Origin of the sequence: Streptomyces sp. CC228A (assembly GCF_021390935.1) — a bacterium.
Lineage (GTDB): Bacteria > Actinomycetota > Actinomycetes > Streptomycetales > Streptomycetaceae > Streptomyces.
The window spans coordinates 173015-230175 of sequence record NZ_JAJPUI010000002.1 but is presented as its reverse complement, the minus strand read 5'-3'; the positions used below and the strand labels follow the sequence as shown (position 1 = coordinate 230175).

At 72.7% G+C, this 57161-nt stretch carries 52 protein-coding genes, 5 tRNA genes and 2 pseudogenes (2 of these 59 running past the window's edge); 42 read left to right on the top strand and 17 right to left on the bottom strand.

Annotated elements, in window-relative coordinates; translation table 11 throughout:
* The 3 genes from L6E17_RS06470 to L6E17_RS06460 all read left to right on the top strand — a co-directional run.
* On the top strand, positions 1-12 hold the end of the coding sequence (locus L6E17_RS06470) for a hypothetical protein (RefSeq protein ID WP_236239814.1). Its footprint begins 126 nt before the window's first position; 12 of the gene's 138 nt are visible here — the last part of the coding sequence; the start codon falls outside the window, past its left edge; its stop codon occupies positions 10-12.
* A gap of 77 nt (positions 13-89) precedes the next feature.
* Positions 90-1133, top strand: a complete 1044-nt coding sequence (locus tag L6E17_RS06465) for a 3-isopropylmalate dehydrogenase (RefSeq protein WP_236239813.1) — start codon at positions 90-92, stop codon at positions 1131-1133.
* Positions 1134-1403: 270 nt separating this feature from the next.
* Complete coding sequence (locus tag L6E17_RS06460; RefSeq protein WP_236239812.1) at positions 1404-2495, top strand: branched-chain amino acid aminotransferase; 1092 nt, start codon at positions 1404-1406, stop codon at positions 2493-2495.
* Between the two features lie 317 nt (positions 2496-2812).
* Here L6E17_RS06460 and L6E17_RS06455 read toward each other — a convergent pair whose 3' ends face one another.
* Positions 2813-2974 carry a hypothetical protein gene (locus L6E17_RS06455; RefSeq protein ID WP_236239811.1) on the bottom strand — a complete coding sequence of 54 codons (162 nt, stop codon included), beginning with the start codon at positions 2972-2974 and terminating at the stop codon, positions 2813-2815.
* A gap of 509 nt (positions 2975-3483) precedes the next feature.
* Between L6E17_RS06455 and ureA the strand changes: the two genes are divergently transcribed.
* From ureA to L6E17_RS06425, 6 genes are all read left to right on the top strand, one after another.
* The gene (gene ureA / locus L6E17_RS06450; protein ID WP_236240377.1) at positions 3484-4263 is read left to right on the top strand and encodes an urease subunit gamma; all 780 of its coding nucleotides are present in this window, start codon (positions 3484-3486) and stop codon (positions 4261-4263) included.
* Between the two features lie 157 nt (positions 4264-4420).
* Complete coding sequence (locus L6E17_RS06445; RefSeq protein ID WP_236239810.1) at positions 4421-6103, top strand: urease subunit alpha; 1683 nt, start codon at positions 4421-4423, stop codon at positions 6101-6103.
* 269 nt (positions 6104-6372) lie between these two features.
* Complete coding sequence (locus L6E17_RS06440) at positions 6373-7404, top strand: agmatine/peptidylarginine deiminase (protein ID WP_236239809.1); 1032 nt, start codon at positions 6373-6375, stop codon at positions 7402-7404.
* A 241-nt stretch (positions 7405-7645) separates the two neighbouring features.
* Positions 7646-8194, top strand: coding sequence for a TetR/AcrR family transcriptional regulator (locus L6E17_RS06435; protein WP_236240376.1), 549 nt, complete (start codon positions 7646-7648; stop codon positions 8192-8194).
* A gap of 295 nt (positions 8195-8489) precedes the next feature.
* Positions 8490-10097, top strand: a complete 1608-nt coding sequence (cimA, locus tag L6E17_RS06430; RefSeq protein ID WP_236239808.1) for a citramalate synthase — start codon at positions 8490-8492, stop codon at positions 10095-10097.
* A gap of 47 nt (positions 10098-10144) precedes the next feature.
* Positions 10145-11497 carry a hypothetical protein gene (locus L6E17_RS06425; protein WP_236239807.1) on the top strand — a complete coding sequence of 451 codons (1353 nt, stop codon included), beginning with the start codon at positions 10145-10147 and terminating at the stop codon, positions 11495-11497.
* A gap of 21 nt (positions 11498-11518) precedes the next feature.
* Here L6E17_RS06425 and L6E17_RS06420 read toward each other — a convergent pair whose 3' ends face one another.
* Together L6E17_RS06420 and L6E17_RS06415 are read right to left on the bottom strand one after the other, a co-directional pair.
* Positions 11519-12613: an IS630 family transposase gene (locus L6E17_RS06420; protein WP_236239806.1), complete on the bottom strand. Its 1095-nt coding sequence runs from the start codon at positions 12611-12613 to the stop codon at positions 11519-11521.
* A 189-nt stretch (positions 12614-12802) separates the two neighbouring features.
* Entirely contained in the window at positions 12803-13588 is a 786-nt protein-coding gene (locus tag L6E17_RS06415) for an acyltransferase (protein WP_236239805.1), read from the bottom strand.
* On the opposite strand from L6E17_RS06415, the gene L6E17_RS30425 reads away from it, so the two are divergent.
* The 3 genes from L6E17_RS30425 to L6E17_RS06405 all read left to right on the top strand — a co-directional run bounded on the left by L6E17_RS30425 (position 13583) and on the right by L6E17_RS06405 (position 15687).
* The gene (locus tag L6E17_RS30425) at positions 13583-13711 is read left to right on the top strand and encodes a hypothetical protein (RefSeq protein ID WP_268984881.1); all 129 of its coding nucleotides are present in this window, start codon (positions 13583-13585) and stop codon (positions 13709-13711) included. The genes L6E17_RS06415 and L6E17_RS30425 overlap by 6 nt on opposite strands.
* Before the next feature lie 168 nt (positions 13712-13879).
* Positions 13880-15463: an acyl-CoA carboxylase subunit beta gene (locus L6E17_RS06410; RefSeq protein ID WP_236239804.1), complete on the top strand. Its 1584-nt coding sequence runs from the start codon at positions 13880-13882 to the stop codon at positions 15461-15463.
* Positions 15464-15477: 14 nt separating this feature from the next.
* On the top strand, positions 15478-15687 hold the full coding sequence (locus L6E17_RS06405) for an acyl-CoA carboxylase subunit epsilon (RefSeq protein ID WP_236239803.1): 210 nt from the start codon (positions 15478-15480) through the stop codon (positions 15685-15687).
* 453 nt (positions 15688-16140) lie between these two features.
* On the opposite strand, the gene L6E17_RS06400 is transcribed toward L6E17_RS06405, so the two are convergent.
* The 8 genes from L6E17_RS06400 to L6E17_RS06365 all read right to left on the bottom strand — a co-directional run bounded on the left by L6E17_RS06400 (position 16141) and on the right by L6E17_RS06365 (position 27107).
* On the bottom strand, positions 16141-16722 hold the full coding sequence (locus L6E17_RS06400; RefSeq protein ID WP_071269896.1) for an ATP/GTP-binding protein: 582 nt from the start codon (positions 16720-16722) through the stop codon (positions 16141-16143).
* Positions 16703-17257, bottom strand: coding sequence for a DUF742 domain-containing protein (locus tag L6E17_RS06395; RefSeq protein WP_236239802.1), 555 nt, complete (start codon positions 17255-17257; stop codon positions 16703-16705). Before L6E17_RS06395 ends, L6E17_RS06400 begins: the two co-directional genes overlap by 20 nt.
* 94 nt (positions 17258-17351) lie before the next feature.
* A complete protein-coding gene (locus L6E17_RS06390) occupies positions 17352-17765 on the bottom strand; it encodes a roadblock/LC7 domain-containing protein (protein ID WP_071269915.1) in 414 nt (137 codons plus the stop codon).
* Between the two features lie 10 nt (positions 17766-17775).
* Positions 17776-21252: a nitrate- and nitrite sensing domain-containing protein gene (locus L6E17_RS06385; protein ID WP_236239801.1), complete on the bottom strand. Its 3477-nt coding sequence runs from the start codon at positions 21250-21252 to the stop codon at positions 17776-17778.
* A gap of 381 nt (positions 21253-21633) precedes the next feature.
* On the bottom strand, positions 21634-22224 hold the full coding sequence (locus tag L6E17_RS06380) for an ATP/GTP-binding protein (protein ID WP_236239800.1): 591 nt from the start codon (positions 22222-22224) through the stop codon (positions 21634-21636).
* Positions 22205-22615, bottom strand: coding sequence for a DUF742 domain-containing protein (locus tag L6E17_RS06375; protein WP_071269903.1), 411 nt, complete (start codon positions 22613-22615; stop codon positions 22205-22207). Before L6E17_RS06375 ends, L6E17_RS06380 begins: the two co-directional genes overlap by 20 nt.
* A gap of 141 nt (positions 22616-22756) precedes the next feature.
* Complete coding sequence (locus tag L6E17_RS06370) at positions 22757-23170, bottom strand: roadblock/LC7 domain-containing protein (RefSeq protein ID WP_236240375.1); 414 nt, start codon at positions 23168-23170, stop codon at positions 22757-22759.
* An 856-nt stretch (positions 23171-24026) separates the two neighbouring features.
* Complete coding sequence (locus L6E17_RS06365; RefSeq protein WP_308315836.1) at positions 24027-27107, bottom strand: nitrate- and nitrite sensing domain-containing protein; 3081 nt, start codon at positions 27105-27107, stop codon at positions 24027-24029.
* Positions 27108-27688: 581 nt separating this feature from the next.
* Here L6E17_RS06365 and L6E17_RS06360 point away from each other — a divergent pair.
* The 9 genes from L6E17_RS06360 to L6E17_RS06320 all read left to right on the top strand — a co-directional run bounded on the left by L6E17_RS06360 (position 27689) and on the right by L6E17_RS06320 (position 32038).
* Entirely contained in the window at positions 27689-27865 is a 177-nt protein-coding gene (locus tag L6E17_RS06360; RefSeq protein ID WP_236239799.1) for a hypothetical protein, read from the top strand.
* Between the two features lie 80 nt (positions 27866-27945).
* On the top strand, positions 27946-28752 hold the full coding sequence (locus L6E17_RS06355) for a fumarylacetoacetate hydrolase family protein (RefSeq protein ID WP_236239798.1): 807 nt from the start codon (positions 27946-27948) through the stop codon (positions 28750-28752).
* Positions 28745-30229, top strand: coding sequence for a glutamate--tRNA ligase (gene gltX / locus L6E17_RS06350; RefSeq protein WP_236239797.1), 1485 nt, complete (start codon positions 28745-28747; stop codon positions 30227-30229). Before L6E17_RS06355 ends, gltX begins: the two co-directional genes overlap by 8 nt.
* 509 nt (positions 30230-30738) lie before the next feature.
* Positions 30739-31458 (top strand): HAD family hydrolase, encoded by a 720-nt coding sequence (locus tag L6E17_RS06345; protein WP_236239796.1) that lies wholly within the window; start codon positions 30739-30741, stop codon positions 31456-31458.
* 89 nt (positions 31459-31547) lie between these two features.
* Positions 31548-31619 (top strand) — tRNA-Gln (locus L6E17_RS06340).
* A 21-nt stretch (positions 31620-31640) separates the two neighbouring features.
* Positions 31641-31713, top strand: a tRNA-Glu gene (locus tag L6E17_RS06335).
* 61 nt (positions 31714-31774) lie between these two features.
* Positions 31775-31850: transfer RNA gene (locus tag L6E17_RS06330), tRNA-Glu, on the top strand.
* Positions 31851-31868: 18 nt separating this feature from the next.
* A tRNA-Gln gene (locus L6E17_RS06325) sits at positions 31869-31940 on the top strand.
* Between the two features lie 22 nt (positions 31941-31962).
* A tRNA-Glu gene (locus L6E17_RS06320) sits at positions 31963-32038 on the top strand.
* 226 nt (positions 32039-32264) lie between these two features.
* On the opposite strand, the gene ndgR is transcribed toward L6E17_RS06320, so the two are convergent.
* Positions 32265-32981 carry an IclR family transcriptional regulator NdgR gene (gene ndgR, locus L6E17_RS06315; protein WP_055698144.1) on the bottom strand — a complete coding sequence of 239 codons (717 nt, stop codon included), beginning with the start codon at positions 32979-32981 and terminating at the stop codon, positions 32265-32267.
* A 201-nt stretch (positions 32982-33182) separates the two neighbouring features.
* Between ndgR and leuC the strand changes: the two genes are divergently transcribed.
* The 4 genes from leuC (at position 33183) to L6E17_RS06295 (ending at position 36619) form a co-directional block, all read left to right on the top strand.
* Positions 33183-34613 (top strand): 3-isopropylmalate dehydratase large subunit, encoded by a 1431-nt coding sequence (gene leuC / locus L6E17_RS06310; protein ID WP_236239795.1) that lies wholly within the window; start codon positions 33183-33185, stop codon positions 34611-34613.
* Between the two features lie 6 nt (positions 34614-34619).
* On the top strand, positions 34620-35213 hold the full coding sequence (leuD, locus tag L6E17_RS06305; protein WP_236239794.1) for a 3-isopropylmalate dehydratase small subunit: 594 nt from the start codon (positions 34620-34622) through the stop codon (positions 35211-35213).
* 401 nt (positions 35214-35614) lie between these two features.
* Positions 35615-35842, top strand: coding sequence for a hypothetical protein (locus L6E17_RS06300; protein WP_236239793.1), 228 nt, complete (start codon positions 35615-35617; stop codon positions 35840-35842).
* 141 nt (positions 35843-35983) lie between these two features.
* Positions 35984-36619, top strand: coding sequence for an HU family DNA-binding protein (locus tag L6E17_RS06295; protein WP_236239792.1), 636 nt, complete (start codon positions 35984-35986; stop codon positions 36617-36619).
* Positions 36620-37260: 641 nt separating this feature from the next.
* Here the strand turns inward: L6E17_RS06295 and L6E17_RS06290 are convergent.
* On the bottom strand, positions 37261-37464 hold the full coding sequence (locus tag L6E17_RS06290; protein ID WP_236239791.1) for a hypothetical protein: 204 nt from the start codon (positions 37462-37464) through the stop codon (positions 37261-37263).
* Between the two features lie 200 nt (positions 37465-37664).
* Positions 37665-38315 (bottom strand): annotated as a pseudogene (gene cofC / locus L6E17_RS06285) (2-phospho-L-lactate guanylyltransferase); the annotation flags it as partial.
* 217 nt (positions 38316-38532) lie between these two features.
* Between cofC and L6E17_RS06275 the strand changes: the two are divergent.
* Genes L6E17_RS06275 through L6E17_RS06265 form a run of 3 tightly spaced genes read left to right on the top strand, consistent with a single transcriptional unit; the run spans position 38533 to position 41506 of the window.
* Complete coding sequence (locus tag L6E17_RS06275; protein WP_236239790.1) at positions 38533-39285, top strand: 1-acyl-sn-glycerol-3-phosphate acyltransferase; 753 nt, start codon at positions 38533-38535, stop codon at positions 39283-39285.
* Complete coding sequence (locus L6E17_RS06270; protein WP_308315835.1) at positions 39282-40310, top strand: NAD(P)H-dependent glycerol-3-phosphate dehydrogenase; 1029 nt, start codon at positions 39282-39284, stop codon at positions 40308-40310. The genes L6E17_RS06275 and L6E17_RS06270 overlap by 4 nt, the downstream gene beginning before the upstream one ends.
* Positions 40311-40357: 47 nt before the next feature.
* Positions 40358-41506: a D-alanine--D-alanine ligase family protein gene (locus L6E17_RS06265; RefSeq protein WP_236239789.1), complete on the top strand. Its 1149-nt coding sequence runs from the start codon at positions 40358-40360 to the stop codon at positions 41504-41506.
* 414 nt (positions 41507-41920) lie between these two features.
* Here L6E17_RS06265 and L6E17_RS06260 read toward each other — a convergent pair whose 3' ends face one another.
* Positions 41921-42154 carry an Lrp/AsnC family transcriptional regulator gene (locus L6E17_RS06260; RefSeq protein WP_236239788.1) on the bottom strand — a complete coding sequence of 78 codons (234 nt, stop codon included), beginning with the start codon at positions 42152-42154 and terminating at the stop codon, positions 41921-41923.
* A gap of 273 nt (positions 42155-42427) precedes the next feature.
* Here L6E17_RS06260 and L6E17_RS06255 point away from each other — a divergent pair, with 273 nt between their 5' ends.
* Together L6E17_RS06255 and thiD are read left to right on the top strand one after the other, a co-directional pair.
* The gene (locus L6E17_RS06255) at positions 42428-43390 is read left to right on the top strand and encodes a thiamine-phosphate kinase (RefSeq protein WP_236239787.1); all 963 of its coding nucleotides are present in this window, start codon (positions 42428-42430) and stop codon (positions 43388-43390) included.
* Positions 43387-44199 (top strand): bifunctional hydroxymethylpyrimidine kinase/phosphomethylpyrimidine kinase, encoded by an 813-nt coding sequence (gene thiD / locus L6E17_RS06250; protein WP_236239786.1) that lies wholly within the window; start codon positions 43387-43389, stop codon positions 44197-44199. The genes L6E17_RS06255 and thiD overlap by 4 nt, the downstream gene beginning before the upstream one ends.
* Positions 44200-44298: 99 nt before the next feature.
* On the opposite strand, the gene rpmB is transcribed toward thiD, so the two are convergent.
* Positions 44299-44484: a 50S ribosomal protein L28 gene (rpmB, locus tag L6E17_RS06245; protein ID WP_003957616.1), complete on the bottom strand. Its 186-nt coding sequence runs from the start codon at positions 44482-44484 to the stop codon at positions 44299-44301.
* A 268-nt stretch (positions 44485-44752) separates the two neighbouring features.
* Here rpmB and L6E17_RS06240 point away from each other — a divergent pair, with 268 nt between their 5' ends.
* From L6E17_RS06240 to mutM, 9 genes are all read left to right on the top strand, one after another.
* Positions 44753-46369 (top strand): DAK2 domain-containing protein, encoded by a 1617-nt coding sequence (locus tag L6E17_RS06240; protein ID WP_236239785.1) that lies wholly within the window; start codon positions 44753-44755, stop codon positions 46367-46369.
* 332 nt (positions 46370-46701) lie between these two features.
* Positions 46702-48900, top strand: a complete 2199-nt coding sequence (gene recG, locus L6E17_RS06235) for an ATP-dependent DNA helicase RecG (RefSeq protein WP_236239784.1) — start codon at positions 46702-46704, stop codon at positions 48898-48900.
* Positions 48901-48998: 98 nt separating this feature from the next.
* A complete protein-coding gene (gene rsmD, locus L6E17_RS06230; RefSeq protein WP_236239783.1) occupies positions 48999-49583 on the top strand; it encodes a 16S rRNA (guanine(966)-N(2))-methyltransferase RsmD in 585 nt (194 codons plus the stop codon).
* On the top strand, positions 49580-50101 hold the full coding sequence (gene coaD / locus L6E17_RS06225; protein WP_236239782.1) for a pantetheine-phosphate adenylyltransferase: 522 nt from the start codon (positions 49580-49582) through the stop codon (positions 50099-50101). Before rsmD ends, coaD begins: the two co-directional genes overlap by 4 nt.
* 99 nt (positions 50102-50200) lie before the next feature.
* Positions 50201-51298 carry a cell division initiation protein gene (locus L6E17_RS06220; protein ID WP_236239781.1) on the top strand — a complete coding sequence of 366 codons (1098 nt, stop codon included), beginning with the start codon at positions 50201-50203 and terminating at the stop codon, positions 51296-51298.
* A gap of 184 nt (positions 51299-51482) precedes the next feature.
* Positions 51483-52091, top strand: a complete 609-nt coding sequence (locus tag L6E17_RS06215) for a DUF177 domain-containing protein (protein ID WP_236239780.1) — start codon at positions 51483-51485, stop codon at positions 52089-52091.
* A gap of 2 nt (positions 52092-52093) precedes the next feature.
* A complete protein-coding gene (rpmF, locus tag L6E17_RS06210) occupies positions 52094-52267 on the top strand; it encodes a 50S ribosomal protein L32 (protein WP_003957604.1) in 174 nt (57 codons plus the stop codon).
* Between the two features lie 7 nt (positions 52268-52274).
* Positions 52275-53174 carry a ribonuclease III gene (gene rnc, locus L6E17_RS06205; protein ID WP_374109007.1) on the top strand — a complete coding sequence of 300 codons (900 nt, stop codon included), beginning with the start codon at positions 52275-52277 and terminating at the stop codon, positions 53172-53174.
* A gap of 92 nt (positions 53175-53266) precedes the next feature.
* Positions 53267-54124 carry a bifunctional DNA-formamidopyrimidine glycosylase/DNA-(apurinic or apyrimidinic site) lyase gene (gene mutM / locus L6E17_RS06200; RefSeq protein WP_236239778.1) on the top strand — a complete coding sequence of 286 codons (858 nt, stop codon included), beginning with the start codon at positions 53267-53269 and terminating at the stop codon, positions 54122-54124.
* Positions 54125-54458: 334 nt separating this feature from the next.
* Here the strand turns inward: mutM and L6E17_RS06190 are convergent, their stop codons facing one another.
* On the bottom strand, positions 54459-55367 hold the full coding sequence (locus L6E17_RS06190; RefSeq protein WP_236239777.1) for a CAP domain-containing protein: 909 nt from the start codon (positions 55365-55367) through the stop codon (positions 54459-54461).
* Positions 55368-55533: 166 nt separating this feature from the next.
* Between L6E17_RS06190 and L6E17_RS06185 the strand changes: the two genes are divergently transcribed.
* From L6E17_RS06185 to smc, 3 genes and pseudogenes are all read left to right on the top strand, one after another.
* Positions 55534-55815, top strand: coding sequence for an acylphosphatase (locus L6E17_RS06185; protein ID WP_236239776.1), 282 nt, complete (start codon positions 55534-55536; stop codon positions 55813-55815).
* Positions 55816-56230: 415 nt separating this feature from the next.
* Entirely contained in the window at positions 56231-56443 is a 213-nt protein-coding gene (locus tag L6E17_RS06180; RefSeq protein ID WP_236239775.1) for a hypothetical protein, read from the top strand.
* Positions 56444-56653: 210 nt separating this feature from the next.
* A pseudogene (smc, locus tag L6E17_RS06175) lies at positions 56654-57161 on the top strand (chromosome segregation protein SMC); it runs 3045 nt beyond the window's last position.

The following is a 57161-nucleotide window of genomic DNA, read 5'->3' as shown; positions in this document are numbered from 1 at the left end:
ACCGGCCACTGAGCGCCGGCCCCCTCGTCCGTTCGTCCATATGGCGGACGGTCGATGTCAGGCAATGGGACGAAGAGTAGGGTGCCGCCATGTCTCGCAGCATCAATCTCGCAGTGATCCCCGGTGACGGCATCGGCCAGGAGGTCGTGGCCCAGGGACTCAAGGTCCTCCGCGCCGTCCTTCCGCAGGATGTGAAGCTGGAGACCAAGGAGTACGACCTCGGCGCCCAGCGCTGGCACCGCACCGGGGAGACCCTCCCCGACGCGGAGCTGGAGGCCCTCAAGGGCCACGACGCCATCCTGCTCGGCGCGATCGGCGACCCGTCCGTGCCGTCCGGCGTCCTGGAGCGCGGACTGCTCCTCAAACTGCGCTTCGCGTTCGACCACTACGTCAACCTGCGGCCGTCGAAGCTGTTCCCGAACACCGCGACCCCGCTCGCCGGGCGGCCCGACATCGACTTCGTCGTGGTCCGCGAGGGCACCGAGGGCCCGTACACCGGCAACGGCGGCTCCCTGCGCACCGGCACCCCCGCCGAGGTCGCCACCGAGGTCAGCGTCAACACCGCCTACGGCGTCGAGCGCGTCGTCCGGGACGCGTACGCGCGCGCCGACGCCCGGCCGCGCAAGAAGCTGACCCTGGTCCACAAGAACAACGTGCTCGTCTACGCCGGCCACATGTGGAAGAAGATCTTCGACAAGGTCGGCGAGGAGTACCCCGAGGTCACCACCGACTACCTGCACGTCGACGCCGCGACGATCTTCTTCGTCACCCAGCCGGAGCGGTTCGACGTCATCGTCACCGACAACCTCTTCGGCGACATCCTCACCGACCTCGCCGCGGCCGTGACCGGCGGCATCGGCCTGGCCGCCTCCGGCAACATCAACCCGACGGGCGCCTTCCCGTCCATGTTCGAGCCCGTGCACGGCTCCGCGCCCGACATCGCGGGCACCGGCAAGGCCGACCCCACCGCCACGATCCTGTCCGTGGCCCTGCTCCTGCGCCACCTCGGGTACGACGCCGAGGCCGCCCGCATCGAGGACGCGGTCGCCGCCGACCTCACCGAGCGCACCGGCGCCGCTCCCCGTACGACGGACGAGATCGGCGACGCGCTCGCGGTACGCGTAGCGAGCTGACCCGCCGACTGGAGACCGCTGGACACCACCAGACACACAGCCGCCGGGTCGCATCCCCGCACCCGGCGGCTTCTCCTGTGCGGCCGCGGGTGCCACCATCGAACCAGGATCGCGGTCACACCTGTTTCGCCGTCCCGGCCCCCCGAGCGATAATCGAACGCGGGGCCGCGGCATGCGGTGATACTCGGACGTCCTAGCAGCACTGCCGACAGGCTGCCGGGGCGCCGTGAGCGCGGTCCGTCACACACAACCGGTGAAGGACAAGCACTCATGACGACGCTCACGACGATCGAGCTCAAGCCCTCCGCGCACCCGCTGCCGGCCGCCGAGCGGGAGGCGATCCTGGCCAACCCCGGCTTCGGCCGCCACTTCACCGACCACATGGTGGTCATCAAGTGGACCGAAGGCCGCGGCTGGCACGACGCCGAGCTCGTCCCGTACGCGCCGCTGTCCATCGACCCGGCGAACATGACCCTGCACTACGCGCAGGAGATCTTCGAGGGGCTCAAGGCGTACCGCCGCCCCGACGGCTCGGTCTCCCTCTTCCGCCCCGAGGCCAACGCCGAGCGGTTCCAGCGCTCCGCCCGCCGCCTGGCCATGCCGGAGCTCCCGGTCGAGACCTTCGTCGCCGCCTGCGCCGCCCTCGTCAAGCAGGACGCGGCCTGGGTCCCGCCGCACGGCGGCGAGGAGTCCCTCTACCTGCGCCCCTTCATGATCGCCAACGAGGTCGGCCTCGGCGTCCGCCCCGCCAACGAGTACCTCTTCATCGTGATCGCCTCCCCGGCCGGCGCGTACTTCCCGGGCGGCGTCAAGCCGGTCTCCGTCTGGCTGTCCGAGAACTACGTCCGCGCCGTCCCCGGCGGCATGGGCTTCGCCAAGACCGGCGGCAACTACGCCGCGTCGCTGCTCGCCCAGGCCGAGGCCGCCGGGAAGGGCTGCGACCAGGTCGTCTGGCTCGACGCCCTGGAGCACAAGTGGGTCGAGGAGATGGGCGGCATGAACCTGTACTTCGTGTACGGGGACAGGATCGTCACCCCCGAGCTCACCGGCTCCCTGCTCGCCGGCATCACCCGCGACTCCCTCCTCCAGGTCGCCCGCGACCTCGGCTTCTCCTCCGAGGAGGGACGCATCTCCACCGAGCAGTGGCGCCGCGACACCGAGAACGGCACGCTCACCGAGGTCTTCGCCTGCGGCACCGCCGCGGTCATCACCCCCGTCGGCACGGTCAAGTCCGCCGGCGGCGAGTGGACGCAGGGTGACGGCACGCCGGGCGAGGTCACGCTGAAGCTGCGCAAGGCGCTGCTGGACATCCAGACCGGCGCCGCGGAGGACGCCCACGGCTGGACCCGTCCGGTCGCCTGACCCCCGCAACGCCCGGCAGGGCCCGGCTCGACGCGGAGGCTCCCCCTGGGGCGCCTCCAGCGCGGGCCGGGCCCTTCTGCTGTACGCCTGCGGCGGGTGGTGCGGGTGGTGCGGGCGATCCTGTGGAGTGGGGATGACCGCCGTCGGCCTGCGGTCGGCGGCACCTGTGATGCCCGCCGTAGGCTGCTGCGGGCCCGCGGCGGCAGTCCGGGGCCCCGTGGCGTGGCTACGAGGGGCGACGCCCCGCAGTCGTGGCTCCGGGGCGTCGCCCGCCTGCCGTGCCGCTGCGCGGCTCGCTGCTGCCGCCGGCCGGTGTGTCAGCCCTGGGGCCGCTCCTGTAGGAGGTGCCTGCGCCGGAGTCGCCGCTTCCGCCGCTCCTCGCGGTACACCATGACATCGACGACGACATCAGCGGTGTGGACCAGAACGCCGACCAGCGCCCTCAGTGCCCGTACCGCGACTCCGGCGATCTCTTCCACCGCACGTCCTTCCCTTCCGTACCACACCTGTCAGTCCACCCCGAGGGAGTCGGGGCAGGGCGGCCGTAGCCGAAGGCTGCCGCACCGGGCCCCGGCCCCTGACCCTGGGGCGGAGAGGCGGGCGCCCTGGCGGCGCCTTCGCCTGCCGGCGCCGCACCGGTTTGCCCACCCGCCCCCGTCACCCGCGGCAACGGCCCGTCCGGACGCGGCCCGTCGACCTCCCGGAGCCCGGCGGCGGCCCGTGACCCGTCGTACGCGGATGCCCCCCGGCCTCACCTCACGAGACGCCGCCATCCGCCTGCCGGTTGAGCCGTCGGGATGCCTCCTGCCCGGCCCTTTCACGCCCTGCGGCTGCCATTCCGACGGGCTCCGTGGCCTGCCCTGAGAGTTAGAGCAGCGCTCAATATGAGACGTGCGGGGTCATAAGTCAACGGTTTCTTTCGTTATGCGGGCAGGTTAGAGTGGCGCTCAAACGTGCTGGCAAGTGCGTGCCAGGAGGTGTGAACGACATGCGACTGACCCCCACAGAACGCGACCGGCTGCTGCTCTTCGGCGCCGCCGAGCTCGCCCGGGCCCGCCGCGCCCGCGGACTGCGGCTGAACGTCCCGGAGGCCACGGCCCTGATAGCCGACACCGTGTGCGAGGCCGCTCGTGACGGGAGGCGCCTCGCGGAGGCCGTCCAGGCCGCCCGGTCCGTCCTCGGCCCCGACGACGTCCTGCCGGGTGTGGCCGACGTCGTCACGGAGGTCCACGTCGAGGCCGTGTTCGATGACGGCTCCCGGCTCGCCGTGGTGTCCGACCCCATCGGAGCCCGCTCCGGCGAGAACGCCCCCGGTGCCCTCCTCCCCGGCCCCGGCTACGCCGAAGCCGCCCCCGAGGTGAAGCTCACCGTCCGCAACACCGCCGCCGTACCGATCAGCGTGACCTCGCACTTCCACTTCTTCGAGGCCAACCCCCGGCTCCGCTTCGACCGCGCCGCCGCGTACGGCATGCGGCTGTGCATCCCGGCCGGTTCGTCCATGCGCTTCGACCCCGGCGGCGAGGCCGAGGTCGGGCTCGTACCGATCGGCGGCGACCGCGTCGCGATCGGCTTCGCGGGCCTCGTCGACGGCCCGCTCGACGCGCCCGGCGCCAAGGCGGAAGCCCTGCGCAGAGCCGTGGCCTGCGGGTACCTGGGCGCGGACGCGGCCCCGCGGCCGCCCCCGCGCCGCTGCCGGAAGCCGCCCTGTCAGCCGGTCCGGCCGCGGCGACCCCGGAGGCGCCGGCCGCGGCGCCCCCGGCGACCCTAGCGACTCCGGTGACCCAAGCGACCCCCGTGACCCCGGCGCCCCAGGCGGTCCCGGTGATCACGGCGACCGCCGAGGCGGTCTTGGCGGCGGGTCCGGCCGCGGCGGCGCTTGCCGCACCGGAGCGGGCATCCGGGTCCGGGGTGGAGGAGAACGCCTGATGGACCCCTACGAGTACGCATCCGTCCACGGCCCGCGCGCGGGCGACCGCGTCCGCCTGGGCGACTCCGGGCTCACGGTCCGCGTCGAGTCCGACGCCCAGAAGCCCGGCGACGAGTTCCTCGCGGGCTTCGGCAAGACCGCCCGCGACGGCCTGCACCTGAAAGCCGCCGCCGTCCGCGACACCTGCGACGTCGTCATCAGCAACGTCCTCGTGATCGACGCCGTGCAGGGCATCCGCAAGGTGTCCGTCGGCATCCGCGAAGGCCGGATCCACGCGATCGGCCGCGCGGGCAACCCGGACACCGTCGACGGCGTCGACGTCGTCGTCGGCACGGGCACCAGCATCGTCTCCGGCGAGGGCCTGATCGCCACGGCGGGAGCCGTCGACACCCACGTCCACCTGCTGTCCCCCCGCATCATGGAAGCGTCCCTCGCCTCCGGCGTGACCACGATCATCGGGCAGGAGTTCGGCCCTGTGTGGGGCGTCGGGGTCAACTCCCCGTGGGCCCTGAGGCACGCCTTCAACGCCTTCGACGCCTGGCCCGTCAACATCGGCTTCCTCGCGCGCGGCTCCTCCTCCGACCCCGCCCCCCTGGTGGAGGCCCTCGCCGAGGGCGGCGCCTCCGGCTTCAAGGTCCACGAGGACATGGGGGCCCACACCCGCGCCCTGGACACCGCCCTCAGGGTCGCCGAGGAGCACGACGTGCAGGTCGCCCTGCACAGCGACGGCCTCAACGAGTGCCTCTCCGTCGAGGACACCCTGAAGGTCCTGGAGGGCCGGACCATCCACGCCTTCCACATCGAGGGCTGCGGCGGCGGACACGTCCCCAACGTCCTCAAGATGGCCGGCGTCCCGAACGTCATCGGCTCCTCCACCAACCCCACCCTCCCCTTCGGGCGGGACGCGGTCGCCGAGCACTACGGCATGATCGTCTCCGTCCACGACCTGAAGACCGACCTGCCCGGCGACGCCGCCATGGCCCGCGAGCGGATCCGCGAGGGCACCATGGGCGCGGAGGACGTCCTGCACGACCTCGGCGCGATCGGCATCACGTCGTCGGACGCGCAGGGCATGGGAAGGGCCGGCGAGACCGTACGCCGGACCTTCGCCATGGCCGGGAAGATGAAGGCCGAGCTCGGCCCGCTGGAGGGCGACGGTGACGGCGACGACAACGCCCGCGTCCTGCGGTACATGGCCAAGCTCACCATCAACCCGGCCATCGCCCACGGCCTCGCGCACGAGGTCGGCTCCCTCGAGGTCGGCAAGCTCGCCGACGTCGTGCTGTGGCGGCCCGAGTTCTTCGGCGCGAAGCCGCAGCTCGTCCTGAAGGCCGGCTTCCCCGCGTACGGGGTCGTGGGCGACCCGAACGCCGCCACCGACACCTGCGAACCGCTCGTGCTGGGGCCGCAGTTCGGCGCGCACGGGGCGACCGCGGCCGACATCTCGGTGGCCTTCGTGTCCGGCGCCGCGGCCCGGTCGGGCGGTGACGGCATGCCGACCCGCCGCCGACGCGTCGCGGTCCGCGGCACGCGGGGCATCGGCCCCGGGAACCTCCTCCTCAACTCCCGTATCGGAGAGGTGTCGGTGGATGCCCGCACGGGCCTGGTGACGCTGGACGGCGACCCCGTCCGCTCGGCCCCCGCCGACTCGGTGAGCCTGAACCGCCTCTACTTCCTGTGACGCGCAGACGCCCCGAGGCCCCGGCGCCCCGAAGCCCCGGCGCCCCGGGCCTGAAGCCCCGATGACCTCGTGGTCCCGGGGCCGCGGGCGCCCGGCCCCGTGGCTCCGGCGGCCCCGTTGCCCGACGCGTGCCGCCCCCTCCGCCCTCGCTCTCGGTACCCCCCGAGGCCCCGACGCCCCGACACCTCCGACACCTCCGACACCTCCGACACCTCCGACACCTCCGACACCCCCGACACCCCGACACCCCGACACCCAAGGACACCTCCATGACGTCGAGTACGCCCGCCGGCTTCCGCATGCCCGCGGAGTGGGCCCCGCACGAACGCACCTGGATGGCCTGGCCGAGCCCCAACCCCACCTTCACCGACGCCGAGGAGCTGGCCGAGGCCCGCGCGGCATGGGCGAACGTGGCCCGCGCGGTCCGCCGCTTCGAACCCGTCACCATGGTCGTGGCCCCGGCCGACGCCGCGTCCGCCCGCGCCGCGCTGGGCCCGGACATCGACCTCCTCGAACGGGACCTCGACGACGCGTGGATGCGGGACATCGGCCCCACGTTCGTCACGAACGGCAGCGAACTGGCGGCCGTCGACTGGGTGTTCAACGGCTGGGGCGCCGCGGACTGGGCGCGCTGGGAACACGACTCCAAGATCGCCCGCCATGTCGCGGACGCCGCGGGCGTCCCCGTGCACAGCAGCCCCCTCGTCAACGAGGGCGGCGCCATCCACGTCGACGGCGAGGGCACCGTCCTGCTCACCGACACCGTCCAGCTCGGACCGGAACGCAACCCCGGGTGGAGCCGCGCCCAGGTGGAGGCCGAGATCCACGCCAAACTCGGCACCACGAAGGCGATCTGGCTGCCCCGCGGCCTCACCGGCGACTACGGCCTCTACGGCACCCGCGGCCATGTCGACATCGTCGCCGCCTTCGCCCGCCCCGGCGTCGTCGTCGCCCACACCCAGCCCGACCCGGCCCACCCCGACCACGAGCTGTGCAAGGCGAACGTCGCCCTCCTGCGCTCCCAGACCGACGCGAAGGGCCGCACGCTGGAGGTCGTCGAGGTCCCGGCGCCGACGATCCTGGAGGAGGACGGCGCATGGGTCGACTACTCGTACATCAACCACTACCTCTGCAACGGCGGCGTCGTCCTGTGCGCCTTCGGTGACCCGCGCGACGAGCTCGCCGCCGGCATCTTCCGCCGCCTCTTCCCCGACCGCACCGTCACCCTGGTGGACGCCCGCACGATCTTCGCGGGCGGCGGCGGCATCCACTGCATCACCCAGCAGCAGCCGAGGATCTGACCGAGCGCCCGGCGACACCCGCCGGTGACGGCAGGGGCGCGCGGTGCGAGCCCGCGCCCCTGCCGGCGGACACGGCCGCCCCCGGCGGCCGGGGCAGGAGACCGCACGCACGGGTGGCCGAGGCCGGCTGGAGATCGGGTACAACGGACCAGTGAACGAACCGCGCAAGGCACGACAGGGGAGCGCCACCGCCCGGCGCCGCAACGCCGCCCCGCCCCGCGAGGAGGTGCTCGCCGCCGCCATGGCGATGATCGCCGAACGGGGCCTCGACGGCCTCACCATGGCGGGGCTCGGCCGCGAGGTCGGCATGAGCAGCGGCCACCTCGTCTACTACTTCCGCACCAAGGACGAACTGCTGCTGCAGACCCTGGAGTGGAGCGAGGGCCGCCTCGGCGCCGAACGCAGCGCCCTGCTGTCGCAGCAGGCGCTCCCCGTCGCGGACCGCCTGGCGGCCTACGTCGAGCTGTACGTCCCCGAAGGACCGCGCGACCCGCACTGGACGCTGTGGCTGGAGGTCTGGAACCGGTCGCAGAACGCCGACGCCGACGCCCGCGCCCGGCAGGCCGCCATCGAGGGGGCCTGGCACCGCGACCTCGTCGCCCTGCTCGCCGAGGGCGTCTCGCACGGCGAGCTGCGCCGCGTCGACCCCGACCGGTACGCGACCCGGCTGCGCGCCCTCCTGGACGGGTTCAGCGTGCACGTGGCGGTGGGGATACCGGGCACCGGCCGCGACCAGGTCCTCACGCACGTGAGGGAACACCTGGCGCAGACCGTACTGACCGCATCGTGAGACTTATGCCCATGCTTCGGCCCGTCTGTGGCACACTGCGACCGTGCTCGCATACCCGATGATTATCGGCAGCAGCGCGCCGGTCCGCAGTGATCGCTGAACCCGACGCCACCGACGTCGCGGCAGTGGACACCGTGTCCCAGACCCGCGCGCAGACCTCTCGCACCCGCGAGGGGTTTTTTCGTTTTCCGGGCCCTCACCCTCGGGCACGGAGGGCGGCGCGCGAAGATGGGGACAAGTGGATCCGTTCATTCCGGAGCCCGGAGCCACATCCCACAGGAGCAGGACAGCAGCCATGACCACGGTTCAGCCCGTCGACGACAGCTTCCACGTGTTCGACACGACACTGCGCGACGGCGCACAGCGTGAGGGCATCAACCTCACCGTCGCCGACAAGCTGACCATCGCCCGGCACCTGGACGAGTTCGGCGTGGGCTTCATCGAGGGCGGCTGGCCCGGCGCCAACCCCCGGGACACCGAGTTCTTCGCCCGCGCCCGCGCGGAGATCGACTTCCGGCACGCGCAGCTCGTGGCGTTCGGCGCCACCCGCCGCGCCGGCATCCAGGCGTCCGAGGACCCGCAGGTGAGGGCCCTGCTGGAGTCGGGCGCCCCGGTGATCACGCTGGTCGCGAAGTCCCACGACCGCCATGTGGAGCTGGCGCTGCGCACCACGCTGGACGAGAACCTCGCGATGGTCCGCGACACCGTCGCATACCTCCGCGAGCAGGGCCGCAGGGTGTTCGTGGACTGCGAGCACTTCTTCGACGGCTACAAGGCGAACCCTGAGTACGCGAAGGCGGTCGTCCGCGCCGCCCACGAGGCGGGCGCCGACGTGGTCGTCCTGTGCGACACCAACGGCGGCATGCTCCCGCCCCAGGTGCAGGCCGTCGTCTCCACCGTCCTGGCGGACACCGGCGCCCGGCTCGGCATCCACGCCCAGGACGACACCGGCTGCGCGGTGGCCAGCACCCTGGCGGCGGTCGACGGCGGCGCGACGCACGTCCAGTGCACGGCGAACGGCTACGGCGAGCGGGTCGGCAACGCGAACCTGTTCCCCGTGGTGGCCGCGCTGGAGCTCAAGTACAACAAGCGCGTGCTGCCCGAGGGCTCCCTCCAGGAGATGACGAGGATCTCCCACGCCATCGCCGAGGTCGTCAACCTGACCCCCTCCACCCACCAGCCGTACGTCGGCGTGTCCGCCTTCGCGCACAAGGCGGGGCTGCACGCCTCGGCGATCAAGGTGGACCCGGACCTGTACCAGCACATCGACCCCGAGCAGGTCGGCAACACCATGCGGATGCTGGTCTCCGACATGGCGGGCCGCGCGTCGGTCGAGCTGAAGGGCAAGGAGCTGGGCGTCGACCTGCGCGGCGACCGCGAGCTGGTCGGCCGCGTGGTGGACCGGGTCAAGGAGCGCGAGCTCCAGGGCTACACGTACGAGGCGGCCGACGCCTCCTTCGAACTGCTCCTGCGCGAGGAGGCGGAGGGCCGCACCATCCGCTACTTCCGCACGGAGTCGTGGCGGGCGATCGTCGAGGACCGCCCCGACGGCACCCACGCCAACGAGGCCACGGTGAAGGTGTGGGCCGACGGGGAGCGCATCGTCGCCACGGCGGAGGGCAACGGCCCGGTCAACGCGCTCGACCGCGCCCTGCTCGTCGCACTGGAGCGGATCTACCCCCAGATGGCCAAGCTGGAGCTGGTCGACTACAAGGTGCGCATCCTGGAGAGCAGCCACGGCACCGAGTCCACGACCCGCGTCCTCATCACGACGGGCGACGGCGAGGCGGAGTGGTCGACCGTGGGCGTCGGTGAGAACGTCATCGCCGCGTCCTGGCAGGCCCTGGTCGACGCGTACACGTACGGCCTGCTCAGGGCGGGCGTCGAACCGGCGAAGGACTGAACCGGTACACACGCGCCTTTTCCCCTGTTTGGGGTAACGTCGATGATATGAGGACGAGGCCGCTCTCGGTGGTGGCGGGTCTGATCCTGGCGCTTCTCCTGGCGCTGGCGCCCGCCGCTCTGGCGCGGGCGGCCTCGGACGCGCTGCGGGACGCCGGATCGTCGCTGCGGCAGGACCCCGTCTACGTCCACCCGGACGCGCGGGCGCAGCTGACCCCCTCCGCGGAGCGGGCGCTGGAGCAGAAGATCCTCCAGGCGGACAAGCCCCTGATGGTGGCGGTCCTCCCGGCGTCCGAGGACTTCCCGCCCGACGGACTCCTCCAGGACCTGCGCACCTTCACGGGCGTGACCGGCGTGTACGCGGTCCGCCTGGGGGACGCCTTCGACGCGGGCGCGGACCGGGCGGTCATGCCGCAGCAGGCAGTCGAGAACCTCGTGTCGGCGGTCCGCCAGCCCGGTGTGGACGCGGAGACCGAGCTGAACGGCTTCGTGGACCAGGCGCTGCCCCAGATGCGCGGCTCCGCCCCCTCCACCTGGGCGGGCACGCCGGACGGCGAGGTCCCGGTGGGCGGCCTGATCACGGTCGGCACCCTCCTGGCGGCCACCGCGGCGGGAGGCACGGCCGTCGCCCTCCGCAGGCGCAACCGCAGGCGGGAGGAGGAGCAGGAGTCCCTGGCCAAGCTCCGCACGGTGGTCGACGAGGACATCACGGCGTTCGGCGAGGAGCTGGACCGCCTCGACTTCCACCCCGGCGACCCGTCGGCCGACGACGCCATGCGGGCCGACTACGAGCACGCCCTGGACGCCTACGACCGGTCCAAGTCCCTCATGGCGCAGGCCCGCCACCCCCACGACGTCCGCGACGTCACCGAGTCCCTCGCGGACGGCCGCCACGCGCTGGCCGTCCTTGCCGCCCGCCGCGAGGGCCGCCCGCTTCCCGAGCGGCGGGCACCCTGCTTCTTCGACCCCCGCCACGGCCCGTCGGTGACGTCCCTGCAGTGGACCCCGTCCGGCGGCACCCCGCGGGAGGTCCCGGTCTGCGCGGCGGACGAGTCCCGCCTGAAGGCGGGCCATGCCCCGGACGCGCGCACCGTCGACACCCCCCAGGGCCCCCGCCCGTACTGGGAGGCCGGCCCCGCCTACGGCCCCTGGGCCGCCGGCTACTACACGGGCGGCATCCTGCCGGGCCTCCTCGTCGGCACGATGCTCGGCTCCATGCTGTCCACCCCCGCCTACGCGGCCGAGTACGGCGGCGCCGACTTCCAGGGCGGCGACTTCTCCGGCGCCGACTACAACCCCTCCGACTTCGGCGGCGACTTCGGCGGCGACTTCGGAGGCGGCGGCGACTGGGGCGGCGGAGGCTTCGGAGGCGGAGGCGGCGACTTCGGGGGCGGGTTCTAGTGTCTCGTGATCCTGTTCATGTCAGTTCGAGTTGTTATTGACGAGTTTCTTCACGTTGGTCGCGACGAGTTTGACCTTCGCAAGGACCTCGCCGGCAGTCGCGGTCCAGGTGAACGGCTTCGCCGTCGCGTTCCAGGAGCTGATGTAGTCACGGATCTGCTTGATCAGGACGTTGACGCTGGAGAACGTGCCGCGGCGGATGGACTGCCGGGTCAGGATTCCGAACCAGATCTCGATCTGGTTCAGCCACGAGGAGCCGACGGGGGTGAAATGGAAGTGGATGTGCGGGTTCTTGGCCAGCCACTCCCTGACCTCCGGAGTGGTGTGCGTGGAGAGGTTGTCCAGGACGACATGGATGTCCTTCCCGGCGTGCGGCTTCACCGCCTTCTTCAAGAAGGCCAGGAAGTCCTTGCCGTTCCGGGTCGGCTTGCACTCGCCAAGTACTTCGCCGGTGGTCACGTTCAGGGCAGCGAACAGATTTGTGGTGCCGTGCCGGACGTAGTCGGCGGTGCGCTTCTCGCTCGCCGCGAAGGCGACCGGCAGCACCGGCTGGGTCCGGTCCAGGGCCTGGATCTGCGTCTTCTCATCGATCGAGAGGACCACCGCGCCGCCCGGCGGGGCCAGATACAAGCCGATCACATCGGCCACTTTCGCCGCGAACGCGGGGTCTTTCGAAAGCTTGAAGGTGCCGGAGCGGTGCGGCTTCAGGTTCTCCTCCCGCCAGATCCGCGCGATGTAGTGCCAGGACACGGTGATGTTCTCGGTCCGCCTCAGGTACTTCGCCAACTCGCGCGTGGACCAGTGCGAAAGGCCGGTGCCGTCCGGCGGCGTCATGCGCGTCAGCGCGATCACGCGGGCCCGCACCCGCGCCGGCACTTGTTCCCGGGCTCCGCCGGGCCGGTCGCCTTCCAGCCCAGCCAGTCCGAGCTCGACATAACGCCGCTTCCAGCGGTCCACCGTCGGCAGGGATACGCCAAGCAGTTCAGCGATGTCCTTGCGGCGACGGCCTTCGCTCGACCACAGCACGATCCGGCCCCGCGTCGCTATGTCGGCGGGCACGTCCGGGCTATTTACCAACTCCCGCAACACGGCGGCCTGTTCTACAGAGAGCTCCACACCAAGCGACCCTGCCACACAGGATCAAGTAACGCCAACGGAATCACGAGACACTAGCCGCACCCCGGACCGCACCGCCGGTGCCCTGGCCGCCCGCACCGCCCGGCCCCTCGGCCCCCGCACCACCCGGCCTGCGACCGACCCGCCTTGCGACCGAACCGGGTCGGTGACCCCTGAGGACCTCCCGGCTCAGCCCGTACGCGCCGGTTCGCCCGGTGATTGCGGGGCGGGGGCGGGTGCGGGCCGGGGGACCTGCGGGCCGGCGCCGCGCAGCAGGCGTTCCAGGGGGTGCTCCACCCCGTGGTAGGCCAGGCCGGACAGGGCCTGGCTGACGACGATCACCAGCAGCCAGACCAGGGCCGTGTCCACCAGGCCCTCCGGGCGGCCGTAGGTGCCCAGCCAGGTGCGGATGACGATCTCGTGGATCAGGTACCAGGCGAACGACCAGTGGCCGAGCCGGACCGACCAGCGGCCGCCCAGGCCGGTCCGGCGGCCGTCGAGGTCCGCGCGGGCCGCGGCCGCGACGAGGAGCGCGAAGACCGGCGTCGACAGCAGCTGCGAGGCGTGGTACGGGCCGTACCATTCGGCGTCCGAGGCATACCACGACCAGGGGATCAGGACGAGGTGCCAGCCGGCGGTCAACGCCACGGCCGGCCACAGCCCGACCGGCGGGCGCCAGCCGCGGGCCACCGCGAGGCCCGCGGCGACCCCGAGGACGAACTGGAGCATGCGGGACAGCGGCAGGTAGTCCAGCGCCCACACCCGCGTCGACCCGGGCTCGATCAGCGCGCCGCCCATCCACACCAGGACCACGCCGACGCAGGCCAGCGCCCAGATCCAGCGGCGGCCCCGGCCCGAGCGGAACGCCGGGAGCATCATGAGCAGCGGGAAGACGAGGTAGAACCACGCCTCGTCGCTCAGGGACCAGGCGGCCGGGTTGGCGCCCTTCACCGTGTCCGGCATCCAGGCGTGCACCAGAGCAGGTTCGCGACCACGGCCTTCGCCGACACCATCGCCGTCTGGCCGAGCCACACCCAGACGGCGACGGACAGGGCGCCCGTGGCCACGGGGCACGCGGCGCCGCCCGCGGCCGGGTGATCATCGGGGCGGGGGCCGTTTGTAGGACTCCTCTAGGCCATCGGGGTGCAACCCTGGTACTTCGGCTGCACCGGGAGGCGGTTCTGTTCAGGGGGTACAGGAGAACACCCCCGAGACTGTACGGAGTCGACGGCGGGATTTCCTTGGTCGGTTCCGTAGGGTCGGTGCATGACCGTTGTGGACGAAACCCAGGGCGAGGCCACCGACGCCCGCGGGCGGGTGGCCGAGCTGCACGCCCTGCGCGAGGAGGCCAAGCGCGGCCCCAGTGAGCGCGCCACCGAGGCGCAGCACGCCAAGGGCAAGCTGACCGCACGCGAGCGCATCGAGCTGCTGCTGGACGAGGGGTCGTTCCGGGAGGTCGAGCAGCTGCGGCGGCACCGCGCGACCGGGTTCGGGCTGGAGAACAAGAAGCCCTACACCGACGGCGTCGTCACCGGCTGGGGGACCGTCGACGGCCGCACCGTGTTCGTGTACGCGCACGACTTCCGCATCTTCGGCGGCGCCCTCGGCGAGGCCCACGCCACCAAGATCCACAAGATCATGGACATGGCCATCGCGGCCGGCGCCCCGCTCGTCTCGCTGAACGACGGCGCCGGCGCGCGCATCCAGGAGGGCGTCTCCGCGCTCGCCGGCTACGGCGGCATCTTCCAGCGGAACACCAAGGCGTCCGGGGTCATCCCGCAGATCAGCGTGATGCTGGGCCCGTGCGCGGGCGGCGCCGCGTACTCGCCGGCGCTCACCGACTTCGTGTTCATGGTGCGCGAGACCTCGCAGATGTTCATCACCGGCCCCGACGTCGTCAAGGCCGTCACCGGCGAGGAGATCACGCAGAACGGGCTCGGCGGCGCCGACGTGCACGCCGAGACCTCCGGCGTCTGCCACTTCGCGTACGACGACGAGGAGACCTGCATCGCCGAGGTGCGGTACCTGCTCTCCCTGCTGCCGTCCAACAACCGGGAGAACCCGCCCGTCCACCCGACCGGCGACCCCGCCGACCGGCGCGGCGACGCGCTGCTGGACCTCGTGCCCGTCGACGGCAACCGGCCGTACGACATGCACAAGGTCATCGAGGAGCTCGTCGACGACGGCGAGTTCCTGGAGGTGCACGAGCGCTGGGCCCGCAACATCGTCTGCGCCCTCGCGCGGCTGGACGGGCAGGTCGTCGGCATCGTCGCCAACCAGCCGCAGACGCTGGCCGGCGTGCTCGACATCGAGGCGAGCGAGAAGGCCGCCCGCTTCGTGCAGATGTGCGACGCCTTCAACATCCCGATCATCACGCTGCTCGACGTGCCCGGCTTCCTGCCCGGCGTCGACCAGGAGCACGGCGGCATCATCCGGCACGGCGCCAAGCTGCTGTACGCCTATTGCAACGCCACCGTGCCGCGGATCTCGCTGATCCTCAGGAAGGCGTACGGCGGCGCCTACATCGTCATGGACTCGCAGTCCATCGGCGCCGACCTCACCTACGCCTGGCCGACCAACGAGATCGCCGTCATGGGCGCCGAGGGCGCCGCGAACGTCATCTTCCGCAGGCAGATCGCCGAGGCCGAGGACCCCGACGCCATGCGCGCCCGCATGGTCAAGGAGTACAAGGCCGAGCTGATGCACCCGTACTACGCCGCCGAGCGCGGGCTCGTGGACGACGTCATCGAGCCCGCGGAGACGCGGGAGGTGCTCATCAGGTCCCTCGCGATGCTGCGCACCAAGCACGCGGACCTGCCCTCCCGCAAGCACGGCAACCCGCCCCAGTGACCGAGGAGCCCCCTGTGACCACGCCCACCGCCGACCCTTCCCTCCTCCGGGTGGAGAAGGGCCAGGCCGCGCCCGAGGAACTCGCCGCGCTCACCGCGGTCATCCTCGCCCGCGCCGCGGCCCGGCCCGCCGCCGGGCCTGCCCGCCCCGCCCGCTCCACCGCCGGCTGGCGGCGCCTGGAGCGCCAGTCCGGTTTCCGGGCGCCGCACTCCTGGCAGGGCTGACCCCGCGCAGCACCCCGAAGGCCCCCGCACCCGCCGCGTCAGCGCGAGTGCGGGGGCCTTCCGCATGCCCGCGGGCCTGTGCGCGCCGGTGCCCGCACCCGGGCCGCCGAGCGGGCCGCCGAGCGGGCCGCCGAGAGTGCCGCCCGCTACCGGGCACCGCCCCGGCACCGCCGCGCCCATCGGGCACCGCCCCGGTCCCACCTCCGCCGCACGTACCTGACCGCCGCGGCCACGGAGTAGCGCCGCGGCCACGGAGTACCGCCGCGGCTCCCGCGCACCGCCTGCCGACCACCGCGCGCCGCCTGCCGGCTCCCGCGCGCCGCCCGCCGCCGCGGCCACCACGTGCACCACCGGCATCCCCTCGTACCGCGCACCGCCGGTGCACGCCCGCGTACGCGAGAGGCCCGCGGCACCGGGAAGGGTGCGCGGGCCTCTCGCGGACGTGCGGCGTGCTTACCGCAGCCGGGCCATGAGGGCGTGCTCGACCAGGGTGATGAGCGCGCTCTTGGCGTCGGCGCGGTGGCGGGCGTCGGTGGTGATGATGGGGGTGTCGGGGCCGATCTGGAGGGCTTCGCGGACCTCGTCGGGGGTGTAGGGCTGGTGTCCGTCGAAGCCGTTGAGGGCGATGACGAAGGGGAGGCCGCTGTTCTCGAAGTAGTCGACGGCGGGGAAGCAGTCGGCGAGGCGGCGGGTGTCGACGAGGACGACGGCGCCGATGGCGCCGCGTACGAGGTCGTCCCACATGAACCAGAAGCGGTCCTGGCCGGGGGTACCGAAGAGGTAGAGGATCAGGTCCTGGTCCAGGGTGATCCGGCCGAAGTCCATGGCGACGGTCGTCGTCGTCTTGTCGCCGGTATGGGTGAGGTCGTCGATCCCCGCGGAAGCGGACGTCATGACGGCCTCGGTACGCAGCGGGTTGATCTCCGAGACGGCGCCGACGAACGTGGTCTTGCCCACGCCGAAACCACCCGCCACCACGATCTTCGCGCTTGTGGTTGAGCGGGTGGCACCGCCGCTAGAGCTTGCGAAGTCCACTGAGCACCCTTTCGAGCAGTGTCACGTCTGGCTGGCCGCCGGCGGCCTCGTCACCGCCGGGCTGGTGGATGGCGACAAGTCCGGCCTCGGCCAGGTCCGCGACGAGGATCCGGGCGACGCCGAGGGGGATGGAGAGAAGTGCCGAGATCTCGGCCACCGACTTGATCTCGAAGCACAGCCGGCAGATCCGCTGGTGCTCGGGCAACTGCCCGACCAGCCGGGACGGATCGGCCGTGGTCGACACCAGCGCCTCGATGGCGAGCTGGTACCGGGGTCGCGTCCGGCCGCCGGTCATGGCGTACGGACGGACCAGGGGATTGTGGGCAGCCGTGCCGCCGCCCGCGGGCGCGGAGCGGTGCCGCTGCGCCGGCTGACTGCGCACGTGCTGCGGCTGCTGCTGCTGCGGCTGGTAAGGGTCCTGGTAGGGCTGCTGGTAGCCCTGTCTGCCCGGCGCAGCGGGGAAGTTGAAGCGGTCCGCTTCACCCTGCGACAGATGCGCACCGTCGTACGCCTGATGTCCGCCTGGTGTTGCCACGTTTCCTCCTCCGACTACCGTTCGCCGGTCCATGTCCCTTGAACCGCGCCACCGCACCTTAAGGCGCGGTGGCGAGAAACGCACGGTTCATCTGCTAGTTGAGAAGACTGCCTTGCAGTTCCGCGCGGAGGTCAGGGGTCAGGACGCTGCCGGCGCGGTCCACCAGCAGCGCCATCTCGTAGCCCACGAGGCCGATGTCGGCGTCCGGGTGGGCGAGCACGGCCAGCGAGGAGCCGTCGGAGATGGACATGATGAAGAGGAAGCCGCGCTCCATCTCCACGACCGTCTGGTTGACCAGACCGCCCTCGAAGATCCGGGACGCGCCCTGGGTCAGCGAGGTCAGCCCGGAGGCCACGGCCGCCAGCTGGTCGGCGCGGTCCCGGGGGAAGCCCTCGGACATCGCCAGCAGGAGTCCGTCGGCGGAGACCACCACCGTGTGCGACACCCCGGGGGTGTTGTCCACGAAATTGGTGATCAACCAGTTCAGATTCTGCGCCGCCTGGCTCATCGGGCTCACACTAACGCTCCTGGTTGTAGGTACTACCCGGGCCACTGGGTCGATCGTAAGTGGCCGGTCCGTTCATGTCCGTCCCCGCGTTGCGTCCCTGCAGGACACCCCGCCGCAGATTGCTCAACCTGCCGCGGACGTCCTCGGGTGCGCGGGAGACCTGTGGGCCGCCCTGCGGGGTCTGCTCGGCGGTCCCCTCCATCAGGTTCGCCTTGGGGACCCGCCGGGGCAGTCCGGAGGCCGTCACTCCACCGGCCTTCGGATCCCTCAGCTTGGTGGCCCGCTGCCAGCGCTCGTCGTTCGCCGAACGCCAGTCGTCGGAGCCGCCCGCCTCGCTCTGCGTCTGCGGTTCCTGCCGGACCTGCTGGGCCTGCGGGGCCGACTCGGCCCCCCTGCCCGGCGTGTCCTGCCGGTCCCGGTCCTGGCCCTGGTGGTCCGCGGGCCGCCTGCTGCCCCGGCGCGGAAGGCCCGCGTCGGTCAGCTGGTGCTCGTGATCGGTCTCCTGGGCGGAACCCGGATGGTCGAAGCCTACGCGGTCCCGGTCGTTCGCGGGAGCGCCCTGGGCAGATTCCGTATCCGCACCGTAACCGCCCGCATAGCCGCCGGAGTGGCCGCCCTGGTCCGGCCAGTCACCCTGGTGGGACCGGGAGTCGAACCCGTCGCCGTACGGCTGCCGGTCGGCGTCGGGGTTGCCGAAACCGCCTTCCGCATATGCCGAGGGCTGCGGGTACTCACCGGACCGTTGCGCGCCGCCGTCCTGATAGCCGTCGCCGTACTGCTCGGCGCCGTCCCGGTAGCCGCCGGCGCCGCCGTACTCGGGCTCCGCGGGGGCCTGGTAGCCGCCCTGGGCGCCGTACTCGTCGTAGCCGGGCTGGGCGCCGTAGCCGCCCTCCTGGCCGTACGGGGCCTGTTCGTGGCCGTACGCCTGGTCGGCAGGGCCGTCCTGGCCGCCGCCGTTCCCGTACGGCGCCTGGCCCTCGTACGGCTCCTGGGAGCCGTACGGGTCCTGCCCGCCGTCCCGGGCCCCGTGCTGCTCGTACGGGGCCTGCTCGTAGCCGTCGCGGCCGTAGCCGTCCTGCTCCTGGCCGTAGCCGTCCCGGTCCTGGCCGTACGCCTGCTGCTGCGGGTCGCCGCCGTCGTCCTGGCCGTGGAGCTGGGCGCCGAGCGTGGCGCGACGCTCCCCGCGCATGAGGGAGCGGCCCACCGGGTCCAGCGAGGCGCCGTCCTGCTGCTCGTAGCGGGAGTCGTCGAAGCCGAGCTCCGCCGCCGTCCGCATCGGGGCGGCAGCGGGCTCGTACCCCTGCTGCTCCGGGATCATCTGCGAGACGGTGAAGTCGCCCATCGCCGGCTCGCCGCCACCGCCGTGGGTGATCGCGTCCGGGAGCATGACCAGCGACGTCGTGCCGGCCTGCTCGCCGGACGGGCGCAGCTGCACGCGGATGCCGTGCCGGGCCGAGAGGCGGCCGACCACGAAGAGGCCCATGCGCTGGGACACCGCGGCGTCCACGGTCGGCGGGTTGGCCAGCTTGTGGTTGATGTCCGCGAAGTCCTCGGCGGTCAGGCCGATGCCCTTGTCGTGGATCTCGACCATGACGCGGCCGTCGGGCAGTCGGGTCGCGGTGACGCGCACCTTGGTCTGCGGCGACGAGAACGTCGTGGCGTTCTCCAGCAGCTCGGCCAGCAGGTGCACGAGGTCGGTCACGGCCTGGCCGTGGATCTCCGCCTCGGGGACGCCCGACAGCTCGATGCGCTCGTACTGCTCCACCTCGGAGGCGGCGGCCCGCATGACGTCGACCAGCGGGACCGGCTGGTCCCAGCGCCGGCCGGGCTCCTCGCCCGCGAGGATGAGGAGGTTCTCGCCGTTGCGGCGCATGCGCGTCGCGAGGTGGTCGAGCTTGAAGAGGTTCTCCAGCTGGTCCGGGTCGGCCTCGTTGTTCTCGAGGTCCGTGATCAGGGTCAGCTGGCCCTCGATCAGCGACTGGTTGCGCCGCGAGAGGTTGGTGAAGATCGCGTTGACGTTGCCCCGCAGCAGGGCCTGCTCGGCGGCCAGTCGGACGGCCTCGCGGTGGACCTGGTCGAAGGCGCGCGCGACCTCGCCGATCTCGTCCTGGGTGTCGATCGGGATCGGCTCCACGCGGGTGTCGACCTTGCCGGGCTCGGTGCGCGACAGCTGGTCGACCAGCATCGGCAGGCGCTGCTCGGCGATGCCGAGGGCGGCGTGCCGCAGCCGGCGCATCGAGCGGCTCATCTGCCGGGCCATCATGCCGGCCAGGATGAACGCGGCGAGCAGGGCGACCACGACGATGCCGCCGTTGATGAAGGCGTCGTTGCGGGCGTCGTCGGCGATCGTCGCGGCCTCGGTCACGGCCTTGTCGAGGAGCTCCTTCTCCACCTCGGAGTAGCCCTCGAACTTGCCGGTGGCGACGGCCATCCACGTCTCGGGGGTGACGCCGCCGGTCTTGCGCTTCTTCAGCGCCTCGATGTCGTCGGCGTCCTCGGCCAGGCCGATCGCGTTGGCCATGCCGTCGAATATCGACTTCTGCCCGGAGGCGTTCTCCGCGACCGGCGGCTGCACGCCGGCGGTCTGGAAGTCCTTGGCGCCGTCCTGCGCCTTGCGGGTCATGACGTCGGTCAGCCGCTGGACGTCCGCCTCGGTACCGCCGGAGACGAATTCGCCGATGGCGATGTTCTCCAGGTACTTGTACGAGTTGAACGCCTTGGACTGCTCGCGGAAGACCGCGTCGTCCTTGCTCGGCCGCAGCAGCAGGTGCATGCCGATCGAGCGCTGGAGCGACCCGGCGGCCTTGGCGAGCTGGATGGCGTAGACGGTGCGGCCGTAGCTGGTGACGTTGCCGGTGCCGAGGCCGAGCTCGTTGGCGAACTCCATCAGGTAGTGCTGGACCTTGACGTAGCCCTCTTCGGTCTGCACCGGGTCCAGGGCCTTGGTGTACGCGGCCTTGCGCAGGTCGCCGAGGGTCGGCTCCTCCTTGCGGAAGAGGTCGAGGCGGCGTTCCAGGCCCTGTCCGGAGGGCATGTCCTGCACCGCGGTGTCGAACTTCAGCTTGGCGGCGTCGGTGGCGGCGTACGCCTCCGTGACGGCGTCCGCCTCGCGGTCGGCCGCGCTGCTCGCGGTGAGGAGCGGCTCTGCGGTGAGGTCGCGCTCGTTGAGCAGGGCCTGGCCGTACTCGGCCGCGGCCTGCACGATCCGCGCGGTCTTCTCCGCGTCGCGGGCCTCCTGCCAGGTGTCGACCGACGCCGTCACCTGGAAGCCGCCCATGACCAGGCCGACCAGCACGGGCACCAGCAGGATCGCGTTCAGGCGGGTGGCCACGTGCCAGTTGCGCGGGGACAGCCGACTGGCGCTCCCGCCGCCGGCGGGACCGGCCGGTGGGGGCGTTACGGGCGCGTCCGCAGGCGACGCCGCCGCGCGGGGGGTGAAGTTCCCCCGTGCCTGCTGCTCAGCGGCGCTCTTCGTGCTTCGCCTCACTCGACCAACAACCTCTCGGCGTCGGCACCTAGGTTGTGCCGTTCTTCTGTTCAGAGCCGTACTACTCGGAAGTTCGTGCATTGCAGCACGTAAAGCTGCCGCGCTCCAAACAGCCCGATCGGGGGATTACCCTCGGTCCGCAGGGCCGATAAAACGGGCATAAAGAGCGAGCCCCGTCAAAAGGCGGGGCTCATGTGAGCGCAGCGGCACCAGGTGGATGCGGGTCGTGTCCGTCCCCCCGCAATTCTCTGTCGAAACGTTATGAACGCGGCGGCGGGCCGTGTCCGAGGACACAGCCCGCTCACTGAATGCCTACGACAACTTCCGTATAGGTACGTCTACTTGAATATCCGCCCCACGGAGTCGACGAAACCGGGCGCCCTACTTCAGCCGGGCCATGAGGGCGTGCTCGACCAGGGTGATGAGCGCGCTCTTGGCGTCGGCGCGGTGGCGGGCGTCGGTGGTGATGATGGGGGTGTCGGGGCCGATCTGGAGGGCTTCGCGGACCTCGTCGGGGGTGTAGGGCTGGTGTCCGTCGAAGCCGTTGAGGGCGATGACGAAGGGGAGGCCGCTGTTCTCGAAGTAGTCGACGGCGGGGAAGCAGTCGGCGAGGCGGCGGGTGTCGACGAGGACGACGGCGCCGATGGCGCCGCGTACGAGGTCGTCCCACATGAACCAGAAGCGGTCCTGGCCGGGGGTACCGAAGAGGTAGAGGATCAGGTCCTGGTCCAGGGTGATCCGGCCGAAGTCCATGGCGACGGTCGTCGTCGTCTTGCCGCCGGTGTGCGTCAGGTCGTCGATCCCCGCCGACGCCGAGGTCATGACGGCCTCGGTACGCAGCGGGTTGATCTCCGAGACGGCGCCGACGAACGTGGTCTTGCCCACGCCGAAGCCACCCGCCACCACGATCTTCGCGCTGGTGGTCGACCGGCCTCCCGCAGCCGTACCGCCGCTAGAGCTTGCGAAGTCCACTGAGCACCCTTTCGAGCAGCGTCACATCCGGCGTGCCGCCGGCCTCTCCATTGCCTGGCTGGTGGATCGCCACCATGCCCGCCTCCGCCAGGTCGGCGACGAGGATCCTGGCCACGCCGAGCGGCATCGACAGCAGCGCCGACACCTCGGCCACGGACTTCACCTCACGGCAGAGGTGGCAGATCCGCTGGTGCTCGGGCAGCAGCGTGGACAGGTGCGCAGGGTCGGCCGTGGTCGACACCAGCGCCTCGATGGCGAGCTGGTACCGGGGCCGGGTGCGGCCGCCGGTCATCGCGTAGGGGCGAACCAGCGGCTGATCGCCCTCGTCCCCGTACGACGCGTCGTGCAGCGACGCGCCGTAGGGATCGTGAGAGGCGGTGGGCGGGGTCATGAATCCTCCGGTCGTGACAGCAGGTGGTCTGATTGCCGTCTGACTGGGCCGGTGGGGGGCCGGATGGGGCGGCCGACGGGTGGTAGCGAAGACGACACAAGACAACAGGCGGGTATGGATGGGGCATACCCGCCTGGTCCGCTAGTTGAGCAGGTTCCCCTGGAGCTCCGCGCGGAGGTCAGGGGTCAGGACGCTGCCGGCGCGGTCCACCAGCAGCGCCATCTCGTAGCCCACGAGGCCGATGTCGCACTCGGGGTGGGCGAGCACGGCCAGCGAGGACCCGTCGGAGACGGACATGATGAAGAGGAAGCCGCGCTCCATCTCCACGACGGTCTGGTTGACCGGGCCGCTCTCGAAGATCCGGGACGCGCCCTGGGTCAGCGAGGTCAGCCCGGAGGCGACGGCCGCCAGCTGGTCGGCGCGGTCGCGGGGGAAGCCGTCGGACATGGCCAGCAGCAGTCCGTCGGCGGAGACCACCACCGTGTGCGACACCCCGGGGGTGTTGTCCACGAAGCTGGTGATCAACCAGTTCAGGTTCTGCGCTGCCTGGCTCATCACGCTCAAAACTCACGCTCCTGCGGGTGAGTGCTGCCGACATTGAAGCTTCCCGTGTTGCCGGAACCAGCCTGGCGCCCCTGCTGGATACCGCGCCGCAGGTTCGTCAGCCGGCCCCGCACGTCGTCGGGGGCCCGGGACACCTGCGGACCGGTCTCCTGCGGGGTGTCCTGCGCGGTGCCCGGTACCAGGTTGGCACGGGGCACCCGGCGGGGGAGACCCGAGGTGGTGACCCCGCCGGCCGCGGGCTTGCGCGCGCGCTCCGCCTGGCGGCTCAGCTCGTCGTTGGGGGTGACCCGCCACGAACCCGTGGTGGACGCGTCCGAGCCGCCGGCCTGGCCGTTCCGGTGCAGACCCTGGCCGCGGCCCTGGGCACCGCCGTCCTGGCCGAACGGCTGCCGCCCGGCGGGACCCGCGCCCTGGCCGAACCGGCCGCGGTCCAGCGGGGCCGGGGCGCCGGTGCGGCTGTCGGCCGCGGCGGGCCCCGAGGCCGGCGCCGGCAGCGACGGGGCGGTGCGGCCCTGGGCGGCTGCTGCGGCAGGGCCGGGGTCGGCACGGTCTGGTCGTGCATCGGGTACCGGTCGCCACCGCCCGGCCGTCCCTGGCCCTGCGGTGCGGGGCGGTCCTGGCGGCCGGGGCCGGGCTGCACCGGGCCCTGCGGACCGGGCTGCGGCTGCTGGCCCGCCTGCTGGCCGTGGAACCAGTCGGTCTCCAGCGTGTCGTACAGCGGCGTGCGGGCCTCGGAGGAGCGCCCGCCGGCGGCAGCGCGCGGCTGTCGTCCCGGGGGCGCCGAAGTCGGCGCGCGGCAGCGCGGCGGTGGACGCCGGGTCGCCGGGCCGGCCGCCCCGGGCGCCGTTCACGTCCGGGCGCGGGCCGTCGAAGTCGGGGCGGGGAACTCGGCGGTGGAGCCGGGGCCCTGCGCCTCGGCCGGGAGCTGGGCGAACCGCCCGGTGGAGCCTGCCGGCTCCTCGTGGCCGCGCGGGCCCTCGGCACCGCGCTGGTCGGCGCCCCACCCCGCGGCCTCCGGCTGCGGGGAGCGCTGCGGGTGCCCGGCGCCGGGCCTGCCGCCGCGGCCGTCGCCCGCCCCGGGCAGCGGCTGCCGGTCCTGGCCGCCCTGCGGGTGCTGCGGGTTCTGGCCGCCCTGCGGGTGCTGGGCGTTCTGGCCGCCCTGCCACGCGTCGGGCCGCGGCACGCCGCCGCCCGCACCCGCCCCGGCCTGCGCGGAACGTCCCGCGGTGTCACCGAAGGCGCCCGCGTCGCCGTAGGACCGGCCGGAGTCGCCGTACGAGCCGCCCGCGAAGCCGCCGCCCTGGCCCTGGCGCTGGGGGTCCCGCTGCTGCGGCTGCTGCGGCCGGCCGGACTGGCCGCCGCCCTGCACACCGCCGGGGCCCTGCATGCCGCTGTGCTGGCCGGCACCCTGGCCCATGCCCGTACCGGTACCGGCGCCGTACCGGTTCTGGGAGCCGGGCCCGCCGGCGCCGGGACCGCCCTGGCCGCCCGGCAGCCCGGCCCGCGCACCGGAGCCGCCCGGGGCACCGCCCGGACGGGCCTGGCCGCCCTGGCCGCCGGGGACCGCGGGAGCGCCCGGGGTGCCCGCGGCCGGCTTCTTGCCGCCCTGCGTGACATCGATCGGAAGCATGACGAGTGCGGTCGTGCCGCCCGAGTCCGACGGGCGCAGCTGGATCCGGATGCCGTGCCGCAGCGACAGGCGGCCGACCACGAAGAGGCCCATGCGGCGGGAGACGGAGACGTCCACGGTCGGCGGCGACGCGAGCCGCTCGTTGATCGCGGCGAGGTCCTCGGGGGAGAGGCCGATACCGGTGTCGTGGATCTCGACGAGCACCCGGCCGTCGGGCAGCGCGTGACCGGTGACGCGCACCTTGGTCTGCGGCGAGGAGAACGACGTGGCGTTCTCCAGCAGCTCGGCCAGCAGGTGCACGAGGTCGTTGACGACCCGGCCGGCGACCTCGGTCGCGGGGACGGAGGCCAGCTCGATGCGCTCGTACTGCTCCACCTCGGAGGCGGCGGCGCGGAGCACGTCGACGAGGGGCACGGGCCGGGTCCACCGGCGGCCGGGCTCCTCACCGGCGAGGACGAGCAGGTTCTCGCCGTTCCGGCGCATGCGGGTCGCGAGGTGGTCGAGCTTGAACAGCGAGGCCAGCTGGTCCGGGTCCGCCTCGCGGGACTCCAGCTCGGAGATCAGCGAGAGCTGGCGCTGGATCAGGCCCTGCGAACGGCGCGAGAGGTTGGTGAACATCGCGTTGACGTTGCCTCGCAGCAGGGCCTGCTCGGCGGCGAGGCGGACCGCCTCGCGGTGCACGTCGTCGAAGGCCGCGGCCACCTTGCCGATCTCGTCGCGCGAGTGCACGCCGACGGACTCCACGGAGGTGTCCACGTCCTGCGGGTCGGCCTCGGACAGGTGCTTGACCAGCTGGGGCAGCCGCTCCTGGGCGACCTTGGTGGCGGTGTCCTGCAGGCGCCGCAGCGACTGCACCATGGAGCGCGCCACGACGAAGGCGCCGACGAGGGAGACACCGAGGACGAGGAGGATCAGCGCACCGTTGATGACGGCGTCGCGCTCGGCCTCCTTGCGGAGCTCACGCGCCTTCTCCTCCACCTTGCTGAGGAGGGTCTCCTCGATGGTCTTCATCATCTTGAGCTTGGTGTCCGACTCGTCCGTCCAGTCGAGGAACGAGCGGGCCGGCATGTTGCTCAGGCCGTTCTGGCCGCGCAGCACGCGGCCGGCGTACTCGTCGGCGGCCTGGATCGACGGGTTGCCGGAGTTCAGCGGGGCCAGCAGGGTGGAGGCGTCGCCGCCCGCGGACTCGTAGATCGAGCGGAACGACTTGAGCTGCGCGTTCTCGTTGACGCGGGCGTCCTCGGCGTACTGCCGGTCGTTGACGTTCAGCTCGCGGTTCTTGCCCGAGACGGTCGACTTGGGGAGCGCGGCGGCGATGACGGCGCGCTGGATCGAGGCGTACTCCTTGGCCGAGGAGAACGCCGCCAGCGCACGCGTGCGCTTGATCATGTCGGGGTTGCTGGTCGCCTGCGCCATGTCCTGGGACAGGGTGAGCAGCGACTCGATCAGCCGGTTGTACTTGCCGACCGTCGCGGAGCTCATCCGGCCGTCCGCGTAGGCCTCCTTGCGGATGGAGCCGATCGTGACGACCTGGTTGGCGATCTGGGTGACGTTGGCGCGGATACTCGCCAGCGCCTCGTCGTCCTGCGTGTCGCCGATCTCCTGGGTGGCGTCAAGGAACGCGCGCTGCGCCGCGTCGGTGTCCCCGCGCGGCTGGGTGATCTTGAAGTCCGTGACCGGGTAGCCGTTGGCGAGCGGACCGGCGGTCAGGTCGCGCTCGTTCTGGAGCGCCTGGGCGAGGTAGTGCGCCTCGCGGGTGAGCTTGGTGAGCAGCTGCATGTGGTCCAGCTGCTCCATGTTCTCCATGGACTCCTGGATACGGAGTCCGCCCAGCGAGGTCGCGGCGACCACGGGAAGGGCGAGCAGGGAGACCAGTCGGGTGGAGATGCGCCAGTTGCGCAGGGCTATTCGGGAGCCGGTGTCCCCGGGCGCCTTGCCCTTGCCGCCCTTGGCCGGCTTCGGGTCCTTGCCGTCCTTGCCGCCGTCCTTGCCGTCCTGCGCCGCGTCGGCGGACTGGCCCGGGCCCTTGGGGAGCGCGGGGAGCGCCGAGTCGGGCCGGGACTTTCCGGCCGCCCTGGCGGCCCGCCCGGCGCGCGCCGCCTTCAGTGCGCCTGCCGCGCCCGTCGCCTCGCGCCCGCCGGTCGCCCCGCCGGGGGCGCGTGCGGCGCGGTCCCCGCCGTCGCCGGCAGGTGCCGGTCCCGGGTACGGGGGATGCTGGGGCGAAGTGCCGCGGTCGGTCCCGCCGCGCGGCTCGTGCTCCGCCGCAGCGCTGCCATCCCTCTTGAAACGTCCCTGCACTAGCGTCGCAACCTCTGGACCAGGCGTCCCTCCGCGCGAACGGAGAAGACGGTGTCGGCGTTCATCGGGGGCGTGTGACCACGCCCTTCCGTCTGGGTGACCGGCGCCGGAATCCCCCCTTCCCCGCCGCCGCTCGGCGCTGCCTCGCGCCCCAGCTCGCCGGTCTCCATCCGCGGCGGTGCGTGGAATTCCAGCACAGTGCCGGATCTCCAACAAGGGCGGCGGGTGCCCCCGCCGGAGCCATCACCTCGTGTGAGGGGGAGGTCACCTGCGGTAGAGGTCTTTCGCGGAGGAATCGGACTTTCGGTCACGAGTCGCTTACGCGTACAGGGTGCCCCAGTCGAGATGATCAGCGGCGGAATGGCAGATTCAGTGGCGTGATGTCCGATTTCGACGGTCTGTTCGGGCGTCTGACATGTCCGATTTGGGTAATCAGTGGTGAGCAAACTCACACGCCGAGCACCGGCTGTTCACGGTAATGGCAGGGAATCCGCTGTTTAGCCTGACGCCTTACAGTGACGGGCGTCCGTCAACCGGCGCTCTTCCAGCGGCGCCCCGCACCCCGAGGTCTCATCCCACCCATGAAGACGACGAGCACCAGCATCGCCAACCCCCGCCGCACCACGCTCGCCCACCTGGCGGACGCCTCCGAGCTGGAGCGCGGCACGCTCCCGGAGCACGCGGCCGAGCTGCCGGCCGCCACCGCCAACCCGCGCCGCACCGTGCTCGACGCCGTTCCCGCCCCGGCCGCGGGATAACGGGGCAGGTGGGCGCCCCCTCCCGCGTTAGCCTGGAGCGTCAGACTCCAGTCAGCGGAAAGTAGGGGGCGCAGGCACCCGTGCGCATCGCCAGGTTCTCCATCGACGGCCATGTCGCCTTCGGCGCGGTGGAAGCGGTCAGGGGCGACGAGGTCGCCCCCGGCACAGCGGCCGAGGGCGACCTCGTCCTCAACATCATCAAGGGCATCCCGTACACGGACTTCGAGCTCAGCGGCACCAGGGTCCCCCTGAGCAAGGTCCGCCTCCTGCCTCCCGTGCTCCCCAACAAGGTCGTGGCCATCGGCCGCAACTACGCCGAGCACGCGGCGGAGCTCGGCAACGAGGTGCCCGAGGTGCCCGTCGCCTTCTTCAAGCCCGCCACCTCCGTGATCGGCTCCGGCGACGCCATCGAGTACCCCTCGTTCTCGAACGAGGTGCACCACGAGGCCGAGCTCGCCGTCGTCATCGGCCGCATGTGCCGCGAGGTCCCCCGCGAGCGCGTCAAGGACGTGGTCTTCGGCTACACCTGCGCCAACGACGTCACCGCCCGCGACGTCCAGCAGCGGGAGAAGCAGTGGGCCCGCGCCAAGGGCTTCGACACCTCCTGCCCGCTCGGCCCCTGGGTGGAGACCGAGCTCGACCCGGGCGACCTCACCATCCAGTGCACGGTCAACGGCGAGCAGCGCCAGCTGGGTCGCACGAGCGACATGATCCGCTCCATCGAGGACCTGGTCGTCCACATCACCGAGGCCATGACGCTGCTCCCCGGCGACGTCATCCTCACCGGCACCCCCGCCGGGGTCGGCCCCCTCACCGTCGGCGACGAGGTCGCCGTCACCATCGAAGGCATCGGCACTCTCACCAACAAGGTGATCAAGCGTGGTTAACACCCCCGACCGCTCCGTCCGCGTACGGTTCTGCCCGTCCCCGACGGGCAACCCCCACGTGGGCCTGGTCCGCACCGCCCTGTTCAACTGGGCGTTCGCCCGGCACCACGGCGGCACCATGGTCTTCCGCATCGAGGACACCGACGCGGCGCGCGACTCGGAGGAGTCGTACCGGCAGCTGCTCGACTCGCTGCGCTGGCTCGGCCTCGACTGGGACGAGGGCCCGGAGGTCGGCGGTCCCCACGCCCCGTACCGCCAGTCGCAGCGCATGGACACCTACCGCGACATCGCCGGCAAGCTCCTCGCCGGCGGGTACGCGTACCACTGCTACTGCACCACGGAGGAGCTCGACGCGCGCCGCGAGGCCGCCCGCGCCGCCGGGAAGCCCTCCGGCTACGACGGCCACTGCCGCGAGCTGACCGCCGAGCAGACCGCCGCCTACGAGGCCGAGGGCCGCAGCGCCATCGTCCGCTTCCGGATGCCGGACCAGCCGATCACCTTCCGCGACCTGGTCCGCGGCGAGCTGACGTTCACCCCGGACAACGTCCCGGACTACGGCATCGTCCGCGCCAACGGCGCCCCGCTGTACACCCTCGTCAACCCGGTCGACGACGCGCTCATGGAGATCACCCACGTCCTGCGCGGCGAGGACCTGCTGAGCTCCACCCCGCGCCAGATCGCGCTGTACCAGGCGCTGATCGAGCTCGGCGTCGCCAAGGGCGTGCCCGAGTTCGGCCACCTGCCGTACGTGATGGGCGAGGGCAACAAGAAGCTCTCCAAGCGCGACCCCCAGTCCTCCCTGAACCTCTACCGCGAGCGCGGGTTCCTCCCGGAGGGCCTGCTCAACTACCTCTCCCTCCTCGGCTGGTCCTTCTCCGCCGACCAGGACGTCTTCACCATCCCCGAGATGATCGAGAAGTTCGACATCGCGGACGTGAACGCCAATCCCGCCCGGTTCGACCTGAAGAAGGCCGAGTCGATCAACGCGGACCACATCCGGATGCTGGACGAGAAGGAGTTCGCCGCCCGCTGCGAGCCCTGGCTGCAGGCCCCGCACGCGCCGTGGGCGCCGGAGGACTTCGACCGGGACGCCTGGGAGCGGATCGCCCCGCACGCCCAGACCCGCCTGACGGTCCTGTCCGAGATCACCGCCAACGTCGACTTCCTGTTCCTGAAGGAGCCCGCCGAGGACGAGGCGTCCTGGCAGAAGGCCATGAAGGGCGAGCCGGCCGCCCTGCTCACCACCGCCCGCGCCAAGCTGGAGGCGGCGGACTGGACGAGCCCCGAGTCCCTCAAGGACGCCGTCCTGAAGGCGGGCGAGGAGCACGGGCTGAAGCTCGGCAAGGCCCAGGCCCCGGTCCGCGTCGCTGTCACCGGCCGCACGGTCGGCCTGCCGCTCTTCGAGTCCCTGGAGATCCTCGGCAAGGACCGCACCCTGGCCCGTATCGACGCGGCCCTGGCCAAGCTCACCGCCTGATCGGCACCCGTACGCCCCCGGGGGCGGCCGCCCACCACGGGCGCCCGCCCCCGGGGGCTTTCCGCCGGCACCCCGCGGGGCGGCTCGTCCCTCCGCCCCCTCGGCACGGGCCACCGGGCCCGTACGCACGCCGGCAGCCCCACGACCGGACCCCGCACCGCGGGCGGCCGCGCTCACGCCCCGGAGCCCCGCACCGCGGGGCGGCGGTGCCCGCCCCGCGGAGCCCCCGCAGGGCAGGCGACGGCTCTCACGCTCACGCCCCGGAGTTCCGGCGCTTCGAGCCGTGGCGCTCACGCCCGGACGTGCGGCAGGCACACCCCTGCCGCATCCCCGCCCGCCCGGCCGCGCCGCGCCGCGCACCGCGTCGACGCCGCCGCGCCAGACTCCGCCTCCCCGCCTCCCCGCCTCCCCGCCGACGCGTCCCGCCATCCCCGCCCGCCGCCCTGTCCCGCCGTCCTGTCCTGCCGAAACGCGGGACCGGCCCGTGCCGCCGGCGGTACGGTCGCGGTATGGCCATCCGCGCCGTCCTCTGGGACATCGACGACACGATCTTCGACTACGCGACCGCCGACCGCGCCGGCATGCGGCGCCACCTGCGCGACGAGGGCCTCGACGGCAGGTTCGGCACCGTCGAGGAGGCCCTGGCCCGGTGGCAGGAGGCCACGGCGGAGCACTGGGCGAGGTTCTCGGCCGGGGAGGTGAGCTGGGAGGCGCAGCGCCGCGACCGGGTGCGGACCTTCCTGGGCCTGGTGCTGGCGGACGAGGAGGCCGACGCCTGGTTCGCGCGGTACCTGGCGCACTACGAGGCCGCCTGGGAGCTGTTCCCGGACACGCTGCCCGCCCTGGAGCTCCTGGCGGGGGACTACCGGCACGGTGTGCTGTCGAACTCGTCGCTCCTCAACCAGGACCGCAAGCTCCGCGTCCTGGGCGTACGGGACCGGTTCGAGGCCGTCGTCTGCGCGGCCGACATCGGGATCTCCAAGCCGGAGCCCGCCGCCTTCCACGCCGCGTGCGACGCCCTCGGCCTGGCGCCGTACGAGGTCGCGTACGTCGGGGACCAGCCCGACATCGACGCCCGGGGGGCCACCGAGGCGGGCCTGCTCGGCATCTGGCTGGACCGGACGGGTGCGGGCGGAAGGCCCGAACTGCAGCGGATCACGGGCCTTGAGCAGCTCCCCGCGCTGCTCCGCGGGGATACCCGTTTTGGAGCGCAGGACACCTTCGGGTAATGTTCTTCCTGCGCCGAGGGGAGCGGGCCGAGAGGCCGGAGCCCCGAAGCGCAAGCCGAGCAAAAATCCCCCAGGGGGTTGCGTTCCGGTGGCCTATGGTGTAATTGGCAGCACGACTGATTCTGGTTCAGTTAGTCTTGGTTCGAGTCCAGGTAGGCCAGCTCGCAGAGCTTATCTGCAAAGCCCCCGTTGTGTAGCGGCCTAGCACGCTGCCCTCTCAAGGCAGTAGCGCCGGTTCGAATCCGGTCGGGGGTACAGATCCTTCCCGCGGTACCACCAGGGTCGCTCCCGGTGGCATCGATGCAGGATCGCTAGGGCCCCCGTTGTGTAGCGGCCTAGCACGCCGCCCTCTCAAGGCGGTAGCGCCGGTTCGAATCCGGTCGGGGGTACCAACTGGTCTAAACCACCAGTGGCCTATGGTGTAATTGGCAGCACGACTGATTCTGGTTCAGTTAGTCTTGGTTCGAGTCCAGGTAGGCCAGCGGGATCATGAGAATGGTCCGCGCCCCCGTTGTGTAGCGGCCTAGCACGCCGCCCTCTCAAGGCGGTAGCGCCGGTTCGAATCCGGTCGGGGGTACCACACGGAGAAGCCCTCCCCAGTACGGGGAGGGCTTCTCCGCATGCAGCCTCCTCCGCGTCGCTCCCTGCCGGTCCGCGTCGCCTGGGCTCGCGTCCGGCGCCCGTGGGGCAACGGACCAGGGCAGGGTGCGACAGGGCGGAACAGAACAGAACAGAACAGAGACGCAACACCGGCCCACCGCTGCGGCGTTGAAGCGGGGGACCGGTGCGGGCGGGACGTACGGGGCTCAGCCGGCGCGGCGCAGGGCCTCCGACAGGCGCCCCGCCGCGTCGATGACCGCCTGGGCGTGCATACGGCCCGGGTGGCGGGTCAGGCGCTCGATCGGCCCCGACACGGACACGGCGGCCACCACGCGGTTCGACGGACCCCGCACGGGCGCGGAGACCGACGCCACGCCCGGCTCACGCTCGCCGATCGACTGGGCCCAGCCCCGGCGGCGCACACCCGACAGCGCGGTCGCCGTGAAGCGGGCGCCCTGCAGGCCCCTGTGCAGCCGCTCGGGCTCCTCCCAGGCCATGAGGATCTGTGCCGACGAGCCGGCCTTCATCGTCAGCGTGGAGCCCACCGGGACCGTGTCCCGCAGGCCGGAGAGGCGCTCGGCCGCCGCCACGCAGATGCGCATGTCGCCCTGGCGCCGGTAGAGCTGCGCGCTCTCGCCGGTCACGTCCCGCAGGTGCGTGAGCACCGGGCCCGCCGTCGCCAGCAGGCGGTCCTCGCCGGCCGCGGCGGCCAGCTCCGCCAGCCGCGGGCCCAGGATGAACCTGCCCTGCATGTCCCGCGCCACCATCCGGTGGTGCTCCAGTGCCACGGCCAGTCGGTGGGCCGTGGGCCGGGCGAGTCCGGTCGCCGCTACGAGCCCGGCGAGGGTGGCCGGACCGGACTCCAGGGCGCTCAGAACCAATGCTGCCTTGTCGAGAACGCCTACGCCGCTACTGTTGTCCATGCAACGATACTCACGTCTCACTCTGTGAAACGCAAGTTCAATTTTCCCGGGAACTTGCCAACCTGGAGGGGCGGCCCCGGGATCAACGGGTCCGCTGCCGGCGTCCAGCACGTGGGATCACGTGGCTTCACCTATGAGACCAGGGCGTGGGCGCACGTATCTCTAGATCGCCGGCACACCACGCCGGCCGGAGGGAAAGCGATGGGTAGGACACTCGCGGAGAAGGTCTGGGACGACCATGTCGTCCGGCGCGCCGAGGGCGAGCCCGACCTCCTCTACATCGATCTGCACCTGCTGCACGAGGTCACCAGCCCCCAGGCCTTCGACGGCCTCCGCAAGAGCGGACGGCAGGTCCGCAGGCTCGACCTGACCATCGCCACCGAGGACCACAACACCCCCACCCTCGACATCGACAAGCCGATCGCCGACCCGGTCTCCCGCGCCCAGCTGGAGACCCTGCGCAAGAACTGCGCCGAGTTCGGCGTCCGCCTGCACCCGCTGGGCGACGTCGAGCAGGGCGTCGTCCACGTCGTGGGCCCCCAGCTCGGTCTGACCCAGCCCGGCACGACCGTGGTCTGCGGCGACTCCCACACCTCCACCCACGGTGCCTTCGGCGCGCTCGCCTTCGGCATCGGCACCTCGCAGGTCGAGCACGTCCTGGCCACCCAGACGCTGCCCATGGCCCGCCCCAGGACCATGGCGATCACGGTCGACGGCGAGCTGCCCGAGGGGGTCACCGCCAAGGACCTGATCCTGGCGATCATCGCCAGGATCGGCACCGGCGGCGGTCAGGGGTACGTCCTGGAGTACCGCGGCCCCGCCATCGAGAAGCTCTCGATGGAAGCCCGCATGACCATCTGCAACATGTCCATCGAGGCCGGCGCCCGCGCGGGCATGATCGCGCCCGACGAGACCACCTTCGCCTACCTCAAGGGCCGCGCCCACGCCCCCGAGGGCGAGGACTGGGACGCCGCCGTGGCGTACTGGAAGACCCTGCGGACCGACGAGGACGCCGTCTTCGACGCCGAGGTGGTCATCGACGCCGCCGAGCTGTCCCCGTTCGTCACCTGGGGCACCAACCCCGGCCAGGGCGCGCCCCTTTCGGCGCACGTCCCCGATCCCGCCTCGTACGAGGACGCCTCGGAGCGCCTGGCCGCCGAGAAGGCCCTGGAGTACATGGGACTCACGGCCGGGCAGCCGCTGCGCGACATCAAGGTGGACACCGTCTTCGTCGGCTCCTGCACGAACGGCCGCATCGAGGACCTGCGGGCCGCCGCCGACATCCTGCGCGGCCGGAGGATCGCCGACGGCCTGCGCATGCTGGTCGTCCCCGGCTCCGCCCGCGTCGGTCTCCAGGCCGTCGACGAGGGCCTGGACAAGGTCTTCAAGGAGGCCGGAGCCGAATGGCGGCACGCCGGCTGCTCCATGTGCCTGGGCATGAACCCCGACCAACTGGCCCCCGGTGAGCGCTCCGCGTCCACCTCCAACCGCAACTTCGAAGGCCGCCAGGGCAAGGGCGGCCGCACCCACCTCGTGTCGCCGCAGGTCGCCGCCGCCACCGCGGTCCTGGGCCACCTGGCCTCCCCGGCCGACCTGTCCGACGCCGACGCCACCACTCCCGCGGGGGTCTGAGGAACCATGGAAGCCTTCACCACGCACACCGGCCGGGCCGTCCCGCTGCGCCGCAGCAACGTCGACACCGACCAGATCATCCCCGCCCACTGGCTCAAGAAGGTCACCCGGGACGGGTTCGAGGACGGGCTGTTCGAGGCCTGGCGCAAAGACCCCGAGTTCGTCCTCAACCGGCCCGAGCGGCAGGGCGCCACGGTCCTGGTCGCCGGCCCCGACTTCGGCACCGGCTCCTCCCGCGAGCACGCCGTCTGGGCCCTCCAGAACTACGGCTTCAAAGCCGTCGTGTCCTCCCGCTTCGCCGACATCTTCCGCGGCAACTCGCTGAAGAACGGCCTGCTCACAGTGGTCCTGGACCAGAAGACCGTGGACGCCCTGTGGGAGCTCGTCGAAGCCGACCCCACCGCCGAGATCACCGTCGACCTGGAGAGCCGCCAGGTCCGCGCCGCGGGCATCACCGCCGACTTCGAACTCGACGAGAACGCCCGCTGGCGACTGCTGAACGGCCTGGACGACATCAGCATCACCCTGCAGAACGAGGCGGACATCGCCGCGTACGAGGCCGAGCGGCCCTCCTACAAGCCGCGGACCCTCCCCGTCTGACCCCTCCCCCCCTCCGGGCCGCGAGAACGACCCCCGACGCCCCCGGCCGACCTTCCGGCCGGGGGCGTCGCCATGCCCGCCCCACCCCGGACGAAGCCCACGGGGGCTACCCGGGGCGCGGCCCCCGTTCTGGCGAGAAACCGCCCCTCAGTACGGTCGATCCATCGTACGGAGCGGCCCCGCGCGGCCATCCGGCTGACGGCACCGGACACCGGCCGCCGCGCCCGTCGCACCCCCGCCCCGGCGTCCCCCGAAGGGGGCAATCCGGTTTGCGCCGCAGCTAGTTGGGCATCCGAGCCCTACCGGAACGGGAGCCTCCCCCCAGGGGCGCCACCGCCCCGGGCAGAGGCCAGTTACCCCCTACGGAGGCGACAACTCGCCCCAGATGGCACAATCGGCGCATGGAACGCGACAGCCAACTCGAACTCTACGAGGCCGTCGCGGCCCGGCTGAAAGAAGCGCACGCCCGAGTGCGCGCACTGCAAGTCCCGGAGGGCGTAAGGATGGCGCTGTCCCGGAAGCTGCTGGTCGTCACGGCAGCGGCGAAGCACGATCTCGCGGACGCGGCACAGCGTCTCGACCGGTTGTTGAAGGACCTCGACGAGGGCCGATTCCCTGAAGGGGACTGACATCCGAAGTGCCCGGCAGCGTACTTCGTTGCGGCACAAGGGTGATTAGCCCGTTTCGTGTTTGATTTGCGGTATATATCTGCCTAACGTGCGAAAACGCTTGAACACTTTCGTTCCGGCAATGTCTCCGAAGGGGAAGACGTGAACAAGGCGCAGCTCGTAGAAGCGATTGCCGACAAGATGGGCGGCCGCCAGCAGGCCGCCGACGCCGTGGACGCGGTGCTGGACGCCATCGTCCGCGCGGTCGTCTCGGGCGACCGGGTCTCGGTCACCGGCTTCGGCTCGTTCGAGAAGGTCGAGCGTCCGGCCCGCTACGCCCGCAACCCCCAGACCGGCGAGCGCGTCAGGGTCAAGAAGACCTCCGTTCCGCGCTTCCGCGCAGGCCAGGGCTTCAAGGACCTGGTCAGCGGCAGCAAGAAGCTGCCCAAGGCGGGCGAGGTCTCCGTCAAGAAGGCCCCCAAGGGCAGCCTGACCGGCGCCACCGGGACCGCCGCGAAGAAGGCCGCGGCCAAGAAGGCCGTGACGAAGAAGGCCGCCGCGAAGAAGGCGACGCCCGCCAAGAAGACCACGGCGAAGAAGACCACCGCCGCGGCCAAGAAGACCACCACCGCCAAGAAGGCCGCTCCGGCGAAGAAGACCACCGCCGCCGCCACGAAGAAGGCCGCGGCGAAGAAGACCGCCCCGGCCAAGAAGGCCACCGCCAAGAAGGCGCCCGCGAAGAAGACCACGGCGCGCAAGACCACCGCCGCCAAGAAGACCACCGCGAGGAAGAAGTAGCGCCGAGGCCGACCAGGTAAGCGGCGCGGCCGCACGGAGCCACTCACACGCGGGGCCGGACTCTCCTGGGGGGAGCCCGGCCCGCGGTGCGTCCGCACCGGACCGGCGCTTCCTGCGGGCTCGGGAGGTCCCCAGAGGGGAGCGGTGCGCCGTAACTCCCCGGAGTGCCGTGCGGGACGGAGGTTCCGTACCGGGCTGGAACGCCGTGCGCGACCGAGTTCCCCGCGGGCCGGGGTTCCGTGCGGGCCGGGGTTCCCTGCGGGCCGGTTTCTGTGCGGGCGTGCGCATCCCTGCGGGGCCGGGCTTCCATCCGAGGCCGGGCCTCCGGGGCCGGCGCCCCCAGGGGGACGGGCGGCTCATCCGGGGCCGGGGCCCCACGGGGGTTGGGTGGTCCGTCCGAGGCCGGAGTCCCTATGCGGCCCGGGTGCTGTGCGGAGGGCCCCTGCGAGGCCGGGTAGACCGTCCGAAACCCGGATTCCCCCTCAGACCGGGCCTCTTCGCAGGACCGGTGTTCGCCATGGGGGCGGGAGGGCCCTCCGCGGCCGGAGTTGCCCCCGGTGCCGGGTGGTCCGCCCGAAGCCGGCGCCCCCAGGGGGACGGGCGGCTCATCCGGGGCCGGAGTTCCGTACGGGTACGGGAGTTCAGAACGTCTGCAGGGTCACCAGGGTGATCCGCAGCCCCGCGCCGTCGCCCTCCGTCTCGATCCGCACCCGCTGACCCGGGCGCAGCAGCAGCAGGCCGCCCGCGTCGAACGCCTCCGCGCCGAACTCCACCGGCGTGCCGTCGTCGAGGAGCACGCTCCCGCTGCGGGTCTCAGGGTCGTACGTGTACGCGGTCGCCTGCATGGGCCGCAGCCTACCCGCCCGCCTGACCGCCCGCCCCGGGCAGCCCGGCCGCCTGCTCCCCGCCGGGACCGGCCGCGGCCCCGCCCTCCGTCCCGTACCCCGCGCGCCCCCCGGGCGGCGGTTCGCCCGCGGCGCGTTCCGTGCCGGGGGCGGGATCCGCGGCCCCCGACCCCGCCGCCCGGCAGCCCCGCGCGGTGCAGCGCGGCCGTGCGGGGGCCCACCCCCAGCGTCAGCGCCGCCCGCAGGTCAGCGGCCGTGTCCACGTCCCGCCGCACCGACGCCACGCCGCCCAGTTCGATTTCCGCCGCCCCCGACGACAAATGCCGCGCCCGCGACGCGCCGCCGAAAGCGGGCCGCAATTCAATTCCGGGGGCCGCCGACAGAAACGTCGTGCCGATATCGGCGGCGTCCGCGAGAAAGGCCCGCGGAAAACACCGCGCCGCCGCCAGGACCCGTCCCAGCTCGGCCGGGCGCAGCGCGGGCAGGTCCGCGTTCAGGCTCGCCACCGCGGCCCCGGGCCGCCCCGCCCGCACCGCGGCCGCCCCGTACGCGAGCGCCGCGTTGAGCCCCGCGGCGGGCCGGTCCCGCACCACCCGGGCCCCCAGCCCGGACATCTCGGCGGCGGCCTCCCCGTCGTCGGTGACGACCACCACATCCCGTACCGCGCCGCAGGTCAGCGCCGCCGCCACGGTGTCCAGCGCGAAGGCCAGCGCCAGCCGCCGGCGCTGCGCGGGCCCGAACGCCCCCGCCAGCCGGGTCTTCGCCGCGCCCAGCGGCTTCAACGGCACCACCAGCGACCAGATCCCGGGCCCTGCCTGCGCCGCCGTCCCCGTCTCCGTCCCCGTGTCCATCCAGGCCATTGTCGCCCGCCCCCGCCGCGCACCGGCCGCCGCACCTCCCGCCGGGGCCCGCGACACGGCCCCCCACCACCCGGAACACCGCCGCCGGAGGCGGGGCGTACGGTGTTCTCGACAGACCAGGGGCATGGGGTGACACTTGACCCCCGGCACGACCAGTACCGACGGGTACTGGCGAGTACCACCAGCAGTCCCACAGGAAGGTGTCCGCGTGTCCCGCCGCAGAATCGGCTTCTGGTACCGCCTGGCGGCGGTCATCGCCAAACCGCCGCTGGTGGTGTTGTTCAAGCGGGACTGGCGCGGAACGGAGCACATTCCGGCCGACGGCGGCTTCATCACCGCCGTGAACCACAACTCGTACCTGGACCCGCTGTCCTACGCGCACTTCCAGTACAACACCGGACGCGTACCCCGCTTCCTCGCGAAGGCCGGCCTGTTCAAGGGCTCGTTCGTCGGGATGATGCTGCGCGGCACCGGCCAGATCCCGGTCTACCGCGAGACCGCCAACGCCCTCGACGCCTTCCGCGCCGCCGTCGCCGCCATCGAGCGGGGCGAGTGCGTCGCCTTCTACCCCGAGGGCACCCTCACCCGCGACCCGGACATGTGGCCCATGGCCGGCAAGACCGGCGCCGCCCGCGTCGCCCTGCTCACGAAGGTCCCGGTGATCCCCGTCGCCCAGTGGGGCGCCAACCTGGCGATGCCGCCCTACGCCAAGCGGGACAAGCTCCGGCTCTTCCCCCGCAAGACCCTCACCGTGGTGGCGGGGCCGCCCGTCGACCTCTCCCGGTTCCACGGCCAGGAGCCCACCGCCGAGGTGCTCCGCGAGGCCACCGAGGAGATCATGGCCGCCATCACCCGCCTCCTTGAGGACATCCGGGGCGAGAAGGCACCCGCCGAGCCGTACGATCCCCGCAGGGCCCGCCAGCTACAGAGCCGCAAGGCGGCAGGGGAGGAAGCCAAGTGACACACCCCGCAGACCCCGCACGCCCCCTCAAGGCAGCCGTCTACGGGACCGGCTCATGGGGCACGGCCTTCGGCATGGTGCTGGCCGACGCCGGCTGCGAGGTGACCCTGTGGGCCCGCCGCCCCGAGGTCGCCGACGCGGTCAACACCACCCGGACCAACCCGGAGTACTTCCCGGGCGTCGAACTCCCCGCCGGCATGCGGGCCACCTCGGATCCCGCGGAGGCCGCGGAGGGCGCAGACTTCACGGTCCTGTCGATCCCGTCCCAGACCCTCCGCGAGAACCTCTCCGCGTGGGCGCCCAAGCTCGCCCCCGGCACCCTGCTGGTGTCCCTGATGAAGGGCATCGAACTGGGCACCTGCAAGCGGATGAGCGAGGTCGTCCAGGAGGTCGCGGACGTCCCCGCGGAGCGCGTCGCCGTCGTCACCGGGCCCAACCTGGCCAAGGAGATCGTCGCCCGCATGCCGGCCGCCTCCGTGGTCGCCTGCCCCGACGAGAGCGCCGCCCGACGGCTCCAGGCGGCCTGCCACACCCCCTACTTCCGCCCGTACACCAACACCGACGTCGTCGGCTGCGAACTGGGCGGCGCCGTCAAGAACGTCATCGGCCTCGCCGTCGGCATCGCGGACGGCATGGGCCTCGGCGACAACGCCAAGGGCTCGCTCATCACCCGCGGCCTCGCCGAGACGACCCGCCTCGGGCTCGCCATGGGCGCCGACCCGCTCACCTTCTCCGGCCTCGCCGGCCTCGGGGACCTGGTGGCCACCTGCTCCTCGCCGCTGTCCCGGAACCACACCTTCGGTTTCAACCTCGGCAAGGGCATGACCCTCCAGGAGACCATCGCGGTCACCCGGCAGACCGCCGAGGGCGTCAAGTCCTGCCAGTCCGTCCTCGACCTCGCGCACCGGCACGGCGTCGACATGCCGATCACCGAGACGGTCGTCGGCATCGTCCACGAGGGGAAGCCCCCGATGGTGGCCCTCAAGGAGCTGATGTCGCGCAGCGCCAAGCCGGAGCGGCGCTGACGCCGGACGCTGACGCGCGACGTACGAGCGGGTACGCTCATCGCGATATGAGCAGCGAGAACCTCCCCTCCACCCCCGGGCGCAAGCCGCGTGTGGCCGTCGTCTTCGGCGGACGCAGCTCCGAGCACGCCATCTCCGTCGTCACGGCCGGCGCCATCCTGGGCGCCATCGACCGGGCGAAGTACGACGTGCTGCCCATCGGCATCACCACCGACGGCCGCTGGGCGCTGACCGCCGACGCCCCCGAGCGGATGGCCATCACCGGCCGGACGCTGCCGAGCGTCGACGACGTCGCGGAGCCCGGGGACGGCACCGTCGTCCTCTCCGCCGACCCCACCAGCCGGGAGGTCGTCTACACCGAGCCCAGCGCGGTGCCCAAGGCCCTCGGCGAGGTCGACGTCGTCTTCCCCATGCTGCACGGCCCGTACGGCGAGGACGGCACCCTCCAGGGCCTGCTGGAGCTCGCCGGCGTTCCCTACGTCGGCGCGGGCGTGCTCGCCTCGGCCGTCGGCCAGGACAAGGAATACATGAAGCGGGTCTTCACCTCCTTCGGGCTGCCCGTCGGCCCCTACGAGGTGATCCGCCCCCGCGAGTGGCAGCAGGACCCGCTCGCGGCCCGCCGCCGGATCGTCGACTTCGCCGGCGAGCACGGCTGGCCGCTGTTCGTGAAGCCGGCCCGCGCCGGCTCCTCCTTCGGCATCACGAAGGTCGACGACGAGTCGGGCCTGGACGCCGCCGTCGAGGAGGCCCGCCGCCACGACCCGAAGATCCTCGTCGAGTCCCTGCTCACCGGCCGTGAGATCGAGTGCGGCGTCCTGGAGTTCGAGGACGGGCCGCGCGCGAGCGTCCCCGCCTGGATCCCGCCCGTCGGGGACCACGACTTCTACGACTTCGACGCCAAGTACATCGACTCCGCGTCCGGCGTCGTGCCCGCCCCGATCACCCCGGAGCAGACGGCCGAGGTGCAGCGGCTCGCCGTCGCCGCGTTCGAGGCGGCCTCCTGCGAGGGGCTGGTCCGCGCGGACTTCTTCCTCACCGACGAGGGCGAGTTCGTCATCAACGAGATCAACACCATGCCGGGCTTCACGCCCATCTCCATGTACCCGCGCATGTGGGAGGCGTCCGGCATCGACTACCCCGACCTCGTCGACCGCCTCATCCAGGCGGCCCTGCGGCGCTCCACCGGCCTGCGCTGACCACCGGCCGCGCCACCGCCGAAGGCGTCTGCCGTGCCGCCCGCGTGCGGCACGGACCGGCGCCCCGGCCGGGCGGCCGCGGCCGGGCCCGGGGGGGGGGGGGGGGGACACAGCCGCACGCACGGGCGGCGCGCCGCGGCCGCAACGCCTGCGGTCCCGCCGCCGCGCCTGCCGTACGGGCGTCCCCGTACCCCCGCGGACACGCCGGAGCACGGGCAGGGCCTCCCCGCGCAGCCCGTACGGCTCCGGGCGGACGCCGCCGCACCCGACACGCCCAAGAGGGCCCGGCACCTGTGCGGCGGCCATCGGCGCGCGCAGCCGGGCCGGACGGGCGGGACGCGGAGCGGCTCCCGCCGGGCCTCTGCGGGGAGGCGCCCCGCCGCGGGGGCGCTTCGCCGCACAGGCCCGGCGGGGCTACAGGTGGACGACCGGGCAGGTCAGCGTGCGCGTGATGCCTTCCACCTGCTGCACCTTGGCGACCACCATCCGCCCCAGCGCGTCGACCGTGTCCGCCTGGGCGCGCACGATCACGTCGTAGGGACCCGTCACGTCCTCGGCTTGGAGCACGCCGGGAATCTTCGCGATGGTCTCGGCGACCAGTGAGGCCTTGCCCACCTCGGTCTGAATCAGGATGTACGCCTGTACCACGAAACCTCCAGGGCGGCCGCGAGGATCATCCTGGGCGGAAGGACCCAGGGAAGAAAGGGACGCCACGGTACCGCGTCGCCGCGCGCGGCGGGGAGACCCGCGGGGTCGGTGGCGCGCCCGTGGTGGGCGCACGGCAGACAGAAGTTGACGGCTCGGCCCGTCTACTCGACCGTACCTACAGCAGTGACGGCTCGCGACCGCAACCGCACCGGGACCAGACCGGTCACACCGGTCGTACGGTGAGCCCACGACGACATGGAGAGGTGAACCTCGGTGAAGGGCACAGTCGGCGAGCTCGGGGAGTTCGGGCTGATCAGGGAGCTCACGTCCCGGCTCACCACCACCCCGGCCGTACGCATCGGACCCGGCGACGACGCGGCCGTCGTCGCCGCCCCCGACCGGCGGGTGGTCGCCAGCACGGACATCCTCGTGGAGAACCGCCACTTCCGGCGCGACTGGTCCACCGCGTACGACGTCGGCCGCAAGGCCGCCGCCCAGAACCTCGCGGACATCGCCGCCATGGGCGCGGTGCCCACCGCGCTCCTCCTCGGGCTGGTGGTGCCCGCGGAACTCCCCGCCACCTGGCCCAGCGAGCTGATGGACGGCCTGCGCGACGAGTGCCAGGTCGCCGGGGCGGCCGTGGTCGGCGGCGACGTCGTCCGCGGCGACACCATCACCGTCTCCATCACCGCCCTCGGGGACCTGCGCAACCACGAGCCGGTCACCCGCGGCGGCGCGCAGCCCGGCGACGTCGTCGCCTACACCGGCTGGCTCGGCTGGTCCGCCGCCGGATACGCCGTGCTCTCCCGCGGCTTCCGTTCCCCGCGCGCCTTCGTCGAGGCCCACCGCAGGCCGGAACCCCCGTACCACGCGGGGCCCGCGGCGGCGGAGCTCGGCGCCACCGCCATGTGCGACGTCAGCGACGGCCTCATCGCCGACCTCGGGCACATCGCCGAGGCCAGCAAGGTCCGTATCGACCTGCGGTCCGGCGCCATCGACGTGCCCACCCAGATGAACGACATCGGCCAGGCGGTCGGGGTGGACCCGCTCCAGTGGGTGCTCACCGGCGGCGAGGACCACGCCATCGTCGCCACCTTCCCGCCCGACGTGAAGCTCCCCGCCCGCTGGAAGGTGATCGGGGAGGTCCTCAACCCCTCCGCGCTGCCGCAGGTCACGGTCGACGGCGCCCCCTGGCACACCAAGGGCGGCTGGGACCACTTCGGAGGCCAGGAGTGACCCCCCGCACGGCCCCGCTCCGCGTCCTGACCGTCGCCGGATCCGACTCCGGCGGCGGCGCCGGCATCCAGGCCGACCTGAAGACCATGCTGGCGCTCGGCGTGCACGGGATGAGCGTCCTCACCGCAGTCACCGCCCAGAACTCCCTGGGCGTCCAGGGCGCCTGGGAGCTGCCGGTGGAGGCGGTGCGCGCCCAGTACCGCAGCGTCGTCGACGACATCGGCGTCCAGGCCGTCAAGACCGGCATGCTGGCCTCCGCCCCGCTGGTGGAGGCCGTCGCCGACCTGCTGGCCGGGACCGCCGCCCCGGTCGTCGTCGACCCCGTCGGCGTCTCCAAGCACGGCGACCCCCTGCTCGCCGCCTCCGCGCTGGACTCCGTCCGCACCCGGCTGCTGCCCGCCGCCACCGTCGCCACCCCGAACCTGGACGAGGTGACGCAGCTCACCGGCGTACGGGTCGGGTCGGAGGATGACATGCGGCGGGCCGCCGACGCCGTCCTCGCCTACGGGCCGCGCTGGGCGCTCATCAAGGGCGGCCACCTGCCCGGCGGCGCCGAGGCGGTGGACCTCCTCACCGACGGCGCCGAGGAGCACTGGCTGCGCGCCCCCCGCCACGACAACCGGCACACCCACGGCACCGGCTGCACCCTCGCCTCCGCGACCGCCTGCGGGCTCGCCAAGGGCCTCACCGTCCCCGAGGCGGTGCGGGAGGCCAAGGAGTACGTCACCGGGGCCATCGCCGCCGGGTTCGCCCTGGGCGGCGGCATCGGGCCCGTCGACCACGCCTGGCGCCTCGGCACGCGCGCGTAAGGGCGCCCGGGAACGGCAAGAAGCCGGTCCACCCGAAGGTGGACCGGCTTCCAAGGCAACCGCAGAGGCTGCGCTACGACGAAGAACGTCCGTCGCGTGTTAGCGCGAGACCTTGCCGGCCTTGATGCACGAGGTGCAGACGTTGAGCCGCTTCGGCGTCCGACCGACCACGGCACGCACGCGCTGGATGTTCGGGTTCCAGCGACGGGACGTACGGCGGTGCGAGTGCGAAATGTTGTTGCCGAAGCCCGGCCCCTTGCCGCAGACGTCGCAGTTGGCAGCCACGGGTCACTCCAAAGACTTCAGATGCACTTACAGTGAAATCCGGCGAAGCCGGAATCAGATCGGTGACATCGGGGTCGGTGACTGAAGTGGCGTTGCCGGGGAACGGCCCGATTCTCATCGGGCAACCGGAGCAGCATACAACGGCTGCTTCGGCAGAACGAAATTACCACGGACGGCGGGGGCCCGGTCCGCGGCCCCCATGGTGCGGCCCGGCCTCCCCGCGGGGTCTACCCTGCGGTGCAGCCCACCGCGCGAGGAGGACCACCAGGTGCCGCACACCGCCCAGACCGTCGACTCCGCAGCGGTACGCGCCTGGTGCGCCCTGGCGGCGGAGGCCCTGGGCCGGGAGCGCGAGGAGATCGACGCGATCAACGTCTTCCCGGTCCCGGACGGCGACACAGGCACGAACCTCCACCTCACCGCCGACGCCGCGAACCGGGCCGTCGAGGCCGTGTTCACCGCCCACGCGACCGGCGCCCCCGAGCTGCCCGACGTGGTCCGGGCCATGGCGCACGGCGCGCTGACCGGCGCCCGCGGCAACTCCGGCACGATCCTGGCCCAGCTGCTCCGCAGCATGGCCGAGGTGCTCGCCCGCGGACGTGACGGACACCACCTGGCGGAGGCGCTGCGCACGGCGGCCGCCGCGGCGCGGCAGGCCGTCGCCCACCCCGTGGAGGGCACCATCCTCAGCGTGGCCTCCGCCGCGGCCGAGGCGGCGTCCCGCGCCGCGTCCGCCGCCCCGGCCGCCACCGCCGCCGCCGCGTACGAAGGCGCCCGCACCGCCCTGGACGCCACCCCCGGGCAGCTCGCCGTGCTGCGGGAGGCGGGCGTCGTCGACGCGGGCGGGCGCGGGCTCGTCACCGTGCTGGGCGCGCTGGTGCAGGCCCTCACGGGCGAGGCGCCCGCGCGGCCGCCGAGCCGGCAGACGGGCGTGGTCGCCCCGCACGCCCTCAAGGAGTCCTGCACGGAGGACGGGCCCGGCTACGAGGTGATCTACCTCCTGGAGGCCGGCGACGACGCCGTGGCGCGGCTCCGGGCCCGCCTCGACGCGCTGGGCGACTCCCTGGTGGTCGTCGGCGGCGACGGGCTCTGGCACGTCCACGTCCACGTGGACGACGCGGGCGCCGCCGTGGAGGCCGGCGTCGAAGCCGGCCGCCCCCACCGGATCCGCATCACGCACTTCGCGGCGGCCGCCGCCGGCCACGGCCACCCCGCCGAACCCGCCCAGCGGGCCGTTGTCGCCGTCGTCCCCGGCGACGGGCTCGCCGCCCTGTACGCCGAGGCCGGCGCCGTGCCCGTCCCGGCGCGCCCCGGGGAGCCGCCCGCCGGCGGCGAACTCCTCGACGCGATCCGGCGCGCCCACGCGCGCGAAGTGGTGCTGCTGCCCAACGACGCCGACCTGTGGCAGGCGGCCGCGGCCGCCGCGGAGCAGGCCCGCGCCGAGGGCGTCCGGGTGGCGCTCATCCCGACGCGGGCGGCCGTCCAGGGCGTCGCCGCGCTCGCCGTGCACCAGCCGGAGCGCCGCTTCGACGAGGACGTCGTCGCCATGACCGCCGCCGCGGGCACCACCCGCTACGGCGAACTCGCCATCGCGGCCCACCGGTCCTTCACCTCGGCGGGCGTCTGCCAGGCCGGGGACGTCCTGGGCCTGATCGAGGGCGACGTCGCCGTCATCGGCCGCGACCTCGCCGACACGGCCCGCACCGTGCTGGACCGGATGCTCGCGGCGGGCGGCGAACTCGTCACCCTGATCCTCGCCGACGACGCCCCGCCCGCCCTCGCGGACCGTCTGGAGGCCCACGTCCGGGCCCGCCACCTGGCCGTCGACACCGTCGTCCACCGCGGCGGCGACCAGCAGGCGCCGCTGATGATCGGTGTCGAGTAGCGCCGGATCCCCGGCGCTGTCAGTGGCGTGGTGTGCAATGGCTCCAGGCGCACGCACCCGCGAGGGAGGCGCCGGACCGTGCCGGACGCGCGCCGGCAGGGCCCCGGCACCGCCCCGGGGGCGGCGACCCCGGCCCGCCGGCACCGCCCGCCGGAGGGGCACCGGACCGGTGGGCCGCCGCGCCGACCGGAGGGCGGGCGACGGCCGCCGCTCGGCTGGAGGACGAGCGACGGCTGCCGACTGGAGGACGAGCGACGACCGCCGCGGACGACCGCGGCGACCGCCGCGCGAGGAACCGCACGGAAGCTGCACGGAGATGAGGTGCCCGGCCCATGCTGGACGAGCCGCTGACCAAGGTCCTCGGCCCCGCCACCGCCAAGGTGATGGCCGAGTACCTGGACCTGCACACCGTCGGGGACCTGCTGCACCACTACCCCCGGCGGTACGCCGAGCGCGGTGAGCTGACCCGGCTGTCCGACTTGCCGCTGGACGAGCACGTCACCGTCGTCGCCCAGGTCGCCGACGCCCGCGTCCACACCTACAGCGGGTCCCGGGGGAGGGGTCGGCGCCTGGAGGTGACCATCACCGACGGCAGCGGCCGGCTCCAGCTCGTCTTCTTCGGCAAGGGCGTCCACAAGCCCCACAAGGACCTCCTGCCCGGCACCCGCGCGATGTTCGCCGGCAAGGTGTCCCTGTTCAACCGCAGGCTCCAGCTCGCCCACCCGGCGTACGAGCTGCTGCGCGGCGAAGGCGCCGACGACGCCGTGGGCTCCTGGGCCGGGGCCCTCATCCCGATCTACCCCGCCACCACCAAGCTGGAGTCCTGGAAGATCTCCAAGGCCGTGGACGCCGTCCTGCCCCGCGCCCGGGACGCCGTCGACCCGCTGCCCCCCGCCCTGCGCGAGGGACGGGGCCTGCTCGACCTGCCCGACGCCCTCCAGCGGGTCCACCGCCCCGGCAGCAAGGCCGATGTGGCCGACGCCCGCGACCGGCTCAAGTGGGACGAGGCGTTCGTCCTCCAGGTCGCGCTGGCCCGCCGCCGGTACGCGGACACCCAGCTGCCCGCCGTCCCCCGCAAGCCCGCCGCCGGCGGCCTCCTCGACGCGTTCGACGCACGGCTGCCCTTCACCCTCACCGAAGGCCAGCGGACCGTCTCCCGCGAGATCTTCGACGACCTCGCCACCGACCACCCCATGCACCGGCTCCTCCAAGGCGAGGTCGGCAGCGGCAAGACCCTCGTCGCCCTGCGGGCCATGCTCGCCGTCGTCGACGCCGGCGGGCAGGCCGCCATGCTCGCCCCCACCGAGGTGCTCGCCCAGCAGCACCACCGGTCCGTCACCGAGATGATGGGCGACCTCGCGGAAGGCGGCATGCTCGGCGGCCCCGAGCACGCCACCAAGGTCGTCCTGCTCACCGGCTCCCAGGGCGCCGCCGCCCGCCGCAGGACCCTCCTGGACCTGGCCACCGGCGAGGCCGGCATCGTCATCGGCACCCACGCCCTCATCGAGGACGCGGTCACGTTCCACGACCTCGGCCTCGTCGTGGTCGACGAGCAGCACCGGTTCGGCGTCGAGCAGCGCGACGCCCTGCGCGGCAAGGGCCGCTCCGGCGGCGAGAAGCGCACCCCGCACCTCCTCGTCATGACCGCCACCCCCATCCCGCGCACGGTCGCGATGACCGTCTTCGGCGACCTGGAGACCTCCGTCCTCGACCAGCTCCCCGCCGGCCGCTCACCGATCTCCAGCCACGTCGTGCCCGCCCGGGACAAGCCGCACTTCCTCGCCCGCGCCTGGGACCGCGTCCGCGAGGAGGTCGAGGGCGGCCACCAGGCGTACGTCGTGTGCCCCCGCATCGGCGACGACGAGGACGACACCGCCTCCCCGAAGCAGCAGCCCGCCGAGGACGCCCCCGACAAGCGGCCGCCGCTGGCCGTCACCGACGTCGCCGAGCAGCTCGCCCGCGGGCCCCTCGCCGGCTTGCGCGTCGAGGTGCTGCACGGCCGCATGCACCCCGACGACAAGGACGCCGTCATGCGCCGCTTCGCCGCGGGCGACACCGACGTCCTGGTCGCCACCACCGTCATCGAGGTCGGCGTCAACGTCCCCAACGCCACCGCCATGGTCATCATGGACGCCGACCGGTTCGGCGTGTCCCAGCTGCACCAGCTGCGCGGCCGCGTCGGGCGCGGCTCCGCACCGGGCCTCTGCCTCCTCGTCACCGACATGCCGGAGGCGAGCCCCGCCCGGCAGCGGCTGAACGCCGTCGCCTCCACCCTCGACGGCTTCGAGCTGTCCCGCATCGACCTCGAACAGCGCCGCGAGGGCGACGTCCTCGGCCAGGCCCAGTCCGGCGCCCGCTCCTCCCTGCGCATGCTCGCCGTCATCGACGACGAGGAGGTCATCGCCGCCGCCCGCGCCGAAGCCGACGCGCTCGTCCGCGCCGACCCCGGCCTGGAGCAGCACCCCGCGCTGCGCACCGCCCTCGACGCGCTGCTCGACACGGAGCGGGAGGAGTACCTCGACAAGGGCTGAGGAGCGCCCCCGCGGGCCGCGAGCCCATATCGTGGACCCGAACGCCGTGCGACCACTCGGTCGCCTGCCGGACCACCCGCGAAGACCGAAGGACCGACATGACCCGCGTGATCGCCGGTGCCGCCGGCGGACGCCGCCTGGCCGTCCCGCCGGGCAACGGCACCCGACCCACCTCGGACCGTGCGCGCGAGGGCCTGTTCTCCACCTGGGAGGCGCTCCTCGGCACCCTCAGCGGCATCCGCGTCGCCGACCTGTACGCCGGCTCGGGCGCCGTCGGCCTGGAGGCGCTCTCCCGGGGCGCGGCGCACGCCCTGCTTGTGGAGGCCGACAACCGGGCCGCCCGGACCGTCCGCGAGAACGTCAGGAGCCTCGGCCTGCCCGGCGCGGAGGTCCGCACCGGCAAGGCCGAGCAGGTCGTCACCGGGCCCGCGCCCGCGGAGCCGTACGACGTGGTGTTCCTCGACCCGCCGTACGCCGTCCCGGACGGCGATCTTCGCGAGATACTCCTCACACTCCGGCGAGGGGGGTGGCTCGCGGACGACGCGGTCGTCACCGTGGAGCGCAGCACCAGGGGCGGGGAATTCGGCTGGCCCGACGGGTTCGAAGCGCTGCGGGCCCGCCGCTACGGCGAGGGAACGTTTTGGTACGGTCGCGCCGCCTCTACGTGCGAAGACGCACCATGACCGGACCGGAGAGCGAGGGACTTCAGTTGCGCCGAGCAGTCTGTCCGGGGTCGTTCGACCCCATCACCAACGGACACCTCGACATCATCGGCCGTGCTTCCAAGCTCTACGACGTCGTGCACGTCGCGGTGATGATCAACAAGTCCAAGAAGGGCCTCTTCACCGTCGAGGAGCGGATGGACCTCATCCGCCAGGTCACCCGGGAGTACGACAACGTCGTGGTGGAGGCGCACCACGGCCTGCTGGTCGACTTCTGCAAGGAGCGCGACATCCCCGCCATCGTCAAGGGGCTGCGGGCGGTCAGCGACTTCGACTACGAGCTGCAGATGGCGCAGATGAACAACGGGCTCACCGGGGTGGAGACGCTCTTCGTGCCCACGAACCCCACCTACAGCTTCCTGTCGTCCTCCCTGGTCAAGGAGGTCGCGGCGTGGGGCGGCGACGTGTCCCACCTGCTGCCGCCCATCGTCCACGAGGCCCTGGTCGAGCGGCTGCGCGGCACATCGTCCGGCGCGTGACCCGCTGACACCTCCTCAGCCGCTGTCGGAGCGGTGCCGACTGGCCGTACAGTCGTCCCGTCCGTCTCCAATCCGGCTGTAGGAAGTGGCGAGCACACGGTGGACGTGCAGAAGAAGCTCGACGAGATCGTCGAGGCGGTCGGGAACGCCCGGTCCATGCCCATGTCGGCCTCCTGCGTGGTCAACCGCGCCGACCTGCTCGCCCTGCTGGAAGAGCTGCGGCAGGCCCTGCCGGACTCGCTCGCGGAGGCCCGGGAGCTGATCGGCGGCAGGGAGCAGATGGTCGAGCAGGCCCGCCAGGAGGCCCAGCGGATCATCGAGGCCGCCCACGCCGAGCGCGGTTCGCTCATCTCCGACACCCAGGTCGCCAGGGAGTCCCGGGAGCAGGCCGACCGGATCCTGGCGGAGGCCCGCCGCGAGGCCGAGGAGATCCGCGCCGAGGCGGACGACTACGTCGACTCCAAGCTCGCCAACTTCGAGGTCGTCCTCACCAAGACCATCGGCTCCGTCGACCGCGGCCGCGAGAAGCTCCTCGGCCGGGGCCCCGGCCTGGACGCCGACGGGTACACCGACGAGGACGCGCCCGAGTACAGCGACGACCCGCAGACCCTGGTCCAGCGCGCCGACGCGTATGTGGACGCCAAGCTGAGCGCCTTCGAGGCGGTCCTCAGCAAGACCCTGGAGGCCGTCGGGCGCGGCCGCCAGAAGCTGCACGGCCGGACCGCCGGCGACGAGCTCGGCGACCACATGGCCGCCCAGGACGCGGCCGGCACCCACCAGGTCCACACCAGCGACGCCGACTACCTCGCGGGCCTCGCCGAGATCGCCGACCCCGGGCCCGCCGCCGGCGTCCCGGAGCCCCTCGCCCCGGCCGCCGCCATCCCGCAGCAGCTCCCGCCGCCCCCCGCGCACCAGCCCGACCCGTACGGGTACGGGGCGGTCCCGCAGCCCCAGGACGCGTACGCCGCCTACCAGCAGCCCGACCCGTACGCGTACCAGCAGCAGGGCTACGACCCGGCCGCGGCCCAGGCGTACGACCAGAGCGGTTACGCGGCCGTGCAGCCGGACCCGTACGCGTACCAGGAGCAGCAGCAGTACCAGGCCCCCCAGCAGGCCGCCGCGCTCGACGAGACCAGCTTCTTCGACACGAGCATGATCGACCTGGAGCAGCTGCGCCGCTACGAGCAGGGCCGCTGACGACCGCGGGTCCGTGACCGGATTGGGCCCAGGGCGAAGCGTCCAGTATCCTGGCTGTTCGGTCGCGAGTACGTCCGCGATCCTTGCTGCCCGCGTCGCCCTCGGCGCGTCCGGGGCGGCATCCTCCACGACTCCGAAAGCAGGAAGAGCCCTGAGCACGCGCCTCGACCACCGCAACCCCCTCGTGTTCGACACGCACGAGCTGGGGCGGCGTCCGGGTGCCCTCCAGCGGCTGACCCGCGAGGTGGCGGCCCCCGCCGACCTCGGCATCGACGGAGTCATCGGCGTACCGGAGGGCTCGCCGGTCGAGCTGGAGCTCCGCCTGGAGTCGGTCATGGAAGGGGTGCTTGTCACAGGCACCGCCCGTGCCGCCGCCGAGGGGGAGTGCGTAAGGTGTCTGGAGCCGCTGCGACGTGATGTCGAAGCGGACTTCCAGGAGATGTTCTCGTACCCCGACACGGACGACCGGGGCCACCGCAAGGCGGCCGCGGACGACGATGCCGAGGAGGACGAGGGCCTCACCCCCCTCGAGGACGGCATGTTCGACCTCGAACCCGTGCTGCGTGACGCGGTGGTGCTCTCACTGCCGATGCAGCCGGTGTGCCGGGAGGACTGTGCGGGGCTGTGCGCCGAGTGCGGCGCCAACCTGAACGACGACCCGGACCACCACCACGACGCCGTCGACATCCGTTGGGCGGCACTGCAGGGACTCACCGGTTCACTCCGGACCGGTGATAAGGACGACATGAGCGGCGCCGCCGAACCGGGCGCCGACGAGAAGCAGGAGAAGTAGCCGTGGCTGTTCCGAAGCGGAAGATGTCGCGCAGCAACACGCGCCACCGCCGGTCGCAGTGGAAGGCTGCGGTCCCCACCCTGGTTTCGTGCGAGCGTTGCCAGGAGCCGAAGCAGCAGCACATCGCGTGCCCGAGCTGCGGCACGTACAACAAGCGCCAGGTCCTCGCGGTCTGAGCGGCTGGTGAGAGGCACCGTGTCTAGCCACACCACGGCGGATGACGCCAAGAAGCAGGCGGACAACACGGCCTCGTCCCACACGCTGTTGGAAGGGCGGCTCGGCTACCAGGTCGAGTCCGCCCTTCTGGTGCGTGCGCTGACCCACCGCTCCTACGCGTACGAGAACGGCGGCCTGCCCACCAACGAGCGGCTGGAGTTCCTCGGGGACTCCGTGCTCGGCCTGGTGGTCACGGACACGCTGTACCGCACCCACCCCGACCTGCCCGAAGGCCAGCTGGCCAAGCTGCGGGCCGCGGTGGTCAACTCGCGTGCGCTGGCGGAGGTGGGCCGCGGCCTCGACCTGGGCGCCTTCATCCGGCTCGGCCGGGGTGAAGAGGGCACCGGAGGCCGGGACAAGGCGTCCATCCTCGCCGACACCCTCGAAGCGGTGATCGGTGCGGTCTACCTCGACCAGGGCCTTGAGGCGGCCTCCGAACTGGTGCACCGCCTCTTCGACCCGCTGATCGAGAAGTCCTCGAACCTCGGTGCCGGACTGGACTGGAAGACCAGCCTCCAGGAGCTCACCGCGGCCGAGGGCCTCGGAGTCCCGGAGTACCTGGTCAGCGAGACCGGGCCGGACCACGAGAAGACCTTCACTGCTGCCGCCCGCGTCGGTGGTGTCTCGTACGGCACCGGCACCGGCCGCAGCAAGAAGGAAGCGGAGCAGCAGGCGGCGGAGTCCGCGTGGCGGGCCATCCGCGCCGCCGCGGACGAGCGCGAGGCGGCGGCGAAGGCCGCGGCCGAGGCCGGCGCCACGGCGGCGGCCGCACCCCGGGCAGGAGAGGCCGCCGACCCCTCTTCCGTCCCCGGGCACGCCGCCGACGCGACCCCCGTGGCCTCCACGGCGGACCAGGCCTCGGCCTGACGCTCACGCTTCCCGCCCCGCCGCACCGTGCCCGCCGCCGGTGCAGGCGGGGCTTCGCCCGTTGAAGTCCCCGCTGACGAGGAGGCCGCCCCGTGCCTGAGCTGCCCGAGGTGGAGGTGGTCCGGCGCGGACTCGCGCGCTGGGTCAGCGGCCGCACGGTCGCCGACGTGGAGGTGCTGCACCCGCGTGCCGTGCGGCGGCACCTCGGCGGCGGCGAGGACTTCGCGGCCCGCCTCAAGGGGCACCGGTTCGGCACGGCGCGACGGCGCGGCAAGTACCTGTGGCTGCCCCTGGACGACGCGGACGCGGCCGTGCTCGGCCACCTCGGCATGAGCGGCCAGCTCCTCGTGCAGCCGGAGGGCGCGCCGGACGAGAAGCACCTGCGGATCAGGATCCGCTTCGCGGACGTCCTCGGCACGGAGCTGCGCTTCGTCGACCAGCGCACCTTCGGCGGGCTCTCGCTGCACGACACCACCCCGGACGGGCTGCCCGACGTCATCGGGCACATCGCCCGGGACCCCCTGGACGAGGTCTTCGACGACGCCGCGTTCCACGCCGCGCTGCGGCTGCGGCGCACCACCGTGAAGCGGGCCCTGCTCGACCAGAGCCTGATCAGCGGCGTCGGCAACATCTACGCCGACGAGGCGCTGTGGCGCTCCCGGCTGCACTACGACCGCCCCACGGCGACCTTCACCCGCCCCCGCTCGTACGAGCTGCTCGGACACGTCCGGGACGTGATGAACGCGGCCCTGGCGGTGGGCGGCACCAGCTTCGACAGCCTGTACGTGAACGTGAACGGCGAGTCCGGCTACTTCGACCGGTCCCTGGACGCGTACGGCCGCGAGGGGAGGCCGTGCCGGCGGTGCGGCACCCCGATACGCCGCCGCCCGTGGATGAACCGCTCCAGCTACTTCTGCCCCCGCTGCCAGCGGCCCCCGCGCGCGGTCTGACCCCGACGGGCCGCGCAGAGGACGCGGGGGCCGCACGCACGGCAGCCGTCCGGCCGGTGCGCCGCCGGTGTGCTCACGGGGCGGGACAACGGCATGCGCGCGCTGCGGCACTTCCCCGCGTCCGTGCTCCCGGACGCGGGGGAGAGCAGCAAGGCCCTGAGTGGACACCTCGGCCACCATGACCCGGCTTCGCTCTGCGGACCTCCGCGCACCGGATGCCGTCGAGCGGGACCCGTCCGCGGGCCGCCGTGGACGAGGTCTGGGCCGCTTCCGTCACCGAGGACGGCCCTGAGCCGGCCCGTGAGGGCTCATAGTGCTCTGACCTGGGGCAATCTCAGAAGCCGAAGTTCTGCGTCCACCAAGGCCCGCCGTCAGCCAAGTGGACGCCGACGCCCAGGGTGTTGAAGTCGCAGTTCAGGATGTTCGCCCGGTGGCCTTCGCTGTTCATCCAGGCGTCCATGACGGCTGCGGCGTCGGCCTGGCCGCGGGCGATGTTCTCGCCGCCCAGGCCCTCGATGCCCGCCTGGGCCGCGCGGTCCCACGGGGAGTCGCCGTCCGGGTCCGTGTGCGAGAAGAAGCCCCGTTCCGCCATCTCCTGGCTGTACGCCCGGGCCAGGGCGCCCAGCTCGCCGGAGGCGCGCACGGGGGAGCAGCCCGCCTTGGCCCGCTCCTTGTTGACCAGGTCGAGCACCGCCGCCTCCGCGGCCTCCGCCCGGCTCACCGCGGTCTTCACGGGGGCGGGCGCGGTCGTCTTCGGCGGGGGAGGGGCGGGCGCCGTCGTGCGGGGCGCGGTCGTGGCGGCCTTCGTCGGTGTCGGGGACGCCTTCTTCGGCTCCGCCGTCTTCGTCTTCACCGGCGTGGGAGAGGGGGACGCAGACGCCTTCGTCGGCGTGGGCGACGGCGACGGGCTGGTGGACGGGGCGGCGGCCGACACCGGAGTGGAGGGCGGCGGGGGAGCTGCGGTCGAGCCGCCCTGGGCGTTCAGCTCGGCGCTGCCGTCGGGGCGTATCCGCTCCGAGGAGCCGCCGCCGAGGGTGAACGTCTCACCGCCGGGCAGCAGGCCCGACGCGACGGCCACGGCGCCCACGGCCATCGCGGCGGAGGCGCCGAGCAGGCCCCCGCGTACCGGCAGTCCGGCCGCCCGCTTCCTGCGGCGGCGGTCGACGGCCCGGTGGCCTCCGGCCGCGCCGGCCGCGTGGTCGTCGGCGGCGGGTGCGGCGCCTGAACGTCGGTGGCGTCCCATCTGCTCCGCCCTCCTGCTCCCAGTCGCTTCTCGGGGTCGTGCGCCATTCGTCCACTGGTGCAGCTGTGACACACCCGAACGAGTGAGGCTCGTTGGGTGGGGACTGTACGCCATGGCGTACGGAGCGGAAGTGAAGCAGGGGCCATTGGCCGGTTAGCGTGCAGCCATGGACGACGAGGTACGGATGACCGCCTGGGTGCGCGGGCGGGTACAGGGAGTGGGCTTCCGCTGGTTCACCAGGGAGAACGCCCTGCGTATCGGCGGGCTCACCGGCTTCGCCCTGAACCTCGACGACGGGCGGGTGCAGATCGTGGCCGAGGGGCCGCGTGAGAATTGCCACCGTCTCCTCGACTGGCTGCGCACCGGCGACACACCCGGGCGCGTCGACGGTGTCACTGAGATCTGGGACACACCGCGCGGCGGCTACGACGGTTTCGGCATGCGCTGACCGCCCCCGCGGGGGCCCGCGAACCGGCCTGGCGAAAGGGTGCGGGGCGTGTCCCGGGGGCGTCCGAGGGCCGCCGTGCGCCGCCGCGTGGGACGGAAAGGGCCAGGTGATTGCGGAGAAGGGGTTGTGGCGGCCGCTCCGGCACGCAAGGATGATCTCCACGCCCCACGGCCCACCGCGTGCGAGGCGCCGCCGCTTGCCCAGCGGCGGCGGACCCCCCGGTCGCCCCGTGATACGGGGCGTGATCGTGTTGACCGTCAAACTTTTTGGTGAGACTCTGGAAGCCCCGGCGCACCTTGCTGTGTGGCAGTAAGAACGCAGCGGCACCAACCCATTACTGCCGAGCACCGCGGGTGCGATTCCCTCACGACCCACACCGCAACGGTCGGTCACTCATTGTGGAGGACCATCCATCATGGCAAAGGCGCTTCTCGGATATGTCGGCGGTACCGACCCGCGACTGCTCGCCGAGATGCGACGGCTGCAGCAGCGCGTCCAGGACCTGGAGTCCGAGCTCGTACGGATCCAGTCCGAGAACGACGCGTTGACCGCCGCCGCCGCTCACCGCGAGCCGCTGCTCGACGGCATCGACATCGACGTACCCAAGAGCGAGCCTGCACTCACCTGACCCCCGGCAGGCAACCCGTCGAACCGGGACCTGCGGGACGGTGGGAACCGTTCTCGCGAAAGATATGCAAGGGACGCTTCGGCGTCCCTTCCTTCTTTTCCCGGACGACCTTTCCCGACGACCGCCCGGCCCCTCCCGCCGCCGGACTCACCCGTTGATCTGCCCCCCGTGTTCACGAGGCAAACAAAACCCGGCGGGTAGAGTCCCGCCGTGCACCTCAAGGCCCTGACCCTCCGCGGATTCAAGTCGTTCGCCTCCGCCACCACCCTGCGGTTCGAACCGGGCATCACCTGCGTCGTCGGCCCCAACGGCTCCGGGAAATCCAACGTCGTCGACGCCCTGTCCTGGGTCATGGGCGAACAGGGCGCCAAATCCCTGCGCGGCGGCAAGATGGAGGACGTCATCTTCGCCGGCACCACGGGCCGCCCGCCCCTGGGCCGCGCCGAGGTGTCCCTCACGATCGACAACTCCGACGGCGCCCTGCCCATCGACTACGCGGAAGTCACCCTCACGCGGATCATGTTCCGCGGCGGCGCCAGCGAATACCAGATCAACGGCGACACCTGCCGGCTCCTCGATATCCAGGAACTCCTCAGCGACTCCGGTATCGGCCGCGAAATGCACGTCATCGTCGGGCAGGGCCAACTCGACTCCGTCCTGCACGCCGACCCCGCCGGCCGCCGCGCCTTCATCGAGGAGGCCGCGGGCGTCCTCAAGC

Coding starts and splice junctions, on each gene's coding strand:
- L6E17_RS06465 (WP_236239813.1), top strand. CDS start 90: ATGTCTCGCAGCATCAATCTCGCAGTGATCCCCGGTGACGGCATCGGC.
- L6E17_RS06460 (WP_236239812.1), top strand. CDS start 1,404: ATGACGACGCTCACGACGATCGAGCTCAAGCCCTCCGCGCACCCGCTG.
- ureA (WP_236240377.1), top strand. CDS start 3,484: ATGCGACTGACCCCCACAGAACGCGACCGGCTGCTGCTCTTCGGCGCC.
- L6E17_RS06445 (WP_236239810.1), top strand. CDS start 4,421: ATGGACCCCTACGAGTACGCATCCGTCCACGGCCCGCGCGCGGGCGAC.
- L6E17_RS06440 (WP_236239809.1), top strand. CDS start 6,373: ATGACGTCGAGTACGCCCGCCGGCTTCCGCATGCCCGCGGAGTGGGCC.
- L6E17_RS06435 (WP_236240376.1), top strand. CDS start 7,646: ATGGCGATGATCGCCGAACGGGGCCTCGACGGCCTCACCATGGCGGGG.
- cimA (WP_236239808.1), top strand. CDS start 8,490: ATGACCACGGTTCAGCCCGTCGACGACAGCTTCCACGTGTTCGACACG.
- L6E17_RS06425 (WP_236239807.1), top strand. CDS start 10,145: ATGAGGACGAGGCCGCTCTCGGTGGTGGCGGGTCTGATCCTGGCGCTT.
- L6E17_RS06410 (WP_236239804.1), top strand. CDS start 13,880: ATGACCGTTGTGGACGAAACCCAGGGCGAGGCCACCGACGCCCGCGGG.
- L6E17_RS06390 (WP_071269915.1), bottom strand. CDS start 17,765: ATGAGCCAGGCGGCGCAGAATCTGAACTGGTTGATCACCAATTTCGTG.
- L6E17_RS06375 (WP_071269903.1), bottom strand. CDS start 22,615: ATGACCCCGCCCACCGCCTCTCACGATCCCTACGGCGCGTCGCTGCAC.
- L6E17_RS06370 (WP_236240375.1), bottom strand. CDS start 23,170: ATGAGCCAGGCAGCGCAGAACCTGAACTGGTTGATCACCAGCTTCGTG.
- L6E17_RS06360 (WP_236239799.1), top strand. CDS start 27,689: ATGAAGACGACGAGCACCAGCATCGCCAACCCCCGCCGCACCACGCTC.
- L6E17_RS06345 (WP_236239796.1), top strand. CDS start 30,739: ATGGCCATCCGCGCCGTCCTCTGGGACATCGACGACACGATCTTCGAC.
- ndgR (WP_055698144.1), bottom strand. CDS start 32,981: ATGGACAACAGTAGCGGCGTAGGCGTTCTCGACAAGGCAGCATTGGTT.
- leuC (WP_236239795.1), top strand. CDS start 33,183: ATGGGTAGGACACTCGCGGAGAAGGTCTGGGACGACCATGTCGTCCGG.
- leuD (WP_236239794.1), top strand. CDS start 34,620: ATGGAAGCCTTCACCACGCACACCGGCCGGGCCGTCCCGCTGCGCCGC.
- L6E17_RS06300 (WP_236239793.1), top strand. CDS start 35,615: ATGGAACGCGACAGCCAACTCGAACTCTACGAGGCCGTCGCGGCCCGG.
- L6E17_RS06290 (WP_236239791.1), bottom strand. CDS start 37,464: ATGCAGGCGACCGCGTACACGTACGACCCTGAGACCCGCAGCGGGAGC.
- L6E17_RS06265 (WP_236239789.1), top strand. CDS start 40,358: ATGAGCAGCGAGAACCTCCCCTCCACCCCCGGGCGCAAGCCGCGTGTG.
- recG (WP_236239784.1), top strand. CDS start 46,702: ATGCTGGACGAGCCGCTGACCAAGGTCCTCGGCCCCGCCACCGCCAAG.
- rsmD (WP_236239783.1), top strand. CDS start 48,999: ATGACCCGCGTGATCGCCGGTGCCGCCGGCGGACGCCGCCTGGCCGTC.
- coaD (WP_236239782.1), top strand. CDS start 49,580: ATGACCGGACCGGAGAGCGAGGGACTTCAGTTGCGCCGAGCAGTCTGT.
- L6E17_RS06190 (WP_236239777.1), bottom strand. CDS start 55,367: ATGGGACGCCACCGACGTTCAGGCGCCGCACCCGCCGCCGACGACCAC.
- L6E17_RS06185 (WP_236239776.1), top strand. CDS start 55,534: ATGGACGACGAGGTACGGATGACCGCCTGGGTGCGCGGGCGGGTACAG.
- L6E17_RS06180 (WP_236239775.1), top strand. CDS start 56,231: ATGGCAAAGGCGCTTCTCGGATATGTCGGCGGTACCGACCCGCGACTG.